This is a genomic window from Candidatus Nanosyncoccus alces (assembly GCF_004138395.1).
Lineage (GTDB): Bacteria > Patescibacteriota > Saccharimonadia > Saccharimonadales > Saccharimonadaceae > Nanosyncoccus > Nanosyncoccus alces.
On the sequence record NZ_PRLM01000003.1, the window covers coordinates 1 to 55422 of the forward strand.

Annotated in this window: 55 protein-coding genes and 9 tRNA genes (1 of these 64 only partly in view); 36 read left to right on the forward strand and 28 right to left on the reverse strand. The window is 43.1% G+C overall.

From position 1 onward, the window contains the following. Nucleotides 1-75: 75 nt before the first annotated feature. The 3 genes from G3RUM_RS01515 to G3RUM_RS01525 form a co-directional block, all read right to left on the reverse strand. Nucleotides 76-333 (reverse strand): zinc ribbon domain-containing protein, encoded by a 258-nt coding sequence (locus G3RUM_RS01515; RefSeq protein WP_129734703.1) that lies wholly within the window; start codon nucleotides 331-333, stop codon nucleotides 76-78. Nucleotides 334-530: 197 nt separating this feature from the next. Beyond that, nucleotides 531-1034: an NYN domain-containing protein gene (locus tag G3RUM_RS01520; protein WP_129734705.1), complete on the reverse strand. Its 504-nt coding sequence runs from the start codon at nucleotides 1032-1034 to the stop codon at nucleotides 531-533. Nucleotides 1035-1680: 646 nt separating this feature from the next. Beyond that, on the reverse strand, nucleotides 1681-2874 hold the full coding sequence (locus tag G3RUM_RS01525; RefSeq protein ID WP_129734707.1) for an AIPR family protein: 1194 nt from the start codon (nucleotides 2872-2874) through the stop codon (nucleotides 1681-1683). Nucleotides 2875-3251: 377 nt separating this feature from the next. Here G3RUM_RS01525 and G3RUM_RS01530 point away from each other — a divergent pair, with 377 nt between their 5' ends. The 5 genes from G3RUM_RS01530 (at nucleotide 3252) to G3RUM_RS01550 (ending at nucleotide 9985) form a co-directional block, all read left to right on the forward strand. Further along, complete coding sequence (locus tag G3RUM_RS01530; RefSeq protein ID WP_129734709.1) at nucleotides 3252-3968, forward strand: LiaF transmembrane domain-containing protein; 717 nt, start codon at nucleotides 3252-3254, stop codon at nucleotides 3966-3968. Between the two features lie 95 nt (nucleotides 3969-4063). Next, a complete protein-coding gene (gene glmS / locus G3RUM_RS01535) occupies nucleotides 4064-5890 on the forward strand; it encodes a glutamine--fructose-6-phosphate transaminase (isomerizing) (RefSeq protein WP_129734711.1) in 1827 nt (608 codons plus the stop codon). Between the two features lie 9 nt (nucleotides 5891-5899). After that, nucleotides 5900-7324: a sugar transferase gene (locus tag G3RUM_RS01540; protein WP_129734713.1), complete on the forward strand. Its 1425-nt coding sequence runs from the start codon at nucleotides 5900-5902 to the stop codon at nucleotides 7322-7324. After that, entirely contained in the window at nucleotides 7324-8544 is a 1221-nt protein-coding gene (locus G3RUM_RS01545) for a glycosyltransferase (RefSeq protein WP_129734715.1), read from the forward strand. Before G3RUM_RS01540 ends, G3RUM_RS01545 begins: the two co-directional genes overlap by 1 nt. Continuing rightward, on the forward strand, nucleotides 8531-9985 hold the full coding sequence (locus G3RUM_RS01550) for an O-antigen ligase family protein (RefSeq protein ID WP_129734717.1): 1455 nt from the start codon (nucleotides 8531-8533) through the stop codon (nucleotides 9983-9985). Before G3RUM_RS01545 ends, G3RUM_RS01550 begins: the two co-directional genes overlap by 14 nt. Here the strand turns inward: G3RUM_RS01550 and G3RUM_RS01555 are convergent. The 4 genes from G3RUM_RS01555 to dnaK all read right to left on the reverse strand — a co-directional run bounded on the left by G3RUM_RS01555 (nucleotide 9945) and on the right by dnaK (nucleotide 14386). Continuing rightward, entirely contained in the window at nucleotides 9945-10382 is a 438-nt protein-coding gene (locus G3RUM_RS01555) for a GNAT family N-acetyltransferase (protein ID WP_129734719.1), read from the reverse strand. The genes G3RUM_RS01550 and G3RUM_RS01555 overlap by 41 nt on opposite strands. Beyond that, a complete protein-coding gene (locus G3RUM_RS01560) occupies nucleotides 10379-11692 on the reverse strand; it encodes a phosphohexomutase domain-containing protein (protein WP_129734721.1) in 1314 nt (437 codons plus the stop codon). Before G3RUM_RS01560 ends, G3RUM_RS01555 begins: the two co-directional genes overlap by 4 nt. Beyond that, complete coding sequence (locus G3RUM_RS01565; RefSeq protein WP_129734723.1) at nucleotides 11689-12432, reverse strand: phosphate acyltransferase; 744 nt, start codon at nucleotides 12430-12432, stop codon at nucleotides 11689-11691. The genes G3RUM_RS01560 and G3RUM_RS01565 overlap by 4 nt, the downstream gene beginning before the upstream one ends. Nucleotides 12433-12496: 64 nt before the next feature. Next, nucleotides 12497-14386 (reverse strand): molecular chaperone DnaK, encoded by a 1890-nt coding sequence (gene dnaK, locus G3RUM_RS01570; RefSeq protein WP_129734725.1) that lies wholly within the window; start codon nucleotides 14384-14386, stop codon nucleotides 12497-12499. 196 nt (nucleotides 14387-14582) lie between these two features. Between dnaK and ruvB the strand changes: the two genes are divergently transcribed. Both ruvB and G3RUM_RS01580 read left to right on the forward strand, forming a co-directional pair. After that, the gene (gene ruvB, locus G3RUM_RS01575) at nucleotides 14583-15602 is read left to right on the forward strand and encodes a Holliday junction branch migration DNA helicase RuvB (protein ID WP_129734727.1); all 1020 of its coding nucleotides are present in this window, start codon (nucleotides 14583-14585) and stop codon (nucleotides 15600-15602) included. An 18-nt stretch (nucleotides 15603-15620) separates the two neighbouring features. After that, complete coding sequence (locus G3RUM_RS01580; protein ID WP_129734729.1) at nucleotides 15621-16208, forward strand: PH domain-containing protein; 588 nt, start codon at nucleotides 15621-15623, stop codon at nucleotides 16206-16208. A 6-nt stretch (nucleotides 16209-16214) separates the two neighbouring features. On the opposite strand, the gene G3RUM_RS01585 is transcribed toward G3RUM_RS01580, so the two are convergent. Both G3RUM_RS01585 and G3RUM_RS01590 read right to left on the reverse strand, forming a co-directional pair. Continuing rightward, a complete protein-coding gene (locus G3RUM_RS01585) occupies nucleotides 16215-16604 on the reverse strand; it encodes a type II secretion system protein (RefSeq protein ID WP_129734731.1) in 390 nt (129 codons plus the stop codon). 40 nt (nucleotides 16605-16644) lie between these two features. Beyond that, a tRNA-Met gene (locus tag G3RUM_RS01590) sits at nucleotides 16645-16721 on the reverse strand. A gap of 249 nt (nucleotides 16722-16970) precedes the next feature. On the opposite strand from G3RUM_RS01590, the gene G3RUM_RS01595 reads away from it, so the two are divergent. From G3RUM_RS01595 to G3RUM_RS01610, 4 genes are all read left to right on the forward strand, one after another. Then, on the forward strand, nucleotides 16971-18053 hold the full coding sequence (locus G3RUM_RS01595; protein ID WP_129734733.1) for a GHMP family kinase ATP-binding protein: 1083 nt from the start codon (nucleotides 16971-16973) through the stop codon (nucleotides 18051-18053). A 13-nt stretch (nucleotides 18054-18066) separates the two neighbouring features. Further along, nucleotides 18067-18633 (forward strand): non-canonical purine NTP pyrophosphatase, encoded by a 567-nt coding sequence (locus tag G3RUM_RS01600; protein ID WP_129734735.1) that lies wholly within the window; start codon nucleotides 18067-18069, stop codon nucleotides 18631-18633. Nucleotides 18634-18636: 3 nt separating this feature from the next. Continuing rightward, complete coding sequence (gene trpB, locus G3RUM_RS01605) at nucleotides 18637-19851, forward strand: tryptophan synthase subunit beta (RefSeq protein ID WP_129734737.1); 1215 nt, start codon at nucleotides 18637-18639, stop codon at nucleotides 19849-19851. Nucleotides 19852-19935: 84 nt separating this feature from the next. Further along, the gene (locus G3RUM_RS01610; RefSeq protein WP_129734739.1) at nucleotides 19936-20523 is read left to right on the forward strand and encodes a hypothetical protein; all 588 of its coding nucleotides are present in this window, start codon (nucleotides 19936-19938) and stop codon (nucleotides 20521-20523) included. A 236-nt stretch (nucleotides 20524-20759) separates the two neighbouring features. Here G3RUM_RS01610 and G3RUM_RS01615 read toward each other — a convergent pair. Continuing rightward, nucleotides 20760-20836, reverse strand: a tRNA-Arg gene (locus G3RUM_RS01615). Nucleotides 20837-20851: 15 nt separating this feature from the next. Next, nucleotides 20852-20926 (reverse strand) — tRNA-Arg (locus tag G3RUM_RS01620). 92 nt (nucleotides 20927-21018) lie between these two features. On the opposite strand from G3RUM_RS01620, the gene G3RUM_RS01625 reads away from it, so the two are divergent. The 3 genes from G3RUM_RS01625 (at nucleotide 21019) to G3RUM_RS01635 (ending at nucleotide 23294) form a co-directional block, all read left to right on the forward strand. Next, entirely contained in the window at nucleotides 21019-22476 is a 1458-nt protein-coding gene (locus G3RUM_RS01625; protein ID WP_129734740.1) for a ComEC/Rec2 family competence protein, read from the forward strand. Nucleotides 22477-22488: 12 nt separating this feature from the next. Further along, entirely contained in the window at nucleotides 22489-23190 is a 702-nt protein-coding gene (locus G3RUM_RS01630) for a YebC/PmpR family DNA-binding transcriptional regulator (protein ID WP_129734742.1), read from the forward strand. An 18-nt stretch (nucleotides 23191-23208) separates the two neighbouring features. After that, nucleotides 23209-23294 (forward strand) — tRNA-Ser (locus G3RUM_RS01635). A 98-nt stretch (nucleotides 23295-23392) separates the two neighbouring features. On the opposite strand, the gene G3RUM_RS01640 is transcribed toward G3RUM_RS01635, so the two are convergent. Next, complete coding sequence (locus G3RUM_RS01640; RefSeq protein WP_129734744.1) at nucleotides 23393-25777, reverse strand: AAA family ATPase; 2385 nt, start codon at nucleotides 25775-25777, stop codon at nucleotides 23393-23395. Beyond that, nucleotides 25774-26154 (reverse strand): hypothetical protein, encoded by a 381-nt coding sequence (locus G3RUM_RS01645; protein ID WP_129734746.1) that lies wholly within the window; start codon nucleotides 26152-26154, stop codon nucleotides 25774-25776. Before G3RUM_RS01645 ends, G3RUM_RS01640 begins: the two co-directional genes overlap by 4 nt. Before the next feature lie 271 nt (nucleotides 26155-26425). On the opposite strand from G3RUM_RS01645, the gene G3RUM_RS01650 reads away from it, so the two are divergent. The 5 genes from G3RUM_RS01650 to G3RUM_RS01670 all read left to right on the forward strand — a co-directional run bounded on the left by G3RUM_RS01650 (nucleotide 26426) and on the right by G3RUM_RS01670 (nucleotide 30834). Beyond that, entirely contained in the window at nucleotides 26426-28048 is a 1623-nt protein-coding gene (locus tag G3RUM_RS01650; RefSeq protein WP_129734748.1) for a GspE/PulE family protein, read from the forward strand. 8 nt (nucleotides 28049-28056) lie between these two features. Further along, nucleotides 28057-28806, forward strand: coding sequence for a class I SAM-dependent methyltransferase (locus G3RUM_RS01655; protein WP_164998331.1), 750 nt, complete (start codon nucleotides 28057-28059; stop codon nucleotides 28804-28806). Between the two features lie 22 nt (nucleotides 28807-28828). Then, nucleotides 28829-28903 (forward strand) — tRNA-Arg (locus G3RUM_RS01660). 22 nt (nucleotides 28904-28925) lie between these two features. Continuing rightward, a complete protein-coding gene (locus G3RUM_RS01665; RefSeq protein WP_129734752.1) occupies nucleotides 28926-29651 on the forward strand; it encodes an ABC transporter ATP-binding protein in 726 nt (241 codons plus the stop codon). Then, nucleotides 29641-30834: an ABC transporter permease gene (locus G3RUM_RS01670; RefSeq protein WP_164998332.1), complete on the forward strand. Its 1194-nt coding sequence runs from the start codon at nucleotides 29641-29643 to the stop codon at nucleotides 30832-30834. The genes G3RUM_RS01665 and G3RUM_RS01670 overlap by 11 nt, the downstream gene beginning before the upstream one ends. Here G3RUM_RS01670 and G3RUM_RS01675 read toward each other — a convergent pair whose 3' ends face one another. The 5 genes from G3RUM_RS01675 to G3RUM_RS01695 form a co-directional block, all read right to left on the reverse strand. After that, nucleotides 30835-32175, reverse strand: coding sequence for a hypothetical protein (locus tag G3RUM_RS01675; RefSeq protein WP_129734756.1), 1341 nt, complete (start codon nucleotides 32173-32175; stop codon nucleotides 30835-30837). Further along, a complete protein-coding gene (locus G3RUM_RS01680; protein WP_129734758.1) occupies nucleotides 32172-34250 on the reverse strand; it encodes an efflux RND transporter permease subunit in 2079 nt (692 codons plus the stop codon). The genes G3RUM_RS01675 and G3RUM_RS01680 overlap by 4 nt, the downstream gene beginning before the upstream one ends. A 75-nt stretch (nucleotides 34251-34325) precedes the next feature. Continuing rightward, complete coding sequence (locus G3RUM_RS01685) at nucleotides 34326-34874, reverse strand: TetR/AcrR family transcriptional regulator (protein WP_164998333.1); 549 nt, start codon at nucleotides 34872-34874, stop codon at nucleotides 34326-34328. Between the two features lies 1 nt (nucleotide 34875). Next, complete coding sequence (gene aspS / locus G3RUM_RS01690) at nucleotides 34876-36675, reverse strand: aspartate--tRNA ligase (RefSeq protein WP_129734762.1); 1800 nt, start codon at nucleotides 36673-36675, stop codon at nucleotides 34876-34878. Between the two features lie 20 nt (nucleotides 36676-36695). Beyond that, nucleotides 36696-37271 (reverse strand): CBS domain-containing protein, encoded by a 576-nt coding sequence (locus G3RUM_RS01695; RefSeq protein WP_129734764.1) that lies wholly within the window; start codon nucleotides 37269-37271, stop codon nucleotides 36696-36698. A 31-nt stretch (nucleotides 37272-37302) separates the two neighbouring features. Here G3RUM_RS01695 and G3RUM_RS01700 point away from each other — a divergent pair, with 31 nt between their 5' ends. After that, complete coding sequence (locus tag G3RUM_RS01700) at nucleotides 37303-38061, forward strand: DsbA family protein (protein WP_129734766.1); 759 nt, start codon at nucleotides 37303-37305, stop codon at nucleotides 38059-38061. A gap of 54 nt (nucleotides 38062-38115) precedes the next feature. Here G3RUM_RS01700 and G3RUM_RS03870 read toward each other — a convergent pair whose 3' ends face one another. Next, a complete protein-coding gene (locus tag G3RUM_RS03870) occupies nucleotides 38116-38274 on the reverse strand; it encodes a hypothetical protein (RefSeq protein ID WP_206660894.1) in 159 nt (52 codons plus the stop codon). Nucleotides 38275-38395: 121 nt separating this feature from the next. On the opposite strand from G3RUM_RS03870, the gene G3RUM_RS01705 reads away from it, so the two are divergent. After that, on the forward strand, nucleotides 38396-39070 hold the full coding sequence (locus G3RUM_RS01705) for a hypothetical protein (protein WP_129734768.1): 675 nt from the start codon (nucleotides 38396-38398) through the stop codon (nucleotides 39068-39070). Between the two features lie 89 nt (nucleotides 39071-39159). After that, nucleotides 39160-39366, forward strand: a complete 207-nt coding sequence (locus tag G3RUM_RS01710) for a hypothetical protein (RefSeq protein WP_129734770.1) — start codon at nucleotides 39160-39162, stop codon at nucleotides 39364-39366. Nucleotides 39367-39435: 69 nt separating this feature from the next. Here the strand turns inward: G3RUM_RS01710 and G3RUM_RS01715 are convergent. Then, a tRNA-Ile gene (locus G3RUM_RS01715) sits at nucleotides 39436-39512 on the reverse strand. Between the two features lie 38 nt (nucleotides 39513-39550). Here G3RUM_RS01715 and G3RUM_RS01720 point away from each other — a divergent pair. The 5 genes from G3RUM_RS01720 to G3RUM_RS01740 all read left to right on the forward strand — a co-directional run bounded on the left by G3RUM_RS01720 (nucleotide 39551) and on the right by G3RUM_RS01740 (nucleotide 43194). Continuing rightward, nucleotides 39551-39976, forward strand: a complete 426-nt coding sequence (locus tag G3RUM_RS01720; RefSeq protein ID WP_129734772.1) for a hypothetical protein — start codon at nucleotides 39551-39553, stop codon at nucleotides 39974-39976. A 39-nt stretch (nucleotides 39977-40015) separates the two neighbouring features. Beyond that, the gene (locus tag G3RUM_RS01725; protein ID WP_129734774.1) at nucleotides 40016-40843 is read left to right on the forward strand and encodes a type II secretion system protein; all 828 of its coding nucleotides are present in this window, start codon (nucleotides 40016-40018) and stop codon (nucleotides 40841-40843) included. 23 nt (nucleotides 40844-40866) lie between these two features. Continuing rightward, on the forward strand, nucleotides 40867-41664 hold the full coding sequence (locus tag G3RUM_RS01730; protein ID WP_129734776.1) for a type II secretion system protein: 798 nt from the start codon (nucleotides 40867-40869) through the stop codon (nucleotides 41662-41664). Further along, a complete protein-coding gene (locus G3RUM_RS01735; RefSeq protein WP_129734779.1) occupies nucleotides 41665-43035 on the forward strand; it encodes a hypothetical protein in 1371 nt (456 codons plus the stop codon). Nucleotides 43036-43117: 82 nt separating this feature from the next. Beyond that, nucleotides 43118-43194, forward strand: a tRNA-Met gene (locus G3RUM_RS01740). Nucleotides 43195-43264: 70 nt separating this feature from the next. Here G3RUM_RS01740 and G3RUM_RS01745 read toward each other — a convergent pair. From G3RUM_RS01745 to G3RUM_RS01755, 3 genes are read right to left on the reverse strand one after another with little or no spacing between them, the layout of a single operon-like run. After that, a complete protein-coding gene (locus tag G3RUM_RS01745; protein WP_129734781.1) occupies nucleotides 43265-44650 on the reverse strand; it encodes a dihydrolipoyl dehydrogenase family protein in 1386 nt (461 codons plus the stop codon). Nucleotide 44651: 1 nt separating this feature from the next. Further along, the gene (locus G3RUM_RS01750) at nucleotides 44652-44891 is read right to left on the reverse strand and encodes a hypothetical protein (RefSeq protein ID WP_129734783.1); all 240 of its coding nucleotides are present in this window, start codon (nucleotides 44889-44891) and stop codon (nucleotides 44652-44654) included. Then, on the reverse strand, nucleotides 44891-45598 hold the full coding sequence (locus tag G3RUM_RS01755) for a hypothetical protein (protein ID WP_129734785.1): 708 nt from the start codon (nucleotides 45596-45598) through the stop codon (nucleotides 44891-44893). The genes G3RUM_RS01750 and G3RUM_RS01755 overlap by 1 nt, the downstream gene beginning before the upstream one ends. Before the next feature lie 60 nt (nucleotides 45599-45658). On the opposite strand from G3RUM_RS01755, the gene G3RUM_RS01760 reads away from it, so the two are divergent. Continuing rightward, nucleotides 45659-47041 carry a lamin tail domain-containing protein gene (locus G3RUM_RS01760; protein ID WP_129734787.1) on the forward strand — a complete coding sequence of 461 codons (1383 nt, stop codon included), beginning with the start codon at nucleotides 45659-45661 and terminating at the stop codon, nucleotides 47039-47041. Here G3RUM_RS01760 and G3RUM_RS01765 read toward each other — a convergent pair. Further along, nucleotides 46989-47618, reverse strand: a complete 630-nt coding sequence (locus tag G3RUM_RS01765) for an adenylate kinase family protein (protein WP_129734789.1) — start codon at nucleotides 47616-47618, stop codon at nucleotides 46989-46991. The two genes, G3RUM_RS01760 and G3RUM_RS01765, sit on opposite strands and share 53 nt — an antisense overlap. A gap of 78 nt (nucleotides 47619-47696) precedes the next feature. Further along, nucleotides 47697-47930 carry a hypothetical protein gene (locus tag G3RUM_RS01770; protein WP_129734791.1) on the reverse strand — a complete coding sequence of 78 codons (234 nt, stop codon included), beginning with the start codon at nucleotides 47928-47930 and terminating at the stop codon, nucleotides 47697-47699. A gap of 189 nt (nucleotides 47931-48119) precedes the next feature. Between G3RUM_RS01770 and G3RUM_RS01775 the strand changes: the two genes are divergently transcribed. Genes G3RUM_RS01775 through G3RUM_RS01785 form a run of 3 tightly spaced genes read left to right on the forward strand, consistent with a single transcriptional unit; the run spans nucleotide 48120 to nucleotide 50040 of the window. Beyond that, nucleotides 48120-48845: a transcriptional regulator gene (locus G3RUM_RS01775; RefSeq protein ID WP_129734793.1), complete on the forward strand. Its 726-nt coding sequence runs from the start codon at nucleotides 48120-48122 to the stop codon at nucleotides 48843-48845. Continuing rightward, entirely contained in the window at nucleotides 48842-49333 is a 492-nt protein-coding gene (locus tag G3RUM_RS01780) for a nucleotide exchange factor GrpE (protein WP_129734795.1), read from the forward strand. The genes G3RUM_RS01775 and G3RUM_RS01780 overlap by 4 nt, the downstream gene beginning before the upstream one ends. 26 nt (nucleotides 49334-49359) lie before the next feature. Then, complete coding sequence (locus G3RUM_RS01785; RefSeq protein ID WP_129734797.1) at nucleotides 49360-50040, forward strand: 50S ribosomal protein L25; 681 nt, start codon at nucleotides 49360-49362, stop codon at nucleotides 50038-50040. A gap of 36 nt (nucleotides 50041-50076) precedes the next feature. Here G3RUM_RS01785 and G3RUM_RS01790 read toward each other — a convergent pair whose 3' ends face one another. After that, the gene (locus G3RUM_RS01790; protein ID WP_129734799.1) at nucleotides 50077-51927 is read right to left on the reverse strand and encodes a class I fructose-bisphosphate aldolase; all 1851 of its coding nucleotides are present in this window, start codon (nucleotides 51925-51927) and stop codon (nucleotides 50077-50079) included. Between the two features lie 24 nt (nucleotides 51928-51951). Next, nucleotides 51952-52716: an HAD-IIB family hydrolase gene (locus G3RUM_RS01795; RefSeq protein WP_129734801.1), complete on the reverse strand. Its 765-nt coding sequence runs from the start codon at nucleotides 52714-52716 to the stop codon at nucleotides 51952-51954. 30 nt (nucleotides 52717-52746) lie between these two features. On the opposite strand from G3RUM_RS01795, the gene tpiA reads away from it, so the two are divergent. From tpiA to G3RUM_RS01820, 5 genes are all read left to right on the forward strand, one after another. Continuing rightward, a complete protein-coding gene (gene tpiA, locus G3RUM_RS01800; RefSeq protein WP_129734803.1) occupies nucleotides 52747-53517 on the forward strand; it encodes a triose-phosphate isomerase in 771 nt (256 codons plus the stop codon). Next, nucleotides 53514-54137: a hypothetical protein gene (locus G3RUM_RS01805; protein WP_206660895.1), complete on the forward strand. Its 624-nt coding sequence runs from the start codon at nucleotides 53514-53516 to the stop codon at nucleotides 54135-54137. The genes tpiA and G3RUM_RS01805 overlap by 4 nt, the downstream gene beginning before the upstream one ends. A 23-nt stretch (nucleotides 54138-54160) precedes the next feature. Beyond that, the gene (locus G3RUM_RS01810; RefSeq protein ID WP_129734807.1) at nucleotides 54161-54532 is read left to right on the forward strand and encodes a hypothetical protein; all 372 of its coding nucleotides are present in this window, start codon (nucleotides 54161-54163) and stop codon (nucleotides 54530-54532) included. A gap of 42 nt (nucleotides 54533-54574) precedes the next feature. Next, nucleotides 54575-54651 (forward strand) — tRNA-His (locus G3RUM_RS01815). An 80-nt stretch (nucleotides 54652-54731) separates the two neighbouring features. Next, nucleotides 54732-54806, forward strand: a tRNA-Gly gene (locus G3RUM_RS01820). A 571-nt stretch (nucleotides 54807-55377) separates the two neighbouring features. Here the strand turns inward: G3RUM_RS01820 and G3RUM_RS01830 are convergent. Further along, a protein-coding gene (locus tag G3RUM_RS01830; RefSeq protein ID WP_129734811.1) for a hypothetical protein crosses the window boundary here: on the reverse strand, nucleotides 55378-55422 show its final stretch. Its footprint extends 447 nt past the window's final position; 45 of the gene's 492 nt are visible here — the last part of the coding sequence; its start codon lies beyond the right edge, outside the window; the stop codon is at nucleotides 55378-55380.

Consider the following 55422-nt stretch of genomic DNA (forward strand, 5'->3'; position numbering starts at 1 on the left):
GGCTGGCAAGTAATGTTCGGCGCTTCCGACAGTTGTTCTAAGATAAAATCGCGATATTCTTTGGTGCTTGCCACATTACGCTTTCTTCCATCTCTTGAGTGTTGGAAAAACTTTCGTGCAATATTCTTTCATTTGCTCGTTCGTCATACCGGCCTGTTCGCCAAACTTCGAGCACATTTCGATATATTCTTCCATGGAAACTTTATCTACGAATTCACCATCTTTGTAGCACCACTTACAATAATCTTTATTAATACTGCCGTCTTTTTCAGTAGAGTACATATCTTCTGAAGTTAGCGGCATTGCACAGCTTTGGCAAATAGTTTGCTCCATAAAAGATCCTTTGTTTACTTACTACAATTATACCATTGATGACAAAAAGAGAGTGTCGCCAGCTCCAAAGGAGCCTTGTTCCACTCTCTATTAATTCTGCTACGTATTGACTTTTTGGCCCCGATTTGATATAATGTAAGTATATTCCGATGCGGGTAATTCGAACGGAGTAATACCTAAGAAGAGCCCGTTTTTTGCTATTTCTTTTTCTTGTATTCAATCTTTTTCTTGACGCCAGTGTTATCTAGAAAATCTACGTATTTTGGCGTAAATGGACGGTAAAGCGACGAAGTAGAATGGCGATTTGGTGCTAATAATTTAGCGAAACGCTCTTTCTCAATAAGATATTTAACCATTTTATAATAGTCTCCATCGCCAGAAACAAGAACTACATTATCAAATTGCTCCTTGTCGGCGATTTTTGACATTACGGTAAAGACGATATCGGTATCTACGTTGCCTTTCTTCTTGCCAATCATACTTTGGCTATGCTCACGGAATACGAGAATGAAGCCTGCAGTCTGGATCTTTTCGTACAGGTCTTGGTTATCTTCGTCTACTGCGCCTAGGAAATAGTAAGCTTTTTCGATATCATAGCGTTCTTTGAGATATATTCTGAAGCGTACCAAATCAACTGTCCACGAATTAGCTTTCGTGTTCATGTAGAGATTTTGTCCATCTATGAACGCTTGATTACTCATACTCTATATTATACCATTTTTCTTGGTCTTTAGATCATAATCACTAATTATACCATTGACATTGTATTTCTTTTATTTTCTTCATTATCATTGTTTTGGTTTCTACAGCTCCAGTTAAGTCATATATCCTTAAAAGTTAAAATCTCTTTGCCTGCAAAAGTATACCTCAGAACTCGCAAGGCATCAGAATAGGGTATTCCTTTTTAGGCATAACCTTGATCTTAGTCATGTATTCAGGGTGGTCAATACACTAGTCCACCACCATGCAAAGCCGAGCAACAACGTCTGGTCGCCCCTCATCACAGGGGAACCTGTGGAAAACTCAGGTTCGAAGATGAAATTAAAGGGTGATTTAATCTCAAAAATCACCCTTTTTTGTGCGTCGATTTTTTCAGATAATTCTGCGTCGTCTCAGAAAAGAAAATAAATTTTCTTTTCACTTGTCTCCTTGAACTATCGAGGTTCGAAACCATATTTCGTACCAAAATGTCCTTTTCGACGAGATCTCCTTTTTCTAATCTGTCAATAACAATGGTTGAAGAGCTCAAAACCACCGAATATAAACTTTTGTTGGCTATATGAAAGGATGTATACCGCAGGGTATTTATCAAAAAGCCTCCTTTACAGGTGGCTTTTTGAAGTAAATTTATAAACCTAATTTGAGAGATGTTAGGACGACATAGTCATAACATGATTGCCAGACGGTCTTTTCTTTGCCGAGTTTGTTTGGATTTCTAAAGACTAGTGCTTGCTCGATGAGTCTTCTAACTAGTTCACCTTTGTGTTTGCTAAAGAAGCTTACCGGAGATGTTTTCCATGAGCATCCTTCGTCTGTTACTTCGACTAAAGCGCGGAAGGAGGCAAGAATCGGATATATGAATGAACTTGGGATAGCATATGAAGTTGTAGTATTTTTGAACGGCAACTCCACGGAATCTTGCTTTTTTCGATTCACGCCTTCTAATGCGCCAAATTTGCCGCCAATGTCATTCCATGTTGCAGGCATCTGTTCGTAAATTTCGTCGCGAAGGACTAAGATTTTTGGCAATAGCGGAAGGTATTTTTGCAGTCTTTGACGGTTATCTTCGGCGTCCGCGTATTTCAAAACGGATGATTTTCCAGAGTAGGCAATTACTGGGTGATTATTATCTCCGAACCCTTCGCGGTCAAAACAGATAAGATAAGACAAAATCTCTTTGACGTCGATATCTTTTCGGCTTCCATCTTCGTTGAATTCAGTTTCCTTATATGCAATTCTGTTTGCATAGGGCTCGTTTTTAAGAATTTCCTTAATAATGTCAAAGTGTTGTGAAAGGTTGGCTAGGCTTTGGTCTTTTACTTGTGTAGATGTGTTTCTAGCTCCTACAATCTCGGTTGTCTCATCTTTAGAGGTAATACCTTCTAGGATTTCCAGTTTTACGTAGGCGTTGTTTAAATTTGTGTCCGCTTTTTCATCTTCTGCTAGCGAATCAAATGCCTCACGAATTACTGCGTATGTATGGCCGCCGTCTAGAAGACCGTGCATTGTTTTATCTGAAAATTCTACCGCTAATATGTTTGATTCATTATTGAAGGATACACTTTCGGATAGTAGAGTCAAACCTCTGTTTCTAAACAAGAAACATTCCGGTTGGTTTTGTAATGAATCGGCAATTCTTTTTGCTACGCCGGAAGATTTGTTTGGATCGCGCGGGTTAATGCCCCTCCATTCTTCAAGGTCTTTTGGTAGGTCTTTTGCTTTGAGGACGGCAAGATAGATCTTTTTACCTTCCTGTTCAAATGGTGTGCTAATGCGTCGGAAAGAAACAACTGGCATCGTAATTTTGGTTGTAGTGGTCATATCGACTCCTTATTAGTTAGATATTATTAACAAGCCGCATTGAGAGCGGCCGGATTCATGCATATCTATCTATTTCAAAACAAGAGTTAAATGTTAGAAATACTAAACACCTTTTCGAGCGTTGACTACGAAACACTGCAGAAGGGGTAGTCTTAAAACGTATCTTCTACCAGCGACTGGTCTTGCATGAGGAAACCAGGTAGGCTTGAGGCGATAGTAACATGTTGCGAGGTCAGTGTCAAGACTGGGTAATATAAGCTAGCTTACTGGGATATTGAAATACTTTGTTATTATTAGTGATTTGACGTTGACTACGAGAAAGAATAAAGTAGTAGTATATCATCGTATGATATAATTGGCTTATAAAAAGGAGTTTTATGAAGCGAGTTGGGCCAATTGTTTGGGGACTAGCAATTATTGCGTTAGGGGTGATATTTGGCGGGAATGCGGCGGGGCTGTTTAGTTTTAACGTATTTTTTGATGGGTGGTGGACGCTGTTTATTATTATACCGAGTGCGATTAGTTTGATTACGGAAAAGGAGAAGTTGTCTAGCTTAGGGTTTTTAGCGGCGGGGGTGATACTGCTGCTCGCGGCACAGAATGTGTTTTCGTATGAAGTGGCTTGGAAGGTGATAGTGGCGGTATTTTTAGTAATGATTGGGATTGGTATAATTGTAAAAAGTATTGTTGGCAATAAAAATGACAAGGAAGTAGAGAAGAAAATTGAGGATTTGAAAAGCGATAAGGTGATGGATTCACAAATTGCAATTTTTTCGGGGAGCGAGAGGACTTATAATGACGAAACTTTCACTGGGTCTAACCTAGTGGCGGTATTTGGCGGAGTGGATTTAGATTTAAGGGAAGCAAAATTCACTAAAGACACGGTGATTAAGGCGTTTTGTTTATTTGGTGGGATTGATATAAAGGTGTCGGAAGACGTGCAAGTGAAAATAAAATCTGGTTTTATCTTTGGTGGGGCGTCGGACGAGCGAAAGAGTAGTGCCGGCAAGGGTAAGTATACGATTTATCTGGATGCGGCTGGCGGGTTTGGTGGCGTAAGTGTTGGCGATACTGTGAAAGCAAGGAAAAAGTAGAAGCTAACTATTTTGCTATTTGTCGAGTAGCATTCTGTAAGAATGATAGGTCAGGTCATGTTATAATGTAGGTACATTTAAGTGGAGGTGATAAAATGTGCGGAATTGTAGGGTATGTAGGTAAAGGGGAAGCGCAAGGTTTTTTGTTGTCTGGCCTTAAGAGGTTGGAGTATCGTGGCTATGATTCGGCCGGAATAGTGACGATAGCGGAGGATGGTACGGCGACTTTGATTCGGGCAAAGGGAAAAATTGCGAATTTGGAAGAAAAATTAGCTAAAAGTCGGCGGAGCGATAAGATTGGTATAGGCCATACGCGTTGGGCTACACATGGCGAGCCGAGTGAAGAGAACGCTCATCCGCACAAAGCGGGCGATATATATTTGGTACACAATGGAATAATTGAGAACTATAAAGAGTTGAAGAAGACTTTAACAGAGCATAAGTTTGAGTCCGAGACGGATTCGGAAGTGTTGGCGGCGTTGGTTAATTCATTCTACAAGGATGGAAAGTATCCTTTGGTAAATGCTGTGGTGCAGGCTTTGAAGCTGGTGCAGGGTACATACGGGATAGCAGTGGTATCTAGTAAAAACCCGGAAGAAATAGTGGTGGCGCGGAGTGGTTCGCCGTTAGTGATTGGAATCGGAAACGATGAGACTTTGATTGCGAGTGACGCTTCGGCGTTGGTGGGTCATACAAAGCGAGCGATATATTTGAATGACGGAGAAGTGGCGAGGTTAACTAAAAATAGTATTGAAGTTAAAACTTTGAACTCCGAGCCGGTATCGGCAAAAGTGGAAGAAATCGAAACGAATTTGGCGGCGATTCAGAAGGGAGGTTATGAGCATTTCTTATTAAAAGAGATAGTGGAACAGCCGAACTCTTTGAAAGAGACGTTGCGTGGACGGGTAAATGTGGAAAATGGTACGGTGCATTTGGGCGGTCCAGGACTCACAGAAGCGGAACTTCGCAAGATTAAACACTTAATTATAGTGGGATGCGGCACAGCATATCACGCGGGGCTTTTGGCAGGATATTATATCGAACAATTTACGCCAGAGATTACGATTGAAACGGTGATAGCGAGTGAGTATCGTTATCGTTCGGCATATATTCCAAAAGATGCAGTAGCGCTAATTGTGTCACAGTCTGGAGAAACGGCAGATACTTTGGCGTGTTTGCGCGAAATTAAGAAGCAGGGAATTAAAACGATAGGGATAGTGAATGCGATTGGCTCGACGATTGCACGAGAAGTAGATGGTGGTACATATGTGCATGTGGGTCCGGAAATTTCGGTGGCTTCTACGAAAGCGTTTACTTCGCAAGCGATAGCGATGGTGATGTTTGGGTTGACTATAGCACAGGCGAAGGGAGTGAAACCGGGAGTTTTGCGGCCGTATGTGGAAGAAATTGCGAAGTTGCCGGAAGAGATTGGTAAGGTGTTGAGTGGTGTACAGCCAGAAGTAGAAGAAATTGCAAAAAAATACGCTGATTATGATCACGCAATATATTTGGGACGTGATACGGCTTATCCAACGGCGATGGAGGGAGCACTAAAACTAAAGGAGATATCCTATGTAGATGCAAATGCGTATGCGTTTGGTGAACTAAAACATGGACCGTTGGCGTTGGTGGATGATAGATTTTTTGAGTTGGCGCTTTTGCCAAAGGGCGCGCTTTATGATAAAGCGATTTCTAATGTACAAGAGGTATTGGCGCGGGGTGGTCATGTGATAGCAGTGACGAATGTGGCGGACTTTGACATGCCGGTAGAGGGTGTTGTAAAAATTACAACAGATATTGAGATGTTCGCACCGGTGTTAATGAATTTGGTGTCGCAGTTGTTTGCATATTATATGACAATCGCTAAGGGATACAATGTAGACCAGCCTCGCAATCTTGCCAAGTCCGTTACCGTAGAGTAAAATTAAGATATGCGGAAAAAATCCGATTTTGTTTTAAGATTTTGTTTAATTTTGGGGGATGCGGTAGCGTTGATACTGTCGTTTGCGATGGCATACTTTGTTCGGGTGCATGTGGATCCGCGACCGTATGTGTTTGAGTCTCAGCTTTTGGATTTTACGATGACGATAGTGTTTTTGGTGCCAATAATGTTGGTGATTTTAGTAGCGTTGGGGTTATATAAAAAATCTATTTTTCTAGGGAGATCTAGATTTCCGGAAAGGATGAGGCTGGTGTTGGCGGCGGTGCTTTCGGTAGCGGCGCTCATAGTATATGATTTCTTTGTGGGGGAGAATTTATTTCCGGTGAGAGTGATGGCGGTGACAGCAGTGGGGTTATGTTTTGTGTTTTTGCTAATTGAACGGATAATTGTGAGATTGTTTATCCGACAGGTTTTTAAGAGTGATTATGGCGTAAAGCGAGTAGTGATTGTCGGAAACCATAAGAACACTGAATACTTGGCAGATTATATTACGTCTACGCCGGAGTGCGGCTATAGATTAGCGGGAATTGTGGCGAACCGGAGGTATATTCCGCGGGACTTAAAAACTCATCAGTACTCATCGTTAAAAGATGCTTTGAAAAGGGCACGGGCGGATGTGATTTTTCAGACCGATGAAAAATCTACAGAGTATGTGTATAAGCAGGCAGTTTTGAGGCACTTGTTATATTATTTTGTGCCAAGTGAGACGGCGCTTTCATCGCATTTTGGGGAGCTTGAGTTAGTAGGAAATACTCCGGCGGTATTAGTGATGGCGACACCACTGACCGGTGGATACGCGGTGATTAAAAGGACGTTTGATATTTTGTTTAGTTTGGTGGCGATAATCGTTACGGCGATTCCAATGATGATCGTCTGGTTAGTACTAAAGTTGACGGATTTTAAACATTCGCCGATTTACAAGGATGACCGATTAACGCAGTATAATCGAAAATTTAAATGTTATAAGTTTCGGTCGATGAAATCTAAATATTCGGGGCTGACGGCAGAAGAAGCGTTTATTAAGATGGGTAAGCCAGAGTTAATTAAAAAATATCGTAAAAACGGTGATTATATGAAGAATGATCCGCGGATTACGACGGTAGGGAAGTTTATTCGGAAGACTTCGTTGGACGAATTGCCACAGCTTTTTAATATTTTGAAAGGTGATATTTCCTTGATAGGCCCGCGAGCGCTTTTGCCGGGAGAATTACGTGATTATGGTGATAGATCGCTTTTGTTGACGGTAAAATCTGGGCTGACAGGATTTGCTCAAGTGAGTGGGCGGAGAGACATCTCGTTTGAGGAACGAAGAGCCTTAGATATTTATTATGTGAGGAACTGGTCGCTTGCTTTGGATCTTTCGATTTTTTTCAAGACAATTGCGGTGGTATTTAGACGCGAAGGAGCCAAGTAGTGAAGGCGAAGGTGCGGCAAAAATACAGTGGTAGTACGAAAGTGCGCAAAGAATTTGTCGGGTTAAAAGTGGCTTTGGTGTGTGATTGGCTAACGAACGTAGGAGGAGCAGAAAAACTGTTGCTACGTATTCACGAATTATTCCCGGAGGCACCGATTTATACTTCAAAATACGATCTGAAGGGGATTGATTGGTTTAAAGATGCGGAGATTAGAACCGGATGGTTGCAGAACTTTCCGAGTAAGATGCGGCGGATTTTGGGTCCTTTGAGACAGTGGTATTTTTCGCATTTGGATTTGTCGGAATATGATTTAATTATTTCGGTGACAGGTGCGGAAGCGAAGGCTGTGAAGTCTGGTCGGAGACTTCACGAAAAGGGGAAGAAGAATGTGAAAAATCCGGATGGGCTTCACATATCATATTGTCATGTGCCGACGCAGTATTATTGGCAGATGTATGATGATTATGTGGAAAACCCGGGTTTTGGTGTGCTGAACCCGTTTGTGAGATTTTTCTTTAAGTTGTTGGTGAGACCTTTGCGTAAGGCGGATTTGAAGGCTGCGCAAAATCCAGATTATTTTGTGACGATTTCTGAGTATGCGAAGGATGCAATAAAAAAATATTATGGACGAGATTCTGTGGTGATACACCCGCCGGTGGAGGTAGAAGATTTTAAGGCGGGCAAGGTTATGACTTCGTTTGAGCCGTATTACGTTGTTACTTCCCGACAGGTGAATTGGAAAAGATTGGATTTGGCAGTGCAAGCGTGTATGATGACGCAGCGACGTTTGATGGTAATAGGCGAAGGCCCGGAACACGAGAAACTCGTAAAAATGGCGGAAGGATCGGACTTGGTGAAATTTTTGCCATTGAAGCAAAAGAGGGAGTTATCAAAATATTTGGCGGGATCTCGGGGGTACTTATTCCCTAGTTTGGAGCCGTTCGGAATAGCTCCAGTGGAGGCGTTAGCAGCTGGTTGTCCGGTGGTAGCGTATGGAGTTGGGGGCGCAAAAGATTATATAAAAGATGGAGAGAACGGATTATTGTTTGAGCCGCAATCAGCGAAAGCTTTGGCGGAAGCGATTTTGAAATTTGAGAAGATGAGTTTTGATCGTAAAAAGGTGGCAGAGACAGTAAGTGATTTTGGAATAGGAAGATTCGACAAGGAACTAGTTGGGTTTGTGCGAGGGAAGGTAGAAAAAAAGAATGGAAAGAATTAAGAAAGGCTATCGGTTTTTGATATATATTTTGCCGGCGACGTTATTTTTTTCTTATTATCCATTAATTTCTTTGGGCGCGAGCGAGTCGATGAATTTTGAACTTTCTTTGCCAATTTTATGGTTAGTGATTTTTGATGTGGTGGCGTTGTATCTTTTGATAAAAAAGAGGGCGTTAGGTGGGATTTGGAAAGATTGGAAGTGGCTGCTATTCCCTATTTTTGTGACGTTATCAGCATTTTGGTCAATGAATTTTTTGAGGGGATTATTGACGGTAGGGGTATTGTGGCTATTGTATTTTGCGGGATACGCGTTTTGGAATCTTAAGAGTTTATTTTTGGAAGTCGGTTTTAAAGAAAGATTTTGGAAGATATTTTTCGGATCAGCACTTGTGGCGTGTGGGTGGTGTTGGGCGCAGTGTATTTTGGATTTGGCTGGAGTACCAAGAGAGGGGAGTTTGATGTGTGCGGGGTGCACATATAGGATGTTTGGATTTCCGCATCCGAATGGGTTTGCGATAGAGCCGCAATTTATGGGGAATTTATTGTTGGCGCCAGCGATAATGGCAGGATATATGTTAGAAACTAAAGCAATACTCACTAAGGACACACTCAAGGGCGTTCGCTCAAGCTTACGGTACTTAGTGAGTATTGCTTTAGTTTTTGTATTGTCCGCAACTTTGTTCTTGACGTTTTCGCGGGGAGCGATCTATGCTTTTGTGGTAGCGGTGATTTTTATGGTAGCGGTGGAAGGGGTGTGGCAGAAGACTTGGCGAGTTTGTAGAACTTTCCTAGTGGTTGCCGGGGCTTTTGTGTTTACGTTGAATTTGCAAGGGATAATGGCACAAGTTGGCCCAACGGATGATACGTATGGAAGTGGGGTGGCGAAGGTTTTGAACCATTTGTCGCTTGGAGTCGTTGACATTCGTTCTGATATTAATGAGGGGGAAGAAGATGCTCTAGAGGAACAAAACGTGCCTATGCTAGAGGAAGTAGAGGGGCATGATGAGAATGAAGGGGAGCAGGCGGTGTTTGATGGGTATGTAGAAGAATCTACTGATACGCGGGTGCGATTGTCTAATGCGGCGGTAGATGTGTGGCGAAAAGATTTTGGGACTATGCTGTTTGGAGTAGGGATTGGGGGAGCTGGACAGGCACTTTATGCAAATGGGTTGTCCCCGGCACCAAAAGAGATTATACAGAATGAATATGCAAGTTTGCTTTTGGAGACAGGTTTAATAGGTGTTGTTTTATTGATTTTGACGATTATATTGATAGTACGGGCGGCAATGAAGAGCGTGATAGCTCCAGTAATATTGACTTTGACAGTGGCATATGCGATTACTTTGTTGTTTTTCTCTGGTTTGCCAAATGCGCTACATATTTATTTGTTGCCGGCGCTTTTTATATCTCTTTACGGAAAAAGTTTGTATCGTAAACAGTAGCACCGTGGTTTTTGTAAAATTGTTGAGCGATTTCGCGGCCATTGCCACAGGTGAATTCTAGGTTTTTGCAGCCTTTTTCAGCGGCCCATTCTAGGATTACTTGCCAAAGGGCCGAGCCGATGCCTTTGCCACGGACAGTTTGATCGGTGACGAAATCTTCGAGATAAGCGTTTCTGCGAATAATTGGCCCCATGTGAACGGAGAGCGTTGCTATACCAATGATTTTGTCTTCCTCTGTGGCGATGAGCATGTCGTGGTAAGGAGAAGAGATGAGCTCTTCGAACCATTCACGAGGAATTTCGCCGCGGTCTTTGCCGCTGCGGGAAAGTTGGATTAGTAACTTTCGAATTTGGTTGGCGACTTCGGGGGTGTATTTTTCGAGTTTGGCGATTTTCATAAGATTTCTCCTAACTTATTCTTTAGTTCGTTGGCGAGGGTAGTGATTTCCTTTTTGTCCTTGCCCCACATAGTAATACGGATTAGGTTTTCAGTGCCGGAGGGGCGGACAAGTAGGCGACCTGAGGTAGTTTGTAACTTTTTTTCATATTCCAGGAGTAGGTTTTTGATTTCTGGGTTTTTTAAGTGTTGTTTTTGTGTGGGCGAAGCTTCTAGTGAAAGATTAACTTGGGGAAATTTAGTGATGGTTCTAGCAAGTTCGGCTAGGTTTTTATGAGTAACTAAGACCACTTTGCACATTAATAGGGCGGCGAGCATGCCGTCGCCGGTGGCTTCGCCTGGTAAAATAATGTGTCCAGATTGTTCCCCGCCGATGGCGATATTTTTTTCGCGCATGGCAGCAGCGACATTTGAGTCACCGACTGGAGTGATTTCTAATGTGAGGCGATGGTCTCTTGCCCAGTCCAGAATGCCTTGATTAGCCATGACAGTGACTGCGACGGATTTAAGGTTTAAGAAATCTGCGAGGACGGCAATAATTTGATCGCCATCTACTATTTGTCCGTTTTGGTCTACCATTAGGACGCGGTCGCCGTCACCGTCAAAGGCGATGCCAAAATCTAAGTTTTGGTTTTTGACAAGCTTTTGTAGGCTTTCTAAGTGAGTACTGCCACAATTGTAATTGATTTTGGTGCCATAAGTTTGGTCGGCGTTAATGAGCTCGACGGTAGCATCGAATTCTTCAAAAACAGTTTTATTTAGCGCGCTGGTGGCGCCATTGGCACAGTCTAAACCGATGTGGAGATTAGAAAAGCTTATATTGCCGATGTAAGATATAAGGTGGGCTTTGTAGATACTTACGGCTTCTTCGTGTAGATTTTCGCGGATGCTAGGGGGGATAGGTGTATAAGGTTGAGCCTCTTCGATAGCCTTTTCGATGAGATTGCAACCTTTTTGACAGAGTTTTTGAGAGCCGTCTTTGCCGTGTTCGAAAATTTTGATGCCGTTATCGGTGTAGGGGTTGTGAGAGGCAGTGACGTCGATAGCGATGTCGAAACCCATTTTGGTAAAGCAATAGTTGATGGCTGGGGTGGGAAGTACGCCGACGTTACCGTACTCGACGCCGAAAGTCTCGAGAGCAGTTTCGAGGTCGGCTAAAATCCATTCGGTAGACTCGCGGGTATCGCCGCCAATTAAAACTTTAATATCGTCACCGGCGTAATTTATGAGACCTCTGATAATGGAAGCCAAAAAATCCGGGGTGAATTTTTCTGCTTTTTGGCGGATGCCGTCGGTGCCAAAATATTTCATAGTAGACTCCTAATAACTTTGATAGTAAGGACGACGTCTGCAAGGGAACTGCCTCTAGAAAGGTCCGCTAGTGGCATTGTGAAGCCTTGGATAATGGGACCAGCACAGATAAAGCCACTGAACTGTTCTAGTGATTTGTATAGTATATTGCCGGAGTTTAAGTCTGGGGTGATGAGGATGTTGGCTTGACCGGATATTTGAGAGCTTGGGAATTTTCGAGAAGAGATGATGGGATTGATTGCGGCGTCGAGCTGCATTTCGCCGTCTATTCGCCAATCTGGATGATTTTGACGGATTTGGTTGATGACGAAGTGAATTTTTTCTAGGTCGGGATTTTTACCACCACTACCGTTAGTGGAATAGGAGAGCATAGCGATGATCGGAGTTTCTTGATAATATGCCTGGTAAGTTTTGGCAGTGTCTTCGACTATGGCGTAAAGTTGCTCTTTGGTGGGGAGCTTATTAACTCCGCCGTCAGCAAGAGCAAAATGTGTACCACCTTTTTCACAAATAAAACAACTAGAAAAATATTGAGATTTTAAAGCTAACCGATCTTTGTATGCGAGCAAGACGTCGCGAGAAGAGTATTCAAGACCTGATATCATAGAATCGGCAGCGTTTTGGGATAATAACTCGGTAGCGTCTTGAAGGTTTTCGGTATTGATAAACTCTATTTCTGGAAAGGTTTGGATAGCTTTTTGGACGATGGGGTTTTCGAGTTCTGGGATAAGTATTTTCATAGGTAAATTATAACATATAAAAATAGCCCCACTGGGTGGAGCTATTTTTGCGGAAGACCGTAGGCTATTTGTCTACGACTTCACCTTCGACGGGTTCGTCATCGGAAGATTTGTCGTCTTTTTTATCTTCTGGTTTGGCCTCGTTGGTAGAAGCTTGGTACATTTTTGCACCGATTGGCATGATTTTGTCGCTGAGTTCTTTAGTGGCAGCTTCAAATTTGTCTTTGTCGGCAGCCGCGTCGTTTAGCACTTTGCGGGCTTCTTCGACGGCTTTTTTGATAGTTTCTTTGTCCTCGTCGCTGATTTTGTCCTTATACTCGTCTGGCATTTTCTCAGCTTGATAGATAGTATTTTCTAGGTGGTTTTTGGCGTCGATACCTTCCTTTTTCTTTTTGTCTTCTTCGGCGTGCATTTCGGCTTCTTTCTGAGCCTTTTCAATATCTTCTTTGCTCATGTTGCCAGAGTTTTGGATAGTGATGGACTGCTCTTTGCCGGTGCCCTTATCTTTGGCAGTAACGTTTAGGATGCCGTTGGCGTCTAGGTTGAAGGTGACTTCAATTTGTGGAACGCCGCGTGGGGCTGGAGCGATACCGTCTAGAATAAAGCGGCCGAGAGATTTGTTATCGGCGGCAAATTCACGCTCGCCTTGGAGAACGTGAATCTCTACCTGCGGCTGATTGTCGCTAGCAGTAGAGAAGACTTCGGACTTAGAAGTAGGAATGGTAGTGTTTCGATCGATCAATGGAGTACGGACGCCACCCATAGTTTCGATGCCAAGAGTAAGCGGGGTAACATCTAGGAGGAGGATATCCTTGACGTCGCCTTGGAGCACGCCGCCTTGAATAGCTGCGCCGACAGCTACAACTTCGTCTGGGTTTACACCTTGCATTGGATCTTTACCGAAGATAGATTTAACCTTTTCAACTACGGCTGGCATACGAGTCATACCACCGACCATGACGATCTCGTTGATGTCTGAGGTTTTGAGTTTAGCGTCCTTGAGAGCTTTTTCTACTGGTTCTGCTAAGCGGTCTAGAAGTGGCGCCACAAGCTCTTCTAGCTTAGCGCGAGTGAGAGTGTATTCAAAATGTTTTGGCCCATCGGCGTCGGCACTTAAAAACGGTAGGTTAATATCGGTGCTAGTGCTGCTTGATAGTTCCTTCTTGGCTTTTTCGGCCTCATCCTTAACGCGTTGCATCGCGGCTGCGTCGCCTTTAATATCAATACTGGATTCTTTCTTGAATTCGTCTACTAGGAAGTTAACAATAATATTGTCGAAATCTTCACCGCCTAGATGGGTATCACCGTTGGTGGACATCACTTCGAATACGCCGTCACCAAGCTCAAGGATAGAGACATCGAAAGTACCACCACCGAGGTCGAAAACGACGATTTTTTCGTCTTTTTTGCTTTCTAGACCGTAAGCTAAAGCGGCTGCGGTAGGTTCGTTGATAATGCGTTTGACTTCGAGACCGGCAATTTTACCAGCATCTTTGGTGGCTTGACGTTGGGAATCGTCAAAATAAGCTGGCACAGTAATAATAGCTTCGGTAACTTTTTCGCCAAGAAAGGCTTCAGCGTCGGCTTTGATTTTGGAAAGCACCATGGCGCTGATTTCTTCTGGCGTGTATTCTTTGCCATCCATTTCTACGGCTACACCGTTGCCTTTTTTGACGATTTTGTATGGGCTGATATCTTTATCACGCTCAACTTCTTTGTCGGTAAATTTGCGGCCGATTAGGCGTTTGATGCCGTAGATGGTGTTTTTAGGGTTGGTAACGCGTTGGCGTTGAGCGACTTTACCTACTAGGCGTTCGCCTTTTTTGGTGACGGCTACTACGGATGGGGTAGTACGGTCACCTTCTGAATTAGTGATAACTTCTGGCTTGCCGGCTACCATGTACGCAAAGGCGCTGTTGGTGGTGCCGAGATCGATGCCGATGATTTTACTCATTAATTTTCCTCCTTTTAAGGTTATTTTGTTGGCACTCGTCTTGTTAGAGTGCTAATCTTTCTCTATTGTAGCAAACTGGCACTCGGTTGTCAATAGTGCTAAATAAGAAATTTATTGTTTCGTCCCAAGGGGGAGTAAGACTACTAATGAATGGTTAATTTATAAAGATGTAAGATATATCTGTTATAATAGGGATATGGCAATCGAGAGGTTAGTGGAGCCAACATTGGCGGAAGATAATTCTGAAGAGGAAAAGATTGAGATTTCTTTGCGACCGGTGAGCTTTGAAGAGTATATTGGCCAGGAGCACTTGAAGAACAATATCAAGCTGGCAATAGAGGCTGTAAAAAAGCGGAGCGATGGTTCTACATTGGACCACGTATTATTGTATGGACCGCCTGGATTAGGCAAGACAACAATGGCGGGTGTGATAGCGCACGAACTAGGCGCATCTCTTAGGGTGACTTCGGGTCCAGCAATAGAGCGGGCGGGGGATTTGGCATCTATCCTTACAAATTTAAAAGATGGCGACGTGTTGTTCATTGATGAAATTCATCGGTTGCGTAGGGCAGTGGAAGAGGTGTTATACTCCGCGATGGAAGATTATAAGTTGGACATCGTGATTGGCAAGGGTCCGGCGGCACGTAGTGTGCGGTTAGATTTGCCGAAGTTTACGGTGATAGGAGCTACTACGCGTACAGGGTCGCTTGCAGGGCCACTGAGAGATAGGTTTGGGATAATTCATCGGCTAGAGTATTATAAAGAGTCAGAGATTGAGCAGATTATTAATCGTACCGCGGGGATATTAAATACGAAGATTATGCCGGAGGCGACGGGGCTTCTTGCAGCGCGGTCGCGTTTGACGCCGCGGATTGCGAACCGGATTTTTAAACGTGTGAGAGATTATGCGGACGTGAATGGGGATGGGATCATTGATGTGGCGGTGGCTAAGAGTGCGCTAGATTTGATGGAGATAGACTACTTGGGGTTAGATCCGGCGGATCGTAATATGCTCGAATTGATGTATGAAAATTATGGAGATAGACCGGTAGGGTTAACGACTATAGCGGCGCTCACTGGTGACGAAGCGGCGACGATTGAAGATTACTATGAGCCTTACCTTTTACAGCTTGGACTTTTGGCAAGAACGCCGCGGGGGCGAGTAGTAACCGATAAGGGTAGACGTCATTTACAAGGTCGCAAAAGTAAGGCATAATAGCAGAAAGGAGTTGTGATGGATGAATCTTTGGCGAGAATTAGACATGAACGGAGTAAAAAGGATTTTCCGGGGTTGAGGCTTGAGGATGACGAATATGTGGAGTTCGCTTTCAAGAGAGCGAGAGTTTGTCTTTTGATGATAATTGGTGGGGTGATGTTTGGGCTAATTGTAGTGTTGTTAGCGTTTTTGCTAGTATTGATGGGTCAATCCATGATAGATGAGATGGGGCGGAACTTTTTGTTTATTATCTTGGCGGCATTATTGGCGTCGGCGGTGATAATTGGTGTTGTGTCGCTAGTGGTTTACAATGGTAACCGGTTATTTATTACAAACAGACGAGTAATCCAAATGGTGATGACTTCGCCAGTAGTGAACTCGGTGAATATTATTGATCTTAGTTCGGTGGAAGATGCAAGTTTTCGACAGGAAAATTTATTGCAGAATCTTTTTCATTACGGGACCTTTAGACTGTCTACTGTAGGTGATGAAACTACATATACTTTTAAGTATTCAGATATTTCGGGTGAGGAATTGAAAGCGGTGACGGATTTGATCTCAAATGCGAAAAAACGCGGACGCAAAAAGAAGGAACCAGAAGAATAGTTAAACTTAATTGCGATTGTATTTGATGTAAGCGTCTTCTTTTTCGAGCTCAGCCTTTAAGATGTATTCTTTGCACTTGCCATCGTTGCAGTTGGCCGGTTCATAAGAGTATGAGCTGAGCGGATCGCCAAGGTTGAAACCGAGTGGGTCGGTCCAGAGGGCTGGATCGATGACTTTGATGTTTTCTTCGGAGATTGATTCTGGGTAATAATTGTGATCCTTGTAAAAACTTTCTTCGAGAGCATAGTACATAGCGTTGATGGCGGTTTTGCGATTTTCATCACGTTCCATGGCGTCTATGTTAGATTTCTGAACAAAGAAGAGAATGAGCAAGAGGGAGGCAAAGATTGCAACAATGATGATTTCTAAGATGGTGAAGCCTTTTTTGGATTTCATAGAAGTATTATAGCATAAAAATAAAGACCGAGAGGTCTTTTGGTAGTACCGGGTGGGCTTGAACCACCGACCTTGGGCTTATGAGTCCCACGCTCTAACCAGCTGAGCTACGGTACCATGTTGCGATTATAACATATTTTTTAAATTTGGTATACTCTAGTGGGACAGGTAGCAACTATGCTAAAGGAAGGTGGATTTATTGTACTTTCCGGCAGCCCCCGCTCTCTCTTTCCTCTAGTTATTTTCCAAACTACGATACCTGTTAGTATTATACCACAGATTATGATGGGTCGTTCTCCATTGAACTTTTATTTTTTATCTACGGATATTAGATCATTTTGTCGATATAAGGTATAATTATCCTTGATGAATAAGGGATTGCGGATAATTGATGTTGGTGAGGTGATAGTTGAATTAAAGAAGTCGGCTTCTTGTTCTCCATTTAAAAAAATTGTTATCAAATGCCCATCACGATTAGATGCTGCCTGTACTGACCCGGGGAAGCTATATAGTGTTAGCCCTAAGGACAATATCTACCCGACGGGACAAATTAATTTCTGTGCTAATATTTGCAAGACAATTTCTGTAGAACCAAGGGACGACGATGAGATTTTTATTACGGGGAATTATAGTCGTAAGTCCTTGGTTCGACATGCTGCAATATTGATGCGAAAAGCTTTAGGTGTTTCTACGGGGTTTTCTATTAATGTAGAAACAGACTTAGATTTGAGACATTGCGGATTAGGCTCAAGTGCATCTGCGATTCAGGGTGTTGGGGTGGCAATAAACGAATTATATGGTAAGCCGATAGAACGGATGGAATTGATTAGGTATCTTGCTGGCAATCATGCAGAGGAAATTGATGGGGATGATAGTCATTTAGTATACGTGCAATCGGTTGGAGGTTCTGGAGTTTGCGGGCATTTTAGTGGTGGATTAATTATAATAACAGGCAGAGCAACGCCAATAGTCAAAGTTAATTTGCCGGAGGAGCTTAAAATTGTTTTTGGAGTTCCGAATGAATATTTACATCCAGATGCTAATACATTGATAGCTGACGAAATAGACGCTTCCGAGAATTTCGAAAAAGCCAGTATCGATTTTTCTAGAGAGATTGCTTATAGGCTTTTGAATGAGGCTATCCCGGAATTGCTAGATGGCAATTATAAACCAATGAAAGACTTTATTTTCGATTATCGTTGGGATATGGGTAGTATAAAAAACTGTGCATATGCGTATCCGAAAATTGTTGAGCTTGCGGAAAAAATGCGACCACTTCGTGATGATAAAGATATAGAGTTTATATTTTTATCGACAGCTGGTCCAGGTTTTTGTATCGTAACCAAAAATACGGAAAAAGCCAGAAGTGTTTTTGAAAGTTTGGATATGAAAGTGTATGTCGCCGATATTCATAATGATAAATATAAAATAATTAAGTTAATTAAATGAAAGGAAATAAGACATGATTTATTTAACGTCAAATCCAGACAAAATGCGGGAAGCAAAAGAATTTTTTGAAAAGAAATATGGGATTGAAGTAGAGATATTGAATCCTGATTTTGAGCCAGTAGAGATTCAGGCAACGACTTGTTCGGAGGTTGTCGCATATACCGTCAAAGATGCAGCAGAACGTTTAGGGAAGGCTGTCGTAAAGTCTGATGCTGGATTTTATGCAGACGCTCTGGGGGGACTTCCTGGACCATACAGCAAATATTTCGACAAGCAGATTGGCGTAGAAAAATTTTTGCACATGTTAAAGGATGAAAGTAATCGTAAAGCTAGAATCGAGCACTGTTGGGCGTATTGTGAGCCAGGGGAAGAACCGAAAGTATTTATTGGCGGGAGTGACGGAACTATAGCTACGGAAGAATCTGGCCAGAGTAGTCGGTGGGTCGATAAATTCTTTATACCAGACGGAGAAACCAGAACAATTAGTGCTATCCGTGATGAGAATTATGAGGAATCTAATAAATATTGGGGCGATGCTAAACAGCAATTAGTTAATTATTTACTGAGTAAGGAGAAATAATAAATGAAATATTCCATTAATGATTTTCCTGACAAGAATGGGTTTTACGGAAAATATGGTGGCAGTTTTCTTTCACCAGAAATGAACGAAGAGTTTCAACGGATAAATGATTTTTATCAGAGGATTAGGAATGATGCTGAATTTATTGATGAATTAAAATATATTAGAAAACATTATCAGGGTAGACCGACACCTATTACTTTTGCGAAAAATTTGACCGATAAGTTGGGCGGAGCGGCTATTTATCTAAAGCGTGAAGACTTAAATCATACTGGAGCCCATAAATTAAACCATGCTATGGCGTACGGATTGGTGGCGAAAAAGATGGGCAAAACGAAAATTATCGCCGATACTGGCGCCGGACAACATGGGGTCGCGATGGCTGCTGCAGCTGCGTATTTCGGGATGGAATGCGATATTTATATGGGGAAAATAGATGCAGAAAAAGAGGCTCCGAATGTGGATAGGATGAAAATAATGGGGACGAATGTTATTGTCGTAGAGGATGGAGCGGGTAAATTGATAGATGCTGCCGCTGCATCTTTTGCTGCGTATGAGAAAGATTATGAGCGTTGTTTCTATCCAATAGGTTCAGCGTTGGGCCCAGCTCCGATTCCCCAAATGGTTAGAGATTTTCAGTCTATTGTTGGCAAAGAGGCTCGTGAACAATTTGCTGAAATGACTGACGGGAAGATGCCAAATAAAGTAATTGCTGTAGTCGGAGGTGGTTCAAATGCTATGGGATTATTTAGCGGCTTTATTGATAATGATGATATCGAGTTGCTTGCTGCTGAAGCTTTAGGAAAGATGAGAGAGGGCGAAGAAGAGCGTGTGGGTGAACACGCCGCTACGGCAACATTTGGTGAGTTTAGAACAATGAGCGGTTTTAAGAGCTTGGCTTTAGCGGAAGAAGATGGAACTCCTAAACCGGCTTATTCGGTTGCTTCTGGTCTTGATTATCCAGGATTAGGACCAGAATTAGCATATCTAAAAGAAATAGGCAGAATTAAGTTTAATGCAATAAATGATGAGGAAGCGATTGACGCATTTTATGATCTATCAAAGGCTGAGGGAATAATACCGGCTCTTGAATCATCTCATGCATTGGCGTTGGCTATGAAAATGGCACCGAGCCATCCTGGAGAAACGTTCTTAGTAAATCTTTCTGGACGCGGAGATAAGGATATAGAATTTGTGCTAAATAATTTTGATAAATGATAGGAATATGGTATAATATAAGAGTGGAGTAGGGGCATACTAGGAGCTTAACAATAAAATGATAACATTAGGGGAGGTGATGTTATGTTTAGTCTTGGACAAAAAGTGCCAGAGGGAGTTGTATTTTTTTCTGGCCATCACGGAGCTGGTAAGACATATACGGCAACGGCTATGTTGGATTATTTTGATGCTAAAATCATTGATTGTGGTCCGATAATACGCAATACGTTTGCGGAAAGTGGCTTTAACTCTTTTGGAGGCTGGGTGAAGGATATGGAGCAAAAGTTAGGACAGCGATGGGATGATGAGCTGCTACTCACGGCAATAAAAAATCGCATTGCTTGCGAAAGATTCTTGTTTATTGTTGGTAATAGAGATATAGAGACGATTTTATTTCTTTCAGAGAAATTACCACATAGAAGACCACCCGTTATAATTTACCTAGAAAAACCTACACTTGTTATTAAAAGTGGCTACGAGCTTAGAACCAAGTCGGTTTTAACGGATGGGGAGTTTGAGGCAATTCTGCATTCTGGTCCGGATGCGAAACTTGGACTAGTTAAGGAATATGTCATGAAAAACCCTGACCATTGCAAACTTATTTATGAGGATGACTATAGTAGTTTTTCTATTGACGAGGCGGTTTCATTTGTCAGGACAAAATATCAATAAACTATTCCGCATTTGGCACGGGTTATTCCGTGCCTTTTTGTTCTGATGCACTCATCTCAATATTTATCTGTTCACATAGCTTAGGATCTGGTGGTGTTTTAATCATACAATTTACCCCTGCAAAGTATCTTGTGCTGGTTGAAAAAGCGTATCCCGAGCTAAAAGAGAAATATGATTTGGCTCGAACCGACTTCCAACAGATGAAAAAAGACCTCAAAGAGGACTTAATTTCACAATGGTACACCGGATAGGATTCGAACCTACGACCCTCTGTTCCGAAGACAGATGCTCTAATCCACTGAGCTACCGGTGCAAATTTGGTATATTCTGGTACACCCGACCGGAATCGAACCGATATCATTGGTTCCGGAAACCAACGTTCTATCCGTTGAACTACGGGTGCGTGGGTGAATTATACCATATTTTGAGGTGGTTAGAAAGCGTGAGCGGCACTAGAGAGTTGAAAAAATATGTATTCCGTGGTAGATAGTGCGCATGTTGGAGTTCTTGGGTAGAAGCTTGCACCAATCTTATTTTGTAGTGGTGATGTGCGGAGGCATAGTATTTGGTACGATATTGGCGCTAGTATTCAGGATCAATTATTTTGCGTCGCCAATTTGGATAGGATGTGCGTTGGCATTAATGATATTGGCATACTGTTGGCCAAAAATGGTTTTTGTGGTGATAGCTTTGGTAGCAGGAATGATATTATCTTTTGTAAGAAGTTCTGTGGAGTTAGTGAGTGAAGATTATATCAGGCAGTTTTATGGAAAAGCTGTGATAGTAAGTGGGGTGGTGGATGGCGATCCGGAAACAGACGGTAATGGGACGAAGTTTAAATTAAAAGAGTTAAAATTCGGTGGAGATGAGGGGCATGTGACGGGTGGGAGCTTGTATATTTCGGAGTATAAGAATGAGGACTTGGCGAGAGAAGATAAAATAGTTTTAAATGGAAAATTGATGGAGGGGTTTGGGACTTACGCGGGATATATGTATAAGCCTGAGATAAAGAGTTGGCTGAGGCCAGAGCCGGGTGATTTGATACTAAAAGTGCGGAACTGGTTTGCAATGAGGGTCGAAAGCTTGATACCAGAGCCGCAAGTGAGACTGGGGCTGTCATATCTCTTGGGGATGAAGTCCGGTTTGCCGGATGATTTGGACGAGAATTTGCGAGTGGTTGGGCTAGTGCACATAGTGGTAGCGAGTGGGGCGCATTTGTCTATTTTGGTCGGGATAGCGCGTAAGTTTTTTGGGAGGTTATCGCGATTTAGTGGGTTGATATTCTCAATTTTGTTTGTAGTGTTTTTTATGGTAATGGTAGGTTGGACGCCGTCAATTATGCGGGCAGGGATTATGACAATTTTAACTCTGCTGGCATGGTATGTGGGGAGAAAGATCGAGCCGTGGCGAATAATTTTGTTGGTGGCGGCAGGAACTTTGTTGGTTAATCCGATGTTTATAATTAATCTTGGGTGGCTGTTGTCGTTTGCGAGTTTTGCAGGGATTATGATTTTGGGGCCGAAGTTTACGAAGTTTTGTTATGGCGGGAAGAAACCTGGATTTGTGGCGGGAACAATAATTACTACAGTAGCAGCAACAGTAATGACCTTGCCGATAGTTTTGTATTATTATGGCACGATATCTTTGATTAGTGTGATAGCAAATCTTTTGATTTTGCCAACTTTACCGTATGCGATGGGGTTGGTGTTTTTAACTGGTGTGGTGGCAGGGCTACCTGGTGTAGAGACGGTTGTGGCATTTGTGGCGACGAAGCTACTGGATTTTCATATTGTAGTAGTGGAGTTTTTTGGTGAAATGAAAAGTTTTATGGTAGAGATAGAGCCGTATCAGGCGTGGGTATTTGGGATTTATTTTTTAATATTTGTCCCCTTGTTAATTGGACTTTTGTGGAGAAAAATGGTAAAATTAAGGGAAGCAAAAATACTAATTTAAGTTGGAGAGAATATGTCTGGACATAGTAAGTGGGCGACGACTAAGAGGCAAAAGGCAGTAGTTGACGCCAAACGCGGGGCGCTTTTTACGAAAATTGGTAATCAGATTGCAATTGCGGCGAGGCAGGGTACTGATCCGGCGATGAATCCTTCTCTTGCAATGGTGCTAGAAAAGGCACGACATGCGAATATGCCAAAGGCGAATATTGAGCGGGCGATTGCGCGAGCGGCGGACAAGTCGGCAGCGGCGTTGATTGAGGAAGTTTATGAGGCGTATGGTCCTGGTGGAGTAGGTATAGTGATAGAGGTGGCGACGGATAACAAAAACCGCACAATGCCAGAGGTGCGTCATACTTTGGATAAGTCTGGTGGGCGGATGGCAGATCCGGGTTCGGTGATGTTCCAGTTTACTAGAAAAGGCGTGATTGAGATTTCGGAGAAGGGTGAAGATGCTTTGATGATAGCGTTAGAGGCGGGGGCAGAAGATGCTACTGAAGAAGACGAAGGAATTGTGATTTATACTGCTTCTTCGGATTTGATGAAGGTGCGAAAGGCTTTGGCGGATGCAGGTTTGACAGTGACTTCGGCGGAACTACAATATGTGCCAAATAATTATGTGCCGGTAGAAGGTGAAAATGCCGAGAAATTGGAAAAGTTGTTGGGCGCAATAGATGATCTTGATGATGTGACGAACGTCTATACGAATGCAGAGTAATATGTTATAATAGTTGGTGGAAAGGTGGCCGAGTGGTTGAAGGCACTGGTCTTGAAAACCAGAGACGGAAACGTCCGCAGGTTCGAATCCTGTCCTTTCCGCCACATTTGAGTGTGCATATAGAATGCGGATTCGAATCTTTGATGCGAATCCTGTCCTTTCCGCCAAGATATGATCGCCGGTTTTGGCGGTTTTTTATTGTCTAGCTGATTTTGATTTCGTTTGGAGTAATATGGAGCGTAGAGCCAGGGGTGGCGTGGCCAGAAAGGATGGCGGCAGCCACAATATTTTCGACAGTTTTTTGGACGATGCGGCGCATTGGACGGGCGCCCATTTTGGGATCATAGCCTTTATCGATTAGGATTTGTTTAGCGGCGGGGTCTACCACTACGGAGATTTTTTGTGGCTCTAAGGTCCTGTTGGTGGAAGCAATGATTAAGTCTAGTACACTGACTAGGTCTTCTTTAGATAATGGTTTGAACAGACAGATTTCGTCGAAGCGGTTTAAGAATTCTGGTTTGAATTCATTACTGGAAATGAGGTTTTCAATGAATTCTTCTTTAAAGTCATCAATTTTGGCGCCGGAAGCGATTTTTTCGCGAATCTCATTGGCCCCGGCATTGGAAGTTGCGATAATGATACTATCGCGGAAGCTGATTTCGCGGTTCTTTTCGTCGCGGAGAATGCCCTCGTCTAATACTTGAAGTAAAGTGGTAAGCACGGACGGATGAGCTTTTTCAATTTCGTCTAATAAGATTACTGAAAATGGCTGTTTGGAGACTTGGGCAGTGAGACTGAGACCATCTTCGGCGCCGTCTTTGATGAGACGCGAGACGTCGGCGGCGGAAACAAATTCGTTCATATCTAGACGGATGATGTTGTCTTCGCCATTGAAGTAGACTTCGGATAGGCTTTTGGCGAGTTCGGTTTTGCCGACACCGGTGGGACCGAGGAAAAGGAAGGTGCCAATAGGCCGGCCAGCGTGTTTTACACCAGCGCCAGCGCGACGTAAAGCGTTGGCAACGGCAGAGACGGCTTCGGTTTGGTCTATCATGCGTTCGTGAATGAGGGCTTCTAGATTTAACAACTTGTTGCGGTCACTTTCATCCGAAGCAACTCTGACTTTGACTCCGTAGGATTTTTCTACGGCAGTTTGAACAGAGAGGGCAGTGACTAAGTTGCCTTCAGCGTAGCTAGTGGCACTTTCTAATAGTAGTTTAGCTTTGCCGGGCATTTCTACGTCGTGGATGTATTGTTCGCTTAGACGATAGGCTTCAGTGAGGGCGCGATAGGTGTAGATCACATTTTTTTGATATTCGAGAAGCGGGACTTGATCCATTAAGATTTTTAAGGTTTCTTCACGATTGGACGGTGAGACCATGATTTTGTTCAAAGAGTTAGCTAGGGTAGAATTTTTAGAGGAGATTTCTAAGAATTTCTGATCATCCATGATTAGGATCATGCGAATGTGTCCGGCTTCTAGGATGGGAGTTAACAAATTAGCGATATCTACAGAACCAGGCCCTTCTTCAAAGAAAAGATGGGCGTTATCTAGACAGAGGATGATGTTTTTGGCGGAATAGATTTCATTAAAGATATTGACCATTAGATATTCAAGCTCGCTGCTGTCTTTGGCGGCGGAAATTAAACTCGGTGCGTCTAAAGAGTAAATTTGACGGTATTTGAGTGAATGAGGGATTTTGCTGTCGGCATTCATTAGAGTTTCGGCGAGAGCGTTGACAATTGTAGAGCGACCACTACCGTAAGCGCCGATTAAAGCGACGTTTTGTCGGCCGCCGTGAGTAAAGGTTTCGATAATTTGACCGATGATTTTGGTATGGTCGGCCATTTGGAGTTTGGTGTGGGCGCCAGAATAACGTTCTGATAGGTTGATGGCGAAACGTTGCAACGTAGGGGTATAACCGAAAGCGAAGTCGCGTGCGATTCCTCCGGAGTGGATTGGTTTTTTGCTGTTTTTTACCATGCCGTTGAGATAATTGAACCAAATGATTCCTTGATGCAAGTCTGTTATAGTGAGTTGGAATTGGTTAAGAAGCAATTCGTAATTTGGTACGCTAGAAATAATGGCTACGGCCAGTACAGCTCCGGTGATTTCCTCAGAGTTGGTAGTTTCGCAAATGTGACGTGCGGTTTCATAAATGGGTTCAGGAGTGGCAGGAAGGAAGTTGGCAATTTCATTGAAAAAGGGAGTTGGCAAGTTAAAACGAGCCATGATAAAAGCGCCGCTTCTAGTTTTTGGTAAGATCTGGGTGAGATCCGCAGGAGAAGAATTTTTGGTGATGAGCAGAAGTAAATCTTCGGAAATTAGGTCGGTGAAGTTGTCGGTTTTGCCAATTGGTATGTCAACAAGGTCGTTTTTAATCCAGAAGATTAGCATGGCAGGCAGAGAAGAAAAACCGATTAAAGTCCAACTAATGGAGTTTTGGAAATATAATAGCGCAATGCCTCCGAAGAGTAGAGCAATAAATACTACAAGAGTGAGCGCAAGCATTGGTGAGTTGTTTAGCGCGTGTTTTTGGTGGGCTTTTCTGACGCGGGGATTTTGAGGATCAAAAGAATTTTTCATATGGTAAGTCCTGTGGTGCTTAAAATAATACCGACGATGGGTAGCAGAGGGATTAAAGGCCAAAGTATTATAAATATAAGGCTAAAGACACTACCGATTATGATGATAAATGTACCAGCGAGCAATAAAACTAGGCGGGAAATAAAACCAATGAAGCGTGACACTAGCCGGTCTATAAACATGTGGAATTTAATATCTAGTGAGGCGGTACTAGAAGCGGATGCGGCGGAGATTTGGCGATAAGGTTTAAAAAGAGTACGAATTAGAGAATCCATAGAAAAGAAATCAGTGACACTAGAGAGAAAGGCGTGAGCTTTTGTAATGAAAATCCGCCACCCGCGAGAATACCACCAGAAAAACATTTCGGTAATAGCCATAAGGATATTATAGCATAATAAATGCGCTATCATGATAAGAGGTGTGGCGCATTAAAGTTTTTGAGGTATTAGTAATTTGCGAGAAATGTGTTATAATGTAGGTATGGCAAGAAAATTCAAAATGCGTCCGGTAGCGAAACAGAATCGGAACAATAATCACAAACACAGCGATAAGCGTAAACATCCACGTTTGAAGAATGGTCGCTAGAGAGCCTTCAGGGGCTCTTTTTTTGTTGTGCTATGTGTTTAAGCTTATGGTATAATAATAGTTATGGACGAGAGTGATATTCAGTTGAAGCGACGCGAAAATGAAGAGCAGGCGACTGCGCAGCGGGCGCGGATATTGGGTCTGCCTTATCTGGATACACGTGAGTTTGAAAATGAGATTCCGTTGGTGCCGGACCTTTTAAATGTACAAGAAATGCATCAAAATTTTATTATTCCTTTGCAACGAGGTGGTGGCGAAGAGCATTATCAGTTTATGGTTACGAGTCAGACTCCGCGGACCTTGATTGAAAAAATGCAACGGGAGTACAATGATGAGGGCGAACGTACGGACTTTTTCTTGATTTCTAATTCTGCCTACAAGGTGTTTATGTTGAGATATGATCCGCCGAAAGTGATACAATATGATGATATTAAAATTGCGGGTGAAGGCGATTCGGAAACTATTGCTAGCGTATCCAAGACTCTTAGTACGGTATCTACGGAAAAAGTGTTTGATTTTTTGCTAGACCAGGCGGATAAGTTGGGCGCTTCGGATATTCATATTGAAAATATGCGTGACGAAATTCGGATTCGGATGCGGGTGGATGGGCTGCTTCATCCAGTAGCGAATATTGACAAGGATAGGTATCGGATATTTATGGGAGAACTGAGCTCTCGGGCTAATGTTTCTACGGCATCCAATAAGCCGCAGTCCGGACATATGCAAAAAGAAATCCATCGTGAAGGTGCGACACATTTGCTAAATATTCGTGTGGAAACTATCCCGACAATGTATGGGCAGGATGCGGTGCTAAGGTTATTTAACTTCGATGAGAGTTTATTAAATTTGGATTTGCTCGGTTTGTCTAGAGAAGAGCGAGCAGAAATAGACGAAGTGGTTTCGCATCCGCGAGGATTAGTGCTGATGGTGGGGCCGACGGGTTCTGGTAAGTCTACTACTTTGTATTCGATGTTGAACGCCTTGAACACTTCGGACAAAAAGATTATTACTTTGGAGGATCCGATAGAATATGGTATCACGGGGATTTCGCAGATTCCGGTGAACACAAATGCGGGTGGGTCGTTTGCGGATGGTCTACGCTCGGTGCTAAGGTTGGACCCAGACGTGGTGATGGTGGGCGAGATACGCGATGCGGATACGGCTAAGACTGCCATTCAGGCGTCTATTACTGGGCACTTGGTGTTGTCTTCTTTTCATGCGAATTCTACTAGCGCAGCGTTTTCTAGGATGATAGATTTGATTGGCGTGAATCCGATTTTTGCAAGTTCGATTCGTTTAATAATAGCACAGCGGTTGGTTCGGAAACTTTCTAATGCAAAGAAGGCGCGGCCGGCTACGGAGGCAGAGCGAGACTACATTAAGAAGGTGATGTCGGGTGTAGATAGTGATATATTGTCTGATTTTGATATGGAGAGCCCACTATTATATGATCCGGTGCCTACTAGTGAGGACCCGTTTGGATATAAAGGCCGCACAGTGATAATGGAACAGTTGGTAGTAAGTGATGATATTCAAGCGTTTATTCGGGGGGATGTTGCTGATGTTAATACGAAAGCGATTGAAGAGACGGCGAAACGAAATGGAATGCTCACCTTGGAACAAAAAGGGGTGTTGGCAGTACTTCGTGGCGAGACGACTTTAGAAGAAGTTTCGCGTGTGATATAATGGTGGCTATGAGTGAAAAAGTTATTTCGGACTATAATGGTTACGATTATAAAAAAATCTTTTGGGAAGATGCGGATCGCGAATACGAAGATCAGGCAGATCGAATGGCGATACGAAAGTTGTTGCCAAAGCGGATGGAAAAATTTGCGGATATTGGTGGCGGTTATGGTAGACTAGCGAATGAGTATTTGAGGCGAGCGCGCAAGGTATATCTTTTTGATTATTCCAAAACGGAACTAGAACAAGCGAAAGAGATTTACGGTGATAAGATTGAGACTAAAGCTGGCGACATTTATGAATTGCCGTTTAAGGACAATGAATTAGATGGTTTATTGATGGTACGGGTAACTCATCACTTGAAGAATATGGACAAGGCAATAGCAGAACTTTATCGTGTGTTAAAGCCGGGTGGCGTAGCCGTGATAGAAGTAGCGAATAAACGGACTTTACCAAAGATGGCGCGGTATGTGACTGGGCGTAGCAAGGTGAATCCATTTGACAGGAAAGTAGCAAATTACAAGAATATATCTAAAGATGGATTTTACAACTATCATCCGAAGTATGTGGAAGAGATTTTTGCGAAAACTGGGTTTAAAACGGAAAAAGTACTGTCAGTGTCTAATTTTCGTAGCAAAGGTTTGAAAAAGATATTCGGTACGAAGAATTTGGTAAAGATGGAAGATTCGGCGCAGCAGTTGCTAGCAGGTGTGAGGTTTGCGCCATCTATCTATTATAAGTTGAGAAAACCGGAAGAATAGGATATAATATAGAAAGTTGGACGGGGCCGTCGTTCAACGGATAGGACATATCCCCTCTAAGGATACAATGGTGGTTCGATTCCACCCGGCCTCGCCATTTTTTGTGTTAAAATAGAGATATGAAAAATATTGTCGAGGTAAACCATTTTAAAATGGTTTTTGGGGACAAAACAGTTATCCAAGACCTGAATTTTGAAGTAAAGAAGGGGGAAATATTTGGACTTTTGGGTGCAAATGGGTCGGGGAAAACTACGACGATTCGGGCGTTGCTAGGATTATATGCGCCAACGAGTGGGGAACTTTTAGTTGATGGCAAAGGATATAAACCAGAAGATACAGAAATAAAGGTAGGGTATTTGCCGGAAGAGCGGGGACTTTATCGTAAAGAAAATGTAATAGATACGATGGTATATTTTGGCGAGTTGAAGGGCGTGAAAGACCCATATGGCTGGGCGATGAAGTATCTGAAACGAGTAGGGCTAGAAGATAAAGCGAAAATGCGGGTAGAAAAACTGTCTGGCGGGCAGCAGCAGAAGATCCAGTTGGGCATTACTATCATGGATAATCCGAAACTTTTGATTTTGGACGAGCCAACGAAAGGATTTGACCCGATGAACCGTAAACTCTTGATGGAAATAATTGAAGAGCACCATAAGAAGGGTGCGGCAATAGTTATGATTACACATTACATGGATGAAGTGGAGAGATTGTGTGATAGGGCTTTGCTTTTGAAAGATGGTACAGCTAGGGCGTATGGCACGATTAGCGAAATTAGAAAAGAATTTGGCGGGAAGAGCTTAGATGAAATTTTTGTGAAGGTTTATGGAGACCAAAATGAGCAGTAGTAAAGCAATTTTAAAAGTTTTTAAATTTGAGTTTTTACGGCAAGTGAGAAAGCCAGCGTTTTGGGCGGCGACACTTTTGATTCCTTTATTAATTGGCGGGATATATTTGATTAGTTTTATTTCGTCACAAGGGGTGGACACAGAACCGACGCTAGACGAAAATACTAAAGTGGCGATTACGGACGAAGCGGGAATTTTCTCGGCGGGGATGCCGTTTGTAATTGATGGCGATAAAGAAGTTGGCGTGGAGATGGTGAAAAATGGGGAGGTGGATTTATATTTTTATATTCCGGCAGATTTTGCGGAAAGTAAAAAAGCGGAATTTTATCATATATCCGAAGGGCTGGAAATATTTAATTACGATGGTAATATCTTAAAAGGACTACTGTCAAATGATGCGGTAAGCAGAGTGGGCGAGCTAGACGCACTAGCTCTCACAGGACAATATGAGATAGTGGATAATAAATTAACTGGCGCTGGCGAAGATGCGAATGCTTTAGGCAAAGCGATAATTCCGTTTTTCATTGGGATATTGTTTTTTATGTTTGTGGCGCTGTGTGGTAATAGGTTTTTGATGACGGTAGTGGAAGAAAAAGAAAACCGGATTAGTGAGATGATTTTGACGTCGGTGTCGTCTAAGCATTTGATTGTAGGAAAAATATTGGCAATGTTGGCACTAGGTATGATACAAGTGGTGGCGATAGCGGTGCCGGTGTTACTTCTGGTTTTCTTTAACCGTAATAACTCATTGGTGGGGCCGATTTTGGCAATGATTGAAATTGACCCGGCGATGATAATTTTGAGTATATTATTATTTGCGGTATCGGCGGTGTTTTACGCGGGGGTTTGTACTTTTGTGGGGTCTTTGGTATCCACAGCGCGGGATGCATCGCAATTTATTGGGCCGGCAATTATTGCAATGGTGATGCCGTTATACTTTATGCAAATGTTTATGATGACTGAACCGAGTGTGGTGGTGCAGATTATGACTTATTTCCCGTTTACGGCACCGGTGGCGTTGATGCTAAGAAGTGGGTTTGGCACGATATCGGTATGGGAATATTGCATTGGGCTAGTAGTGGTGGCAGTATCTTCGGTAATAGCGATAAAGTTTGCGGTAGTTACATTTCAAAAGAATGCAATTAATTTTTCTATTGCCAAGCCGAAGTTTTTGAAGAAATAATTATTTGATAGATGGGGTTTTGAAGATAAGCTTAGTGTGAGCTTTGTAATTTTGAGCGGCGGTAACGGTTTGGCGGAAATTGTAAAGGAAGGAATTAAGATCTTGGTTAGCGAAATTGACTAGCTTATCAATACCTTGGGTTTTGAAGGTAGTGAGACCGGATTGCAAAGTTTGGCTGCCGGTAGCGAGTTGGTTTGCGCCAACGGCTAGATTATCGATACCGATTTTGAGTTCGGCGGTGCCAGCAGCAAGATTGGTGGCACCGGTGGATAGGTCGTTGGCACCATTAGCTAAAGCTTCAATATTGCCAGTGTAGGTAGTGACGGCAGTGTTGATCTTGTTGTAATATTCTACAATTGGTGCGGTAAGCTCAGCGACAAGAGTTGGATCTACATCATATTTTGCGATGATACTTTCGGCGGTGGCAGTAACTTGGTTTACTGCGCTATAGGCTTTGGCTAATATTTCGTTGTCAAAAGCAACGAGCGAATTTAGGCCATCGGAAAGCTTAGCGGCACCGGTAGCGAGATCATTGGCGCCGGTATTTAGGGAAGTGGCGCCGGCTTGAAGCTTAGTAATGCCGGCGGTAAGCGCACCAAGACCATTATTTAGATCGTTGGTACCGGCGATAATTTGATCTAGACTGTTGCCTAATTCGTTTACGGAATTAATTAGGTTATCAATAGAATTAATTTTGCTGGTGTCAATTTCGGCAAAAAGTTCGTTGGTGGCAAAACTATAGACGGTGCCAAGTTCAAAATTGGTAGTGTCGGCTTCTATAGTGAAAGTATCTGGCAAGAAGTCAGTATTAAAATCTTGATTGAGACCAGCAAAGGTGTAGCCGAGTAAAGTGATGTTATCGCTTTCGGAAATGATTTTGCCGTTGTCAATTTTGACGTTATTAAATTTGGCACTATCTAAACTGAGACCAGTGACGGTGAGAAATGGAACGAGTTTGTTTTGATAAGTAGAAGTAGCAGAAAAACTATAGGTGATTTTGATGTGGCCGGATTTGCTAGCGAGATCATCGGCAGAGAGTTCGGCGCCATCTAAGAAATAATGGATTTTCATCTCTACGGGCAAGGTTTCATCTTCGGCGAGAGTGTTACCGACAAAAGTTTTGTTAGTAGTGCCGGTGGTGTCCGTAATGACGTAAGTGTTGGATTTTTCGGAAACTATTTTTTTGATGTTGTCGGTAGCGAGATCAGTACTAGTAGTGATGAGATTTTGTGGTGTGTTGTCGGTTTCAGCGGAGCTAGTGCTACCGATGGCTAAAGTGGCGACACTACTTAATAGCAAAGTAGTGATTAAAGTTGACGCGAAAATTAAAGGTTTTTTCATTTGGTGGATCCTTTCGTTAATTTTTTCATGCCTAGAGTGGTGCGAATAATCAAGGGGTCGGCGAGAATAAGTAGTGATGGTAAGAAGGTGGGGACAACGAAGATACTGATAATAGCGCCACGGGCCATTAGCATACACATGGAAGAAATCATGTCAGCTTGAGAGTAGACAGCTACGCCAATAGTGGCGGCGAATAATACGGCACCAGAAACGATGATGGAAGGCAAAGAAGTCTTGATAGAAATTTTGGCGGCTTCTCGTTTGTTGCGACCGGCCAGGCGTTCACGATTATAACGCGTAGTCATGAGAATTGCGTAATCTACAGTAGCACCGAGTTGGATAGTGCTGATACAAATTGGCGTGATGAATGAAAGTTCGGTGCCGGTAAAATAGCAAAGACCAAGATTGATGAAAATAGCGGATTCAATCACGGCGATTAAAATAAACGGTAAAGAAATGCTGCGAGTAACAATGGCGATAATAATGAAGATGGCGATGATAGAGATGGTATTAACTACTTGGAAATCTACAGAAGTGAGGTTGATCATATCCTGGGTGAGGCTGGATTCGCCAACTAAAAGAGCATCTTCGTCGTAAGTTTTGATAGTTTGATTGATGCTTTGAATTTGCTCGGCGATTTCGGGTGTGGCGGTTTGATATTCGGAAATGACGAGGGTAAGTTTGTAGTTTTCGCTTTTTAGGATGTCGGTGAGTTCAGAAGGTAAGATTTCGGCGGGGATTTGATCGCCGATAACGCTTTCTAGATTTAAGACGGATTTGACACCAGCGATGTTTTTAAGCTCATTTGTCATTTGGATAGCGGAGTTAGTATCTAGATTGGCATCGGATAAAATCATATGGACGTTTTGCAGGCCGAAATTTTCGCTAAGTTTTTGGTTGGCGATGGCAAATGGCATATCGCTAGGTAAACTATCGCTGATGGTATAGTAAACATTTTCGTTGGTTTTTTGATAGCCGTAAAGAAATGGTGGGATGATAGCTACAAAGAGGATTAAGAAGACAGGGAAGAACTTAACGATTTTGTTACTGAGCTTGGTAAAATCTGGCAAAATGGATTTGTGATCTAGGTGGCGTAAAGTTTTATCAAAGGTAAGGATAAGAGCAGGTAAAACGGTAACGCTACCAAGTACGCCTAGGATAACGCCTTTGGCCATGACAATGCCGAGATCTAGACCAAGAGTAAAAGTCATAAAACAAAGGGCGATAAAGCCGGCTACAGTAGTGGCAGAAGAACCAAAGACGGAACTAAGAGTGGCTTTGATAGCGTTTGCCATAGCATGGTCGGGATTATTGGTGGTAGCGAGATGTTCACGGTAAGAGTGCCAAAGGAAAATAGAATAATCCATTGTAACGGCAAGTTGCAGAATGGCAGAAAGAGCTTTAGTGATGTAAGAAATTTCGCCTAAGAAAAGGTTGGTGCCGAGATTGTATAAAATCATTACGCCGATGCTGACAAGGAAAAGAACGGGTGCGAGCCAGTTGTCTAGCAAAAGTAGCATTACGATAAGGGCGAGTGTGACGGCGATGATAATGTAAAAGAGTTCTTCGTTGCCGGAGAGTTCGCGTAGGTCGGTAGTGAAAGCGGACATGCCGGAGACGTAAGCTTTGTCGTCCACGATGGTGCGAATATCTTTGATAGCGGCGATGGTTTCTTCAGCGGAAGAAGATGTGTCAAAGAAAACGGCGACGAGAGACTCGTCATCTTTATGAAAAGTATTGTAGATATTGTCAGGTAGGAATTCGGCAGGTAAGCCAGCGTTTTCAATGGTGCCGAGGCCAAGCACGGTATCAACGTGATTGACATTTTTGATTGCGGTTTCAAGGTTGGCTTCTTTAGAATTCGTGAGGCCTTCGGTGATAATCATCGAAAAGGCGCCTTTGCCGAATTCGTCCATTAGTTTTTCCTGACCGATGACGGTTTCCATACTGTCTGGCAGGTAATTTAGCATATCGTAATTGACACGAGTGTTAAACATGCCAATTAACGCTGGAATTATTAATATTACAGCGAGAGCCAAAATAAATTTGCGGTATTTTACAACGAATTTTCCCATAAAAACCTATATATTATATATGGTGATTGTATCTGTTAAACAGGGGAAAATCAATAGACATTTTTGGACACGTGCCTAAAAATGGTACAGATTACTAAGAATTTTGATTTTTTCGGTGACGTTTTCGGGCATATCGTGGTTAATCCAATCAATGACGAAACCAAAGCATTCAAATTTTAAGAAATCCTTAACAATTTCGCGTTCTTCAGGAGTGCTGATTGGTAAAAGTTCGGGCGGAACAGAGTTTAGATAAGCATTGACAGAGTATTCGCAAACGTGCCAAAGGTGGCGTTCGAAGATAGCACGGTTAGTGGAGTGGTAAATATGATTGATGGCTTGTTTGTTTTCGCGAGCGAAATTTAGGGCAGCGATAAAACAATCTTCTAGAGAGTTGATTTTGGGTGGGTGTTTGGCGATTAGATTGTCAACGTTATTTTTGATGACATATTCAATTAGGTCGGCGACGTTACCAAAATGATAGTAAAAAGTGTTGCGATTGACGCCGCAAGTTCTGGTAATATCTTTGATAGAAATTTCGTTTAGTGGGCAGGCGTTCAAAAGAAAGAGAAAAGTAGAAGCGATTTCCTCTTTGGTTTGATCGGATTTGGATTTGAGTTTTGGCATATTAGCCTTCTTCGGGGATGATGGCGAGATGGGCTTCATCAAGCTGGACTTGGTCTACAGCAGAAGGTGAGTTCATCATTAGGTCTACGCCGGAACCGTTTTTGGGGAAGGCGATGATGTCACGAATATTTTTTTCACTTTCTAGGACCATAAAGATACGATCTAGTCCAGGTGCGCAGCCAGCGTGCGGCGGAGCACCGAATTTGAAGGCGTTTAGCATGCCGCCAAAACGAGCTTCGACATATTCATTATTGTAGCCTAGGATGTTAAAAACTTTATACATGATTTCGGGGTTGTAGTTGCGTACGGCACCAGAAGCGACTTCGTAGCCGTTCATCACCATATCGTATTGATCAGCGACGATGGTAAGTTTTTCTTCGTCTGTCTTGGCGTTTTCTAGTGCAGCTAGGCCACCTTTTGGCATAGAGAATGGGTTGTGCCCGAAATCTAGTTTGTGATTTTTGTCGTCCCATTCGTAAAATGGAAAATCGATAATCCAGCAGAAGGCGACTTCGTTGTCATTAGTGAGGTTGAAATGTTCGGCGAAGGAAATACGTAAAGCACCAAGTACTTTGTTGACTTTTTTGCGGTCGTCTGCGCCAAAGAATACGGCATCGCCATCTTCTGCACCAGTTTTTTCTTTGATAGCTTTTAGCTCTTCTGGTTTTAAGAATTTAGCAATTGGAGATTTGGCTTCATCATCTACGTATAGGATGTAGGCTAGGCCACCAGCGCCTTCTTTTTTGGCTTGGTCGGTAAATTCGTCGATTTCGCGGCGGGTTAGTTTGGCGCCACCTTTTACACAAAGAGCTTTGACGCATTCAGATTTAAAGACTTTAAATTCGGTGTCTTTAAAATCTGCGGTAAGGTCGATCAGTTCCATGCTGTAGCGCAAATCTGGCTTGTCGGTGCCGTAAGTCTCCATCGCTTCGGTAAATGGGATGCGAGGGATATCGCTACCTTTCACCAAGAATTTCTTAGCGGCGGCGGATCTTAAGACGAGTTTTTTGTGGGCGAAATCGGTAACTAAGGAAGTATAGAGGGGTTCGATTTCTTTACGGACAGTTTCGCCGTCTTCTACGAAAGCCATTTCTAAGTCTAGTTGGTAGAAATCACCATATAATCTGTCGGCTCGTGGGTCTTCGTCGCGGAAACAAGGGGCAATTTGGAAATATTTGTCTACACCGCCCACCATTAAAAGTTGCTTGAATTGCTGAGGGGCTTGAGGTAAAGCGTAGAATTTGCCTGGATGTAGACGTGATGGTACGAGGAAATCGCGTGCACCTTCGGGGGAGGAGTTGGCGAGAATTGGTGTGGTGATTTCGGTAAAATCGTGATCATACATGTAGTTGCGAATAAAACGATAATATTCGGAGCGGCGTTTGAGACGATTTTGCATGCTAGGACGGCGGAGGTCTAGGTAGCGATACTTAAGCCGGAGTTCTTCGGAGGATTTTTCGCCGTCATCGTGGGTGTTAACTGGCAAAGGCTCGGATTTGTTTAGCAGTTCTAGATTTTCGACAACAAGCTCAATTTTGCCGGTGGGGATATTGGGGTTAATTAGCCCTGGTTCGCGCTCGCGCATCTTGCCGGTAGCCTTTAAGACGAATTCATCACGGACGGTCTCGGCAAGTTTAAAAGATTCAGTATTTTCTGGCGTAATAACTAGTTGGATGATACCAGTGTGGTCACGTAGATCAATGAAGATAAGACCGCCGTGGTCGCGACGGGAGTTGACCCAGCCTTCCACTGTTACGGTTTTGCCTAGGAAATCGTTTAGCGCATTTACTGAAATTCTCATGGAATATATTATATCATATTTTAGCTAAGAAGATAGTCTAGTAGCATTTGGATGGTGAAAAAGCCGGCGAGGGAATTTTCCTCGTTTAGGACGAGGAAATAGTAGCTATTAGTGCGTTCGATTTCTTCTACGACGAACTGCAAAGAATCATTGATGTGGAGGTAATTGACAGAAGGGTCTAAATATTTGCTAGCACGGTCGGTTTGTTTGATTTCAAGTGCATTGAGTGCCTCGGTATGAATAATGCCAAGAACTTTATCTTTAGCGTCCACAACTGGAAAATTGGTAAAACCGGACTTGTAAAGTTTATCCAGGACAAGAGGCCCGAGGATTTCTTTTTCGCCGACGAAGACCATTTTGTTTTTGGGTACCATTAGGTGACCAACTCTGCGGTCATCAAAGCTCATGATTGCGGCGATGCGATCGCGATCGCGGTTACTCAAAATAGATTTGGGGGTACGACGTAAAACATCAATGAAGTCGGCGAGAGTTTTGGGAGTGTATTTGGGTGCAGGGGAAGTTGGTTTGTGGCTACGGTATCTTTCGAGTTTGGGGTCAATGAATTTGACAAACTTACGCATCAAGTTTTCGAACATGATATAATAATTATATCATTAAAGGAGTTATATGAAAAAGTTTAGAGGTTTTTCTACGTTGGGGGCGATAGTTGGAGTGATAGCAGTGGTATTGCTTGGCGTGGCGACGTATTTTATCGTTGATGGGAATAACAAGGCAACGGATTTTAATGAATATGATTTTTATTCGGTAATAGAGCCAACCAAAGACAATGGCAATATTGGTGACCATGTGAAGGGTAATGCAGATGCACCGGTATTGATATTTGAGTATGCAGACTATCAATGTCCAGGCTGTGCTTCGATTAACCCGCGGGTGAATAAAGTGATAGAAGAACTAGACGGGAAATTGGGAGTAGTGTATCGTAGTTTCTTGTTATCCTATCATCAAAATGGCACCGCGGCGGCATCAGCAGCAGAAGCAGCAGGTTTGCAGGGTTATTGGAAAGAATATGCGGATAAGCTGTTTGAAGAGCAGGCAGAATGGGAATATGCTTCAGCGAGTGAGCGTACTGCATTGTTTGACAAGTATTTTGAAGAAGTAACGAACGGGGAAGGGGATGTCGAAAAATTTAACCAAGATTTAGCAAGTGAGAATGTGTCGAAGAAAATCAGCTTCGATATGGGCATAGGTAAGAGAGTTGATGTGGGTGGTACACCAGCGTTTTATATAGATGGACAGTTGATTAATTGGGGGAGTGCAGGCGAAGTGACGGTGAATGGCAAGAAAATTACGTGGGAGTCTACTAGATCGGGTGACGATTTTGTAAAGCTATTAAAAGACATTGTGGCGGCAAAGTTAGGCGAATAGAATTAGAGTGTGCTCAAAAAACTCCGAGTTTTTGCCCGGAGTTTTTTGGCGAAATTAAATTTCGATAAACTCTTGCCAAGCGGCAGGAGGAATTTTTGACTTTTTGCGTTCCGAAGAACGGCTCAGTCTTTTGATACGCATGTATCGAATTTTCTCCTTAATGTTTATCGCTCTTACGACCATCCTATATGGACAATTCAAGTTTCGTCCCATATAGGGATCCCACCTCGCGAAAGACTTTGGCCAATAGTCTATTGGGAATTTAACGAGCGACAAGACTCATTCTAGCAAAGGTTTTTTAAGTTTGCAAGCATAAAATGTTATAATGAAGAATATGAAAAAGCGTGGGCGTCTTAAGTTTCGGAGAGTAAAAACTTGGAAACTAGTAGTTGTGCTAATACCATTGCTTTTTGTGGACGCAACACTTCTCAGGATTGATCATATTAAGATGACGGAGCTGCGCGATGCGGTGCTTGAAGCTGATAGGGATGAAGATGACGAGAGGATATCGCAGACTCTAGAGGAGTTAAAAGGTTTTGTGTTTTCGAATATCGTAATTAATGTGGTAGATGATAATGGGAATCAGAGAGTGACTTTTGGTACGGGGCCGTTTTATTTAGAGCATCAGTATATTAGGGCGGCGAACGCAGCGCTTGCGGAGGCGGAGAACACGATATCGGCCGATAGTAATCCAAACGGGAATATCTATCAGTTGGCGTCTGAAACATGCAGGGCTCAGGCAATTGCAAACGGGTGGACTTGGGATAACGCAAATTATATCAACTGTATGGTGAGTGAGATCCAAAAGTATCCGGCGGCGGATGAATTGCAGGACACGATTGCGGCGAGCTTACCATCGACGGAGTTGTACCGTAAGAATTATGCTTCGCCGTTGTGGGCACCGACTTTGACTGGTTTTATGATTTTGTTAACGTTGATAATAATTGTTGTAATTTTTATCAGGGGGGTAATTTGGGTGATACTGAGATTGTCTCTATTGTTTGTGTGATTTTACTGGGAAACCCCTAAAAACCTCTTGACAATTGGGGTACTGGGTCATAAGATAGGAATATATTAACTTAAGGAGGAAGCTTAAAAATGGCTTACGAACATACCAATGGCAAGGGAGTAAAGTACTACCTTCATAAATCTGAAGTAACTCTTCGCGGTGGCAAACCTCAAACCATTTATTTCTTTACTAAGAATGCTGAAGGTGGTAAGGGTACGCCTTGCGATCTCCCAGAAGACCGTGTGGTTTGTGAAAATCCTCGCAACGGATTCTTGACTCTTAAGAAGAAAGCTTAATCCAGCGCGCGAGTTAATTAGGTGCGAAAAAGAAGTCCTCTCGGGGACTTCTTTTGGTTGATTCTTGATTGGTGGGGGTACTTGGACTCGAACCAAGGACACTGCGTGTATAAGACGCATGCTCTGACCAACTGAGCTATACCCCCGCTACTCTATTTTATCACAAAATGTTATAATATTAAGCATGAGCGTGAATGACAGTTTGCGGCGGGTGAAGTTCAAAATGAAACACGATTTTTTTACGGTGGAAAATATAGTACTTTTGGTTGCTATCGCGCTATGTTTGGTGTGGACTTATCAGTCTATTGCTGCGATGTCTAGGAATTGGGAATTGTCTGAGACGTTGATGAGAGAGAAAAAAGAGCTGGAATTACTGAGTGTGGAAGTGGAAACGGCGGAACTTGAGAATGAATATTATAAAACTGAAGAATATCAAGAGTTGATGGCGCGAAAGTTTTTGGATAAAAAATTGGATGGAGAAAATATGGTAATAATGCCGGAAAATTCGGAGGAAGCGAAAAACAAACATAAGGTAGAGAAGACGGAAAAAACCGAAAAGACTTATTCGAATTTTGAAAAGTGGATGATGTATTTGTTTCCGACCTATTAATTTTGACGTAGATAAAAATGCTTGTGGTATAATAGTATTATGAAGAAACTCAAGAGTGGGTTTACGCTGGTAGAGGTGTCGTTGTTTTTGGTGATTACAGCGGCGGTGTTTGTGAGCGTTGCTGTGGGCACGCAAAATTCGATTTTTCAGCAAAGGTATAATGATTCGATACAGAACTTTGCGGAGTTTCTGAGGACGGCCTATTCGCAAGTGACGAATGTACAAAATGAGGGTACCGGAAGAAGCGACAAGGCGATTTACGGTAAGTTGATAGTGTTTAGAGAGGATAGCGGTAGGAATAAGATTACTTCTTACAATGTTATTGGTGGTATAGGTGATATTGGTAGTGGAAGGGTTTTGACTCAGCTAGAATCTTTAGGCGCAAACGTTGTCATAGAAAAAGATGGTGGGGGCTACTCGGCGGTTGGTTTTGTGGAAGATTATACTCCGAGGTGGGCTTCGCAAATTCAGACTACGAGTGGCTGGGAAGATGACAAATATGATATCTTTACTGGCGCGGTGTTAATAGTGCGCCACCCAAAGTCCGGAACGGTATATACTTATAAAACTAATAATGACTTTGTAGATGACGATCTCATGGATATTGATGATTATCTGCGTAAGTTGAACGATGGCTCTACTACGGCGGAGAGTCTATTGTCTGGGTCGCTAGAGGATAAGTTCGAGATGGGGGATGTGGATTTTTGCGTGAATCCGAACGGAGCAGATAGAAGCAATTTACGGAAGGATATTCGGATAGTAGCGGGAGCGAGGAATGCTTCAGGAGTAGAGATTGTACCCGATGGCGAAGATCTAGTTGAGGTTGGTGGTGTAAGTTTGAATGTTGGCAATAGGTGTGAGCCGTAAAGTGTTTATGGTATAATGGGGTTATGCGGAAGATAAGAAGTAAGAGAGGGTTTACGTTAGTAGAGTTGTCGCTTTCGATTGCCTTTATTGCGATACTTTCGATTACTATAGCATTGATTATTAATGATGCAATTTCAACTTATCGGAGGGGGTTGACTTTAAATCAGATTAATACCGTTGGGATGGATCTAGTGGATGATATAAGAGCGGCGATTCAGAATTCGCCAGCGAGCATCCCTAGTGTTTGCAAAGATGAAGATATAATGGGATGTATTTCTATAACAAAACGTGCTGATGTCGAGTTGGGCGGAGAGACCATAGAGGACGTGCCGGTACTTGGTGCTTTTTGTACTGGGCGATACTCGTACATTTGGAATACTGGGTATTTCTTTATGGGTGGTGATGCTATCGTAGATGCAGAGCAAGCTAAGCTGAGTGGTTATGATGGTGGCAGTTTTCGTTTGATTAAAATAAGGGATGACGAACGTGCAGTGTGTAATTCTGAGTTGGATAGTGAGAATGTTTTTGATGGGATTGATGTTGCTGGAGAAGATGTGGTTACGGTCTTATTGTCTGATGATGGCGCAAATAGCTTGGCTTTATATGACTTTTCGGTGTTTGAGCCAGCCATTAGCGACGCGAATAACTCGGCGTTTTACTCTATGTCGTTTATTTTGGGCACAGTTCAGGGTGGAGTTAATGTGATGTCTAATGGAAACTTTTGTACTGCGCCAGAGGATTTGGAAAACGCCGGTGTAGAAAACTTTGATTATTGTGCGATTAATAAATTTAATTTTGCCGCTCAGGCAAATGGAGGATAAATGGGTAAGTTTAAAAAAGGTGCGGCATCATTTTATATTGTGGCGATATCAACGTTAATATTGGTGATAGTAGCGGCGAGTTTTGCAGCGGTAATAATTTCGGAAGTAACGCGGACTTCCAATGATGATTTGGCACAGTCGGCGTACGATTCGGCTTTGGCTGGGGTAGAAGACGCAAAGTTGGCTTATTATAATTATCAGAGTTGTAAGGAAGGCGGCGCTTCAAGTAGCGAGTTAAGTTGTACGCAAATAGTGAATTGGGTAGAAGGTAATGAAGACGAGAGTCTCGTTGGGAAAGATTCTTGTGATATGGTTGCTATGATTCTTGGAAGAGAAGAAGGTGAGGTTTTGGTACAAGAGTCTACCGTGGGGAATGATATGCAACAAGCTTATACATGTGTAAAGGTGACAAATAAGACTGATAATGTGGAGGGGACTATTTCTGAAACCAACCCTAGTTTTACAGTAAGGGTAAGGTTTGATGAGAATGACGAAGAGGTAGATGAGGCAAATAGTGTCATGAATAGGATAACAAAAATGATAGTGAGATGGCATTCGGATACTGATGGTGAAATTGATGGTTCTTCCGTGGGGGCCGATTATGACTCTGTAAGTGGCGGGCTATTTGGTGATAAGAAGCTTACGCCGGCAGTCATTTCGGTAGGTATGGCTCAGACGAGTAAAAGTTTTAAATTAGATGATTTTGAGATTACTAAGGGTAATAGAACGAATCGCGGTACGGTTTATTTGGTTCCGTTTATGAAGGGGGAGACTCTGGAGGGGAGCGACAATCGTTATAATTTGACCAGTGATAATTTTGTTAACGCGGCGGATGGTATGTTGAAATCGAACGATAAAAGAGCAAATAATAAGCCTTTTGCTGTTGAGTGTAGCGAAGATAGTGACTATGCATGTTTTGCGACTGTAGAGATACCCCGACCTATACAGAGCGATGGGAGTGAGGATATACGTAATAATGAGACTTTTGTGTTTAGAGTTGCTTTGCCGTATGGGGGGCCTGCGACGCATTTTTCTCTGGAATTTTATTGTGGGGATACGGATAAGTGCTCTGAAAAGGTGATAGAGAGCGAGGGGACTGATGAATCGTTGATTACTGATATCGGTATGACAGTGGAAAAAGAAGAATCCAATCAAGCTATTTTGGATGGGGTGCAAGTTAAGATTGACTCTACTGGGAGAGCGAATGATTTGTATCGTAGGGTAGAAACCACGTTGATGTCGGCAGACACTGCAATGCCGTATCCGTTGTACGCGATTCAAGTGTTAGGTACGGGAAAGAATAGCTCGTTAATTAACAAGATTCCTTATACAACTTGTGAATATGATTTTTCACCTACTTGTTCGAGATAACACCATAAACAGTATAAATTTGACAATTTCATTAAAGCGCGCTATAATTGTGTAGTGTTTGTGTATTGCAAGCACTATGCGTCGCGGGGTAGAGCAGCCTGGTAGCTCGTTTGGCTCATAACCAAAAGGTCGTTGGTTCAAATCCAACCCCCGCAACCACGTAAATTTAGTAATCAACTTTAAGTTCAGCTTGAGTTACCCCCCTAACTCGGGCTGAACTTAGGGTTGATTATTTTTTATTGGTGGTTAACTTTTCTGTGGCCAATTTGATAGCGTAGCTATAGTCATTGGCGATGTGTGGTGTACTGGCAAGATTTGATGCGGTGAGGTTGTGACGCACGGCTAAGGCGATTTCGCCGGACATGGCTTTGGCGTTTGGGGCAACGATGCAGCCACCGATAATGTGGTTGGTGTGGCTGAAGAGTAATTTTACGAAACCGTAGTGAAGGCCGAAAATCTTGCCGGCGGGGGTTTCTCTGAGATAGACGATGGATTTTTTATATTTGCGTTTGTGGTGTTTCAGCTCTGCTTCAGTGGCTCCGACGGAGGCAACAGTTAGAGAAGTATCTACTACATAGGTGAATCCTTTGTAATTTGGGGTATTTTTGGTTTTATTGATGATGTTGGTGGCTAGTAGTTTGCCTTCGTATCCGGCGCGTTCGGTAGAGGAAATAGATGGGTCGTCATTGGTACAGTCTCCGATGGCAAAGATATTTTTGGCAGAAGTTTGGAAATATTTGTCTATTTTGATGCTGCCGGATTTTGTAAAATTGATGTCGGCATTTTCTAAGCCATAATCTGTGGTGGGTCTATTGCCAGTGGCGAGAACGATGCAATCTACGCGAACCATTTTTTCGGTACGGTTGTTTTGAAAAATAACACGTTTTGAGAGGTCGTCTTGTTCTAGGGCGATGACTTTGCAATTTGGCAGTACCATGATGCCAAGATCGTTGGAAAAATGCTCGGCAATGGCTTGGCTAGTTTCGATGTCTTGGAGTGGGAGGAGACGGCCAGATTTTTCCATGATGAGAACTTTGGCGCCGAGTTCGGCGTAGTATTCGGCGATTTCGCATCCGGTAGGTCCGCCACCAACGACGAGAACGGCACGAGGTAAGCGTCGGATTTTGATGGCAGTTTCGGGGGTGAGATAATTAACAGCGTTAGTACCAGCGATGGCGGAAGTGTCTAGGTGTGAGCCGGTGGCGAGGATGAAGTTTTTGGAGGTAAACTTTTGGTCACCAATAGCGATGGTGTTTTGGTCTAAGAAATTGGCGTAGCCGTGCAAACAAGTGACCCCAGCGTTATCGTAGAGTTTTTGGTTGTTCCCTCCACCGGTTTCGATAACAGCTTTTAATTGATGTGCAACGATAGTAGGGAAATTAAAGGAAAAATCTTGATGGGCGAGCTCTGGGGAATGTGAAATTTTGTGATAAGTGTGGGCAAAATCTAAAGTTACGCTGTAGGGGACATCGCGAGTATTAAGGTTGGCGCCACCGAAATAACGGCCTTCGACGAGAGCAATATGTTTTTTGGATTTGGCAAGTGTTAGGGCAGCGGTGGAACCAGCTGGTCCACTACCGATGACGATATAATCAAAATTATACTTCCTACCCATTTTATATTATTTTATCATGGTTTTCGTAAACATAAGCGAAATCAGTATTGTATTTTCTGAGCTCTTTGACGATGGCTAATTTTAGGTCCTGATCAGTGATGATTTTTTTGGATTTGAGAGATTTTTGGGCGGCAGTGAGAGATTTATTGATGAAAATTTCAGCGGCGCCAGTGGGAATGCCGATGGCTTTGGCGTCGATTTTGAGATTTTTGATGAGGGTCTTATTGTTTGTAATTTCCATTATGCAAGAATCCTAAAATAGATAAATAAAACAGCGATGGCAGTATAGATGAGACTTAATATGATGCGGGTGAAATTTTTATCCTTGACGCGGGACCTTTGGATATTGGCAAGGTTATGTCCGAGTTGGAATTTCCAGCGGGTAATAAAAAGTGGGATGGTGGGGATGACGATGTAGAGGATAGTCAGAAGGTTGCTGGGGAAAAATTCAACAGTCATTTCCATAATTTCGATAGAAGTGACTATATATAATGGCAAAGTAAAGGGAAGTTCGCAGATGCCGGATAAAGCACCGAGTGCGAAAGCATCGGAACGGGAACTGGCGGTACGGGCGTGGCTGTCGAGATTTTGTGCACAGCGCCGGGGGATGAAGAGTTTAGTGCCGGGGCCGGGGCGGAAATAACAAAAGATGCTCATGATGGCGAGAGCCAGTAGGGCTCCGGCTATAATCCAGGCAAAGAAACTGGTTTCGGGGCGGAATTTGTAAAGAAAAAGGAAATCGGCAATATAATAAGAACAAAGAAAAAGACAGGCGGCGGAAGTCTCGGCGCCAAGGATGAAAAATAAAGTGATATCGGAAGTTCGAGCTTTGGAATATTTACCGGAAGCGTAATGATAGAAAAGTGAAAAAACGCCGGGCTGTAACTGTAAACAAGCCATGATAAGCATAGCGAGAATGACGATTCCTAAAGAGACAAAAAAGCTCATGGTTAAATTATAGCATGCAGGGGGTTGATTTTCTAGTGTGCCCATGCTAGAGAAGGAGGCATGAAAAAATTTGGAATATTTTTAGGTGTGATTTGCTGGGTGGTTTTGGGATTTTGGAGTCAGGTAGATCATGCGCAAGCTATAGAAACAAGTGAAAAAATTCCGGAAATTTATATTAAAGCCATTAACCCGGGATATACGGTTGATGGTAAAAGTAATGTCGGCGAAATGATAGAAATTGCCCGAAAGAATGCCGACGCACCGATTTCGCTCGCTGGAGCCACTGTAGGCTATACTAATTCAAGCGGGAATTACACCGTGTTGGTGGAGTTTCCCGAGTACAGTTGGATGACTGGCGAGACTCTCCTCCTTCGCTTAGCCAGCTCGCCGGATAGCGAGCTGGCAGCCGTGAACTATATGAAGACGCTGGCTTTTAAAGCGGCGTTAGAGTTAAAAATTGGCGATGAGGTGGTGGATAGTGTGTGCTGGACTGGGAAGGACGGGTGCTATAAAGAATTCAGGTCGGCTAGTCCAACTGTGCTGGTAAGGAATTTGGAAACTGGAGATTTTGAACATTTAGTAGAATATGAAGCGCAGTATGATACGGAAAGTTACTATGTAGAGACGGTAAAGGAAGAAGATGGATACGGCAAAATGGTGAGCCAGTGCAGGGGACTACAATTTTCGGAGATTTTGAGTTATTACGAGAGCGCCAAGACGGAGCAATTTATTGAGTTTTATAATCCTGGAGCGGAGCAAATTCTGTTAGATGGGTGTCAGCTGCGATATAAAAATAAAAATTATGCTTTAAGTGGCGTAGTAGCGGCGGAAGGATATTTTGTATATTATCCGGCGGGAGAATTTAGTTTAACAAAAAATCCTACGAACTCGAACTCGCTAGAATTGATTGATGTGACTGGCGAAACAGTGGACGCTTTAGCCTATCCAAATGGCCAGCGAAAGGGGACATCTTATGCGTTGATTGGCTACGGTGATGAAGGTGAAGAAGTTTGGAAAGTTACTTATGCACCGACTCCGGGTGGGGCAAATAATTATCAAGAGTTCAAAACTTGTGAGGCAGGGAAAGTGATAAATGAAGCAACGGGAAATTGCGTAAAAATAACTAGTGTAGCAGAAAAATTTTGTAAGGAGGGGTATTATCTGAATGTTTTGACTGGAAGATGTAATAAAGTAAAAATAGTAGCAGAAAAGACTTGCAAAGAAGGATATTATCTTAATCCAGAGACTAATAGATGCAGAAAGATAAAAGAAAATGATGGGGCGGATTATAATTTGACACCAGAAAATTACGAGGAGCAATCTTCATTTGTGGCACTTTATGCGGTGTTAGGGGTAGTGGGTGTAGGCCTGGGATATTTGATCTACGAATTTAGGCACGAGATTGTGCGGCTTTGGCGTAAAGTTTTTCGACGAGTTCGTTAAAGACGGCTTCGCGAGTCTGATCACCGTTGACTTCGACGAGCAGGCCGAGAGTCTGATAGTGTTGGAGTACTGGTAAGGTTTTGGTGCGGAACTCTTGGAGGCGGTTATGAAAAATTTCGAGATCTTTATCATCGGCGCGCTCGCCGCGGTCATTAAGAACTTTGGACTCTTTGAAGCGGTTTTCAACGTCTGCTTCAGAGATATTGAGGATGACGGCGGCTTTGATTTCGTGGCCGGCGCCAGCAGCTACAGACATAACTTGGTCTTCTTCGCCGCTCCAGCGTCCGATGGAAGAAAGAATAAGTGGGTAACTAAAAAGATCGCGACGTTCAAAATAAGGCAAAACCCATTCATAAAAAATGTTAGTAGGGATGAGATTGCCTTTATCAGAAAGTTTTTGTTTGGTCTCGGTTTCCATGGCACGAACGATCATGCCGGAAGAAAGGAATTTGGCATCTAATGCTTCGGCAAGCTTGACGCCTTGGGTATCCTTGCCGGACATTGGTAGACCGAAGATGTTGATAGAACCAGTACCAAGCCATTCTTTAATAATTGTGAGTTTTTGTTCAATTTCCATAAGGTTATTTTAGCACAGAATAGCCCCGACGAAAATGTCGGGGCGGGGTAATAGATGTATAGGCGGATGGGGTAAGAATTAGTAAGAGAAGATCCTTTCGACCTCATTCTTGATGTGGCTAGGGAGCGGTGCGCTCCTGTTGTTGGCGTTTTGCCAAGTCCCATCGACGAGGTTGAGAGTGCCGGCGAGCATGATTTGCCCGTGCGCAGTGCGCTTGACGCGGACGGCTACTTTGGCGTTTCTCAAAACGCAAACGTATTTTGTCCCTTTGTACTCGATAGTCTTCTGCTTCTGTTTCTTAGTCTTTGCCATATTTATCCTCCTAAGGTACTCTGGGTGGCTGGCCCAGTTGTGAAGTCCCGCGTATACGACCAAAAACATGGTCGTTCTCACGAGCTGGCTTGATTATATCACAGAATAAGCGTTTTGTAAAGACCAGAATACTGGAATGAAAAAGTTGGCACTCTTGCATTTTGGGTGCTAATTTATTATAATTAAGATATGGAAATTACTGAGCGGCAAAAAAAGATACTTTGTCAGATTATAGAGGAATACGCTGAAACGGCATCTCCGGTAGGGAGTGTGACGTTAGCGAAGCTTTTTGGGGTGTCGCCGGCTACGATTAGAGCGGAAATGGCGCGACTAGAAACGTTGGGGTTAATTGCGCAGCCGCATACTTCGGCGGGTCGGGTGCCAACGGATGCTGGATATAGATTTTATGTAAATAATTTGGATGGATTGGAAGCGAGTACTAAAGCGGAGACGGAACGACGGTCGATAGAGCGGGGAACGCACGCATTAGAGGTGCGGGTAGGCTCACAGTCGCGGGCCGATACGGCGATTCGTGGAGCGGTGGACGCTTTGGTGGAACTGACAGGAAATTTGGGTTTAGCAACAATTGGTAGTCAATTGTATCTGGCTGGTTTGACGCGGCTTTTCACGCAACCGGAATTTGGTGACACTAGACGTGTGCAGGCGGTAGCGAAATTGTTGGATAATCTGGAACCGTGGCTTCGTGAGGCGGCGCCAGGTGAAGCGTTAAATATTTTTATTGGACACGAGAACCCTATTGGGAAGAATTCGGAGGTGTCGTTGATTATTTCGAAGTTTCGATCGCCATTTTCGGACCGGAGCTACATAGGAGTATTGGGGCCGACGCGTCAAAATTATTCAAAAGTAATGTCACTGGTGCGATATGCTGGTAATATGTTAGAGGAGATACTATGAAAAAGCAGCAAAAAGATGAAGAAATAGAGGTCACACTGAAGAGCGAAGATTTGAAGAATTTGAAAGTGGAAGTGGATACTTCGGAAATAGAAAAGCAGGTCAATGAATTAACGAATGACTTGCAACGGACGCGGGCGGATTTTGAGAACTTTCGTAAACAGGTAGAAGTACAAAAGGAGAATGTAAAGAAAACAACTCAATTAGCGACGGTATATAAGATGTTGCCTCTATTAGATGATTTGGATAGGGCGATTGGCAGTTATATGGAACTTAAACCTTTGGAAAAATCGCTAGAAAAGACATTGAAAGATTTGAATTTGGCGAAGATTGTATCTAGTGAGGGGGTGGAGTTTAATCCGGATTTGCATGATGCGGTGATGGTAGAGGGTGATGGCGAGAAAGAGGTGATAGGTGAGACGTTGCGACCGGGGTATTATTATGAGGGCGAAGTACTAAGGCCGGCGATGGTAAAAGTCAAGAAAATATGATATAATAAACAGAGAAAGGAATTTTTATGGCTGAATATAAGTTGACATTAGAAAAACGGGAAGTGACTGGCAAGAAGATAAAGAGTTTGAGGGAAAAAGGGATGATCCCTTCGGTGGTATACGGCGGTAAAGAGCCAGTGCTTTTGGCATCTGAATATGTAGCGACAGAGAAAGTTTTGGAAAAGGCAGGATATCATTCTCCAATTGATCTTGATATGGCCGGAAAGAAACATCTTGCAATTGTGAAAGACGTGCAGATTGATCCAGTGTCACGTAAGATTATGAATGTAGAATTCCAAGCGATTTCAGCGAAAGAGGTAGTGGAAGCTACTACTCCAGTAGTGATTGTGAACTTTGAGGCATCAGAGGCTGCCAAGACTTATCATTTTGCTTTGACTCAAGCGATTGAAGAGTTAGATGTGAAGGCGAAGCCGGCAGATTTGCCAAAAGAGCTAGAGATTGATGCATCTAAGATGAAGGAAGTGGATGATAAGATTGTGATTTCGGATATCGTATTGCCGAAAGGTGTGGAGTTAGCAGATAAAGAATTAGACCCAGAGCAGGTAGTAGCGTCCTTGTATGATCCAGCAGCAGAGGCCGAAAAGCGTGAAGCTGAAGAAAAGGCGGCAGCTGAGGTTGAGGAAACGTCGGAATCAGAGGCGGCTGAGGCTCCAAAAGAAGAGGCAACCGAGTCAGTACAAGAATAGAATTTACATAAGATTTATCGGAAAGCGCAAGGAAATTTATCCTTGCGCTTTTAGCGCTTCAGCATTTGCCTTTAATCTCGCTAGGAATGCCTGGCGGGCAGTATCGGTATTAGCATTGTTCCCAGCCCAGGCATAAAGAGCAGGATCTTGCAGAGCGCGAGCAAAAGAGAAGGTGACTGGCCAGGGGAAGGGACCGTTTTTTTCTATTTCGGCTAGGTTGTCGGTGGCTTGTTCTACGGTTTGGCCGCCAGAGAGGAACACAACGCCAGCGAGATCGGTCGGGACGTGTTCTTTGAGAACTTTGGCAGTAGTTTCGCCGACTACTTTTGGAGTGGAAGGAGTATCGTAATTTTTACCGGCTAGAACCATGTTGACTTTGAGAATACAAGCGCGCAAGTTTACTCCGAAGTCTGTGAGGCTTTGAAAGAGGACATCTAGGATGTGGCCAGTGACTTCGGAATTTTGCTCGAGAGAATAGTAACCGTTATAAACGACTTCTGGCTCGACAATGGGTACAAGGCCGGCGGATTGGCAATTTAGGGCGTATTCAGCTAAGATACGGCAATTTTCTTCTATAGCGTGGGTGGTGGGGGTAATAATGCTGCCGGAAGTAGAAAGGTGGATTTCGAAAGCGGCGCGCCATTTGGCGAAGCGGAGCCCTTGCAAATAATAGGTTTTTAATCTGTCGCTGAGGTTTTCGAGACCTTTGGTATAAGTTTCTAGAGAATTGTCGAATCTTGCTAGACCTTGATCTACTTTGATCCCGGGGATAATTCGGCGAGAGGTGAGAAAATCTACGTAATTTTGGCCGTTGTCGGCGAGCTGACGGGCGGTTTCGTCAAAGAGAATTACACCGTTGACATACTTTTCTAGATCTGGGGTAGTGAAGAAGATATTGCGGTAATCGCGACGATTTTCGTAAGTATCAGGGATATTTAGGCTAGCGAATTTTTTCTTGATTGAACCGCCGGACTCATCGGCTGCAAGGATACCTTTGCCCTTGAGGACTAAGCTGGCAGCGATGAGTTCGAGATCATCTTGAGGGGAAGTGTTTTCGGCGATTTCTTGCATTTCTTTAAGAGGTAAAACGGAGTTGAGGCGAGAATTTTCAATGTTGACGCGGGCGAGAGTGAGGCTGTCTTCTACGGAGTTACCGAGGATAAAACCGCCTAGGACGGTAGCTGCGGCGATGGAATATACTGAAAGATGCGTGAGCATATCTATTCTATCTACAGAGATGTTTTCAGTGATTTTTTGATAAGTAATTTGGGTTTCGGAAATATGGACGAGTTTATTGGTATCGAAGTCGGCCAAAATTGATAGGTCCTGAGATTTTGCGCTCTCTTTGCTGTCCTCTAGGAAAATGAGGTCGGCGCGAGGGATGAGTTCATTTAGATGAGGATTTTCAGAATTTTGGACATAGAGTATTAGTTTGGTAGTTTGAGAAATGTCTAGGTAAGCGTTGATTCTAGCGGTTGCAGCGGCGTCTAATGTGGCGGAACGGTCTACATAGAGATAATCTACTGGTTCGGCTGGGGGGTTAAAAGTGGTGATGCGAGGTGCCGTAGGAACGAAATAACTGACTTTGCCGTCTACAATGAAAATGTAGCGATAAGTTTCGGGGGGAGCGGTGGAGGTGAATTCGTCGCCAGACAATTGCAAGTCTGAATTAGAGATAGTAACAGGTAAACCCATTTTTTGAAGAACTTCTAGGGAAATGGCGGCTCCGCCGAGACTGCTGCTGCGGTTAAAAAAGTGGTGCTCGCTGGCGTCAAAACTAAGATTTAGCCATTTGGTGTTGTTTTTGTCGGTTTCTAGGTGTTCGGTACGGCTATCTAAGTTAAGATAGACGTCTTTTAAGACATTTCCCACCACTATAATATTCATAAGTACATTATAGCATGAAATCGATTAAAGTATGCCGAGAATACCACGCAGACAAAAGGCAGTGTCTTCGTGGTTGCGGACGGTAATGGTGTCGATACCCATTTGGACTACTGGGTAATCGTTGCCGCCGGGTTGGGTCATGTCGCCGAAGTAGAGAATATCTTCTTTTTCGACGTTTAGCTCTTCCAAGAGGTGAGTCATACCGAAGACTTTGTTCATACCGGGAGTGATAGCGTTGATAGAGGTAGTGCCACCAATTTCGTATTCGAATTCTGGAGCGAGTTCTCGGCAGCGAGCGCAGATAGCTTCGCGTTTTTTGCAGTCTGGGTCCCAGGCGTATTTCGCATCAGTGCCAGCTTTTTGACCGAGAGCTGAAAAAGTGACTTGAGAGAGGCGGTTTTCGATGATTTCGTCGCCAGGCTGGAGTTTGTCTTCTTCCCAGTAGCCGAGTTCGCGAGCGGATTTCTCAATAGTTTCGGTGATCTTAGCGACTTGCTCATCTGTAAGAGGATAATTGTAGACTTGTTCCCAGTCGTTTTTGGTGGTGTTAAAACGATAATATTGCGTTCCTTGGGCTACAAATAGGTGTAGGTGGCTTAGGAGTTCGGGAGTAGGGTGGGGAAGCCGGTCGACGATTTGGATTAAAAATTGGTCGAATTTTTGACCTGAAATAGGGCAAATTTCGAAGTGTGCGAGACATTTTACTAGTAAATCGGCGATATCGTCGGTAATGGGAGTTTTGGCGACGTTTAAAGTTTGGTCTATGTCAAATGCTAATACTTTTTTCATAGATACATTATAACATGCTATAATAAGGTTATGAAAACTTATATTGTGGGCAACTGGAAGTTGAATTTTACGGTCGGAGAGGCTTCCATCTATCTTCATAAGCTGTTAAAGGCTTTACCAAATTACAGAGATATAGACGTAGTAGTGGCGCCTTCAACGATTGCGTTACAGCCTTTGTCTTTGCAGGTGGATAGGCACAAGATAAAGTTGGCGGCCCAGAATGCATTTTATCGGGATTATGGGGCGTTTACGGGGGAGACGGCGTTCTCCCAGTTGAGGGGGGTTGCGGACTATTCGATAATTGGCCATTCGGAACGGCGGTATATTTTTGGCGAAGATGATAAGATGATTGCAAAGAAGGTAGCTGCAGCGATTCGCAACAGAATTACTCCGATTTTATGTATTGGTGAAACAGAAAGTGAGCGAGCTTTTGGCGAGACGGCGGATGTGATTCGTGACCAGCTAATAGGTGGTTTGTCGGAGGTGGCAGATGATAATGTAGATAAAGTGATTGTTGCCTATGAACCGGTGTGGGCGATATCATCTTCGAAAGTGGCAAAGATGGCTACGCCGGATGAGATTGCGGAAGTTGTGAAGTTGATTAGGGCGAACTTAAAAGAAGTTTACGGAGAAAAGACGGCAAAGGAAATTCCAGTGTTGTTTGGTGGCAGTGTGAGTCCGGCTAACGCAGGAGCTTATTTGATGGTACCGGGGGTAAATGGTCTTTTGATAGGTGGATCTTCCTTGATTCTGAGTGAGTTCGTTGATATAATCGAGACAGCTAAAAGAACTAGATCATGAATAAAAGATACATGGATTTTGTGCCAACGAAGCCGGCTAAGACGCCGGTAAAGAAGGCTGTGGCGCGAAAATCTGTTACGAGTGGTGGGGTTGCTTCTAAGCAACTGGTACGAGCAAAGGCATCACGGAAAGATGATGTGCTGAAAGCGGATGCCGATACGTTTTCGCTGAAACGAGAACCAGAGTATGGGGTGATTGAGGATTTTCGACCGAAATTTGTAAAAACAGAAGTAGAGAAGAGGCCTTTGTCGCGGGGGCATTTCGCACAGAAAAAGTCTGATTTGGCAGAGGCAAAATCCGTAAAAGTGGCGGCCAAAAAGTTGGAGAAACCGGCGAAGGCTGTGGAAAAACCTGTGGAAAAGTCTGAAAAGCCGGACAAAACAAAGATGAAAATTCCGAAATCGCCGTTTATTAATCAGGGCAAGTTAGAGAAACGACCTTTGTCGAAGAATGTATATGAAAAGGCGATTAAGCCAACCGAAGAGAAAGACACTGGCCCAATTACAATTATTTCGAAACCAGAAAAAGATACTAAAGTAAGTCTGATAGTGACAATAATTTTGACAATTATATTGGGGGCGGCGGCAGGGACGATAGCATTTTTGCTGTTACCGAAATAGAGACGGTTTGATAAGAGGATGCGATGAAGAATCCGTTTCTTAAGTATATAATGAAAGAGAAGAAAGAGGATATTTTCCATTCTTCGGCGTATGGTAAGGTTCAGAGTGCGGACGCGATGGGGACGGCTTCGGTGGAGACTTTTGATGAGCGGATGAAGGTGGAGAGGAATCGACAGATTGTGCGAGGGTATAATGATTCGCGGATTGCCAGTAGGTCTTTTGCGGAAGGTCCACGAGCAAAGAAATATGTACCGTCCGAGAAGAAACAGAGTGGGATGAAGAGGGGTGACAATCTTGGTGATGGTGTAAGGGGTGGTACGAATAAAGCCCCTGCGCAGGCGCCGAGCCAAGTGAAAAGGTCGTTTATACCGCCAATCAGACCAAAGTTTGGCTAAATGGTTGGTTAAAGAGGGAATTGTGGTATAATATGGGGTATGGTGGGATTAGCTCAGATGGTTAGAGCGTCTGATTGTGGTCCAGAAGGTCGTCGGTTCGATCCCGATATCCCACCCCACGGGGTTTTACATTAAAAGCAATATGAGTTGGGAACCGGAGCTTGCGCAAACGGTTCGATCCCGATATTCCACCCCATTTGCGGGCATAGTACAGCGGTTAGTATGCGAGTTTTCCAAACTCGAGATGAGGTTTCGACTACCTCTGCCCGCACCACATTAAGACACCTTATTTGAACGCTGGTGTCATGAGGAAAACCTCTGATTTATCGGGGGTTTTCTTTATTTCTGTATTGAATTGCTAAATCAAATCGTTCAGATAAGCACCAATATTCTCAGTATAGCTTTTTTATGTAAACTAGGAATTATGAATATGCACCATATTATTTGTACGATAGATATATTGACACGGATGTACAGAGGGTGTCCGTTTTAATAATTGCTTTGAAAGATTTAATCTGGTTTCTATTTTTTAAAGTATTATTCCATAATGATAAAACAAATTTAGATACAAGAACAACCGCCATTTCATTGTTAAGTAAATGATGGCGGTTGTTGTTTTTATGTAAGAATTGATTTCTGTTTGTATTATTTTTTAAACCTATCAGCGAGACTTTCCTGCTGTGGGGGATTCTTTTTCTCATCTGATTTCTTTTTTGCGTTTCTGATTGCGTCCTCGGCTTTGTTTGCGCCTAAATTGATAAGGTATCTTATCGAAAAGATAACCGCTATCAAACCAATTGAGATAAGAATAATAGTTAAAGTCGGATTCATGATTAGCCTCCTGATTAAAAGAATTTTGTTTTTGTGCTGACGTCCATTTTTCTGTTTTC

Coding starts and splice junctions, on each gene's coding strand:
- G3RUM_RS01515 (WP_129734703.1), bottom strand. CDS start 333: ATGGAGCAAACTATTTGCCAAAGCTGTGCAATGCCGCTAACTTCAGAA.
- G3RUM_RS01520 (WP_129734705.1), bottom strand. CDS start 1,034: ATGAGTAATCAAGCGTTCATAGATGGACAAAATCTCTACATGAACACG.
- G3RUM_RS01525 (WP_129734707.1), bottom strand. CDS start 2,874: ATGACCACTACAACCAAAATTACGATGCCAGTTGTTTCTTTCCGACGC.
- G3RUM_RS01530 (WP_129734709.1), top strand. CDS start 3,252: ATGAAGCGAGTTGGGCCAATTGTTTGGGGACTAGCAATTATTGCGTTA.
- glmS (WP_129734711.1), top strand. CDS start 4,064: ATGTGCGGAATTGTAGGGTATGTAGGTAAAGGGGAAGCGCAAGGTTTT.
- G3RUM_RS01540 (WP_129734713.1), top strand. CDS start 5,900: ATGCGGAAAAAATCCGATTTTGTTTTAAGATTTTGTTTAATTTTGGGG.
- G3RUM_RS01550 (WP_129734717.1), top strand. CDS start 8,531: ATGGAAAGAATTAAGAAAGGCTATCGGTTTTTGATATATATTTTGCCG.
- G3RUM_RS01555 (WP_129734719.1), bottom strand. CDS start 10,382: ATGAAAATCGCCAAACTCGAAAAATACACCCCCGAAGTCGCCAACCAA.
- G3RUM_RS01560 (WP_129734721.1), bottom strand. CDS start 11,692: ATGAAATATTTTGGCACCGACGGCATCCGCCAAAAAGCAGAAAAATTC.
- G3RUM_RS01565 (WP_129734723.1), bottom strand. CDS start 12,432: ATGAAAATACTTATCCCAGAACTCGAAAACCCCATCGTCCAAAAAGCT.
- dnaK (WP_129734725.1), bottom strand. CDS start 14,386: ATGAGTAAAATCATCGGCATCGATCTCGGCACCACCAACAGCGCCTTT.
- ruvB (WP_129734727.1), top strand. CDS start 14,583: ATGGCAATCGAGAGGTTAGTGGAGCCAACATTGGCGGAAGATAATTCT.
- G3RUM_RS01580 (WP_129734729.1), top strand. CDS start 15,621: ATGGATGAATCTTTGGCGAGAATTAGACATGAACGGAGTAAAAAGGAT.
- G3RUM_RS01585 (WP_129734731.1), bottom strand. CDS start 16,604: ATGAAATCCAAAAAAGGCTTCACCATCTTAGAAATCATCATTGTTGCA.
- G3RUM_RS01595 (WP_129734733.1), top strand. CDS start 16,971: ATGAATAAGGGATTGCGGATAATTGATGTTGGTGAGGTGATAGTTGAA.
- G3RUM_RS01600 (WP_129734735.1), top strand. CDS start 18,067: ATGATTTATTTAACGTCAAATCCAGACAAAATGCGGGAAGCAAAAGAA.
- trpB (WP_129734737.1), top strand. CDS start 18,637: ATGAAATATTCCATTAATGATTTTCCTGACAAGAATGGGTTTTACGGA.
- G3RUM_RS01610 (WP_129734739.1), top strand. CDS start 19,936: ATGTTTAGTCTTGGACAAAAAGTGCCAGAGGGAGTTGTATTTTTTTCT.
- G3RUM_RS01625 (WP_129734740.1), top strand. CDS start 21,019: ATGTTGGAGTTCTTGGGTAGAAGCTTGCACCAATCTTATTTTGTAGTG.
- G3RUM_RS01630 (WP_129734742.1), top strand. CDS start 22,489: ATGTCTGGACATAGTAAGTGGGCGACGACTAAGAGGCAAAAGGCAGTA.
- G3RUM_RS01640 (WP_129734744.1), bottom strand. CDS start 25,777: ATGAAAAATTCTTTTGATCCTCAAAATCCCCGCGTCAGAAAAGCCCAC.
- G3RUM_RS01645 (WP_129734746.1), bottom strand. CDS start 26,154: ATGGCTATTACCGAAATGTTTTTCTGGTGGTATTCTCGCGGGTGGCGG.
- G3RUM_RS01650 (WP_129734748.1), top strand. CDS start 26,426: ATGGACGAGAGTGATATTCAGTTGAAGCGACGCGAAAATGAAGAGCAG.
- G3RUM_RS01655 (WP_164998331.1), top strand. CDS start 28,057: ATGAGTGAAAAAGTTATTTCGGACTATAATGGTTACGATTATAAAAAA.
- G3RUM_RS01665 (WP_129734752.1), top strand. CDS start 28,926: ATGAAAAATATTGTCGAGGTAAACCATTTTAAAATGGTTTTTGGGGAC.
- G3RUM_RS01670 (WP_164998332.1), top strand. CDS start 29,641: ATGAGCAGTAGTAAAGCAATTTTAAAAGTTTTTAAATTTGAGTTTTTA.
- G3RUM_RS01675 (WP_129734756.1), bottom strand. CDS start 32,175: ATGAAAAAACCTTTAATTTTCGCGTCAACTTTAATCACTACTTTGCTA.
- G3RUM_RS01680 (WP_129734758.1), bottom strand. CDS start 34,250: ATGGGAAAATTCGTTGTAAAATACCGCAAATTTATTTTGGCTCTCGCT.
- G3RUM_RS01685 (WP_164998333.1), bottom strand. CDS start 34,874: ATGCCAAAACTCAAATCCAAATCCGATCAAACCAAAGAGGAAATCGCT.
- aspS (WP_129734762.1), bottom strand. CDS start 36,675: ATGAGAATTTCAGTAAATGCGCTAAACGATTTCCTAGGCAAAACCGTA.
- G3RUM_RS01695 (WP_129734764.1), bottom strand. CDS start 37,271: ATGTTCGAAAACTTGATGCGTAAGTTTGTCAAATTCATTGACCCCAAA.
- G3RUM_RS01700 (WP_129734766.1), top strand. CDS start 37,303: ATGAAAAAGTTTAGAGGTTTTTCTACGTTGGGGGCGATAGTTGGAGTG.
- G3RUM_RS03870 (WP_206660894.1), bottom strand. CDS start 38,274: ATGGGACGAAACTTGAATTGTCCATATAGGATGGTCGTAAGAGCGATA.
- G3RUM_RS01705 (WP_129734768.1), top strand. CDS start 38,396: ATGAAAAAGCGTGGGCGTCTTAAGTTTCGGAGAGTAAAAACTTGGAAA.
- G3RUM_RS01710 (WP_129734770.1), top strand. CDS start 39,160: ATGGCTTACGAACATACCAATGGCAAGGGAGTAAAGTACTACCTTCAT.
- G3RUM_RS01720 (WP_129734772.1), top strand. CDS start 39,551: ATGAGCGTGAATGACAGTTTGCGGCGGGTGAAGTTCAAAATGAAACAC.
- G3RUM_RS01725 (WP_129734774.1), top strand. CDS start 40,016: ATGAAGAAACTCAAGAGTGGGTTTACGCTGGTAGAGGTGTCGTTGTTT.
- G3RUM_RS01730 (WP_129734776.1), top strand. CDS start 40,867: ATGCGGAAGATAAGAAGTAAGAGAGGGTTTACGTTAGTAGAGTTGTCG.
- G3RUM_RS01735 (WP_129734779.1), top strand. CDS start 41,665: ATGGGTAAGTTTAAAAAAGGTGCGGCATCATTTTATATTGTGGCGATA.
- G3RUM_RS01745 (WP_129734781.1), bottom strand. CDS start 44,650: ATGGGTAGGAAGTATAATTTTGATTATATCGTCATCGGTAGTGGACCA.
- G3RUM_RS01750 (WP_129734783.1), bottom strand. CDS start 44,891: ATGGAAATTACAAACAATAAGACCCTCATCAAAAATCTCAAAATCGAC.
- G3RUM_RS01755 (WP_129734785.1), bottom strand. CDS start 45,598: ATGAGCTTTTTTGTCTCTTTAGGAATCGTCATTCTCGCTATGCTTATC.
- G3RUM_RS01760 (WP_129734787.1), top strand. CDS start 45,659: ATGAAAAAATTTGGAATATTTTTAGGTGTGATTTGCTGGGTGGTTTTG.
- G3RUM_RS01765 (WP_129734789.1), bottom strand. CDS start 47,618: ATGGAAATTGAACAAAAACTCACAATTATTAAAGAATGGCTTGGTACT.
- G3RUM_RS01770 (WP_129734791.1), bottom strand. CDS start 47,930: ATGGCAAAGACTAAGAAACAGAAGCAGAAGACTATCGAGTACAAAGGG.
- G3RUM_RS01775 (WP_129734793.1), top strand. CDS start 48,120: ATGGAAATTACTGAGCGGCAAAAAAAGATACTTTGTCAGATTATAGAG.
- G3RUM_RS01780 (WP_129734795.1), top strand. CDS start 48,842: ATGAAAAAGCAGCAAAAAGATGAAGAAATAGAGGTCACACTGAAGAGC.
- G3RUM_RS01785 (WP_129734797.1), top strand. CDS start 49,360: ATGGCTGAATATAAGTTGACATTAGAAAAACGGGAAGTGACTGGCAAG.
- G3RUM_RS01790 (WP_129734799.1), bottom strand. CDS start 51,927: ATGAATATTATAGTGGTGGGAAATGTCTTAAAAGACGTCTATCTTAAC.
- G3RUM_RS01795 (WP_129734801.1), bottom strand. CDS start 52,716: ATGAAAAAAGTATTAGCATTTGACATAGACCAAACTTTAAACGTCGCC.
- tpiA (WP_129734803.1), top strand. CDS start 52,747: ATGAAAACTTATATTGTGGGCAACTGGAAGTTGAATTTTACGGTCGGA.
- G3RUM_RS01805 (WP_206660895.1), top strand. CDS start 53,514: ATGAATAAAAGATACATGGATTTTGTGCCAACGAAGCCGGCTAAGACG.
- G3RUM_RS01810 (WP_129734807.1), top strand. CDS start 54,161: ATGAAGAATCCGTTTCTTAAGTATATAATGAAAGAGAAGAAAGAGGAT.